The 56910-nt window shown below is 54.0% G+C and carries 54 protein-coding genes and 1 pseudogene (2 of these 55 cut by a window edge); 41 read left to right on the top strand and 14 right to left on the bottom strand.

The window, feature by feature from the left end:
• From RAC89_RS02075 to RAC89_RS02025, 11 genes and pseudogenes are all read left to right on the top strand, one after another.
• Window positions 1-1244, top strand: the 3' portion of a protein-coding gene (locus tag RAC89_RS02075) for a S41 family peptidase (protein ID WP_306611453.1). Its footprint begins 208 nt before the window's first position; 1244 of the gene's 1452 nt are visible here — the last part of the coding sequence; the start codon falls outside the window, past its left edge; the stop codon is at window positions 1242-1244.
• Between the two features lie 5 nt (window positions 1245-1249).
• Window positions 1250-3210: pseudogene (gene mutL / locus RAC89_RS02070) on the top strand (DNA mismatch repair endonuclease MutL).
• Complete coding sequence (locus RAC89_RS02065) at window positions 3210-3983, top strand: class I SAM-dependent methyltransferase (RefSeq protein WP_306611451.1); 774 nt, start codon at window positions 3210-3212, stop codon at window positions 3981-3983. The pseudogene mutL and the gene RAC89_RS02065 overlap by 1 nt, the downstream one beginning before the upstream one ends.
• Window positions 3977-4960 carry a tRNA (adenosine(37)-N6)-dimethylallyltransferase MiaA gene (gene miaA / locus RAC89_RS02060; RefSeq protein ID WP_306611450.1) on the top strand — a complete coding sequence of 328 codons (984 nt, stop codon included), beginning with the start codon at window positions 3977-3979 and terminating at the stop codon, window positions 4958-4960. Before RAC89_RS02065 ends, miaA begins: the two co-directional genes overlap by 7 nt.
• A 21-nt stretch (window positions 4961-4981) precedes the next feature.
• A complete protein-coding gene (hfq, locus tag RAC89_RS02055) occupies window positions 4982-5218 on the top strand; it encodes an RNA chaperone Hfq (RefSeq protein ID WP_306611449.1) in 237 nt (78 codons plus the stop codon).
• Between the two features lie 187 nt (window positions 5219-5405).
• On the top strand, window positions 5406-8090 hold the full coding sequence (locus tag RAC89_RS02050; RefSeq protein WP_306611447.1) for a transglycosylase domain-containing protein: 2685 nt from the start codon (window positions 5406-5408) through the stop codon (window positions 8088-8090).
• Between the two features lie 116 nt (window positions 8091-8206).
• On the top strand, window positions 8207-8941 hold the full coding sequence (locus RAC89_RS02045) for a peptidylprolyl isomerase (RefSeq protein ID WP_306616020.1): 735 nt from the start codon (window positions 8207-8209) through the stop codon (window positions 8939-8941).
• Window positions 8942-9046: 105 nt separating this feature from the next.
• Window positions 9047-10000 carry an ADP-ribosylglycohydrolase family protein gene (locus RAC89_RS02040; protein WP_306611446.1) on the top strand — a complete coding sequence of 318 codons (954 nt, stop codon included), beginning with the start codon at window positions 9047-9049 and terminating at the stop codon, window positions 9998-10000.
• Window positions 9993-10673 carry an alpha/beta hydrolase gene (locus tag RAC89_RS02035; RefSeq protein ID WP_306611444.1) on the top strand — a complete coding sequence of 227 codons (681 nt, stop codon included), beginning with the start codon at window positions 9993-9995 and terminating at the stop codon, window positions 10671-10673. Before RAC89_RS02040 ends, RAC89_RS02035 begins: the two co-directional genes overlap by 8 nt.
• Window positions 10674-10679: 6 nt before the next feature.
• Window positions 10680-11069, top strand: coding sequence for a VOC family protein (locus RAC89_RS02030; protein WP_306611442.1), 390 nt, complete (start codon window positions 10680-10682; stop codon window positions 11067-11069).
• Window positions 11066-11755 carry a YdcF family protein gene (locus RAC89_RS02025; protein ID WP_306611440.1) on the top strand — a complete coding sequence of 230 codons (690 nt, stop codon included), beginning with the start codon at window positions 11066-11068 and terminating at the stop codon, window positions 11753-11755. Before RAC89_RS02030 ends, RAC89_RS02025 begins: the two co-directional genes overlap by 4 nt.
• Before the next feature lie 68 nt (window positions 11756-11823).
• On the opposite strand, the gene RAC89_RS02020 is transcribed toward RAC89_RS02025, so the two are convergent.
• Both RAC89_RS02020 and RAC89_RS02015 read right to left on the bottom strand, forming a co-directional pair.
• Window positions 11824-12693, bottom strand: coding sequence for an SDR family oxidoreductase (locus RAC89_RS02020; protein ID WP_284639990.1), 870 nt, complete (start codon window positions 12691-12693; stop codon window positions 11824-11826).
• A gap of 57 nt (window positions 12694-12750) precedes the next feature.
• Entirely contained in the window at window positions 12751-13644 is an 894-nt protein-coding gene (locus RAC89_RS02015) for a helix-turn-helix transcriptional regulator (protein WP_306611438.1), read from the bottom strand.
• Window positions 13645-13743: 99 nt separating this feature from the next.
• Between RAC89_RS02015 and RAC89_RS02010 the strand changes: the two genes are divergently transcribed.
• The 5 genes from RAC89_RS02010 (at window position 13744) to RAC89_RS01990 (ending at window position 20594) form a co-directional block, all read left to right on the top strand.
• Window positions 13744-16221, top strand: a complete 2478-nt coding sequence (locus RAC89_RS02010; RefSeq protein ID WP_306616019.1) for a beta-mannosidase — start codon at window positions 13744-13746, stop codon at window positions 16219-16221.
• Between the two features lie 196 nt (window positions 16222-16417).
• Window positions 16418-18091 carry a PhoX family protein gene (locus RAC89_RS02005; RefSeq protein ID WP_306611436.1) on the top strand — a complete coding sequence of 558 codons (1674 nt, stop codon included), beginning with the start codon at window positions 16418-16420 and terminating at the stop codon, window positions 18089-18091.
• A gap of 103 nt (window positions 18092-18194) precedes the next feature.
• Window positions 18195-18425, top strand: coding sequence for a twin-arginine translocase TatA/TatE family subunit (gene tatA, locus RAC89_RS02000; RefSeq protein ID WP_284639981.1), 231 nt, complete (start codon window positions 18195-18197; stop codon window positions 18423-18425).
• A gap of 24 nt (window positions 18426-18449) precedes the next feature.
• On the top strand, window positions 18450-19166 hold the full coding sequence (gene tatC / locus RAC89_RS01995) for a twin-arginine translocase subunit TatC (protein ID WP_373429889.1): 717 nt from the start codon (window positions 18450-18452) through the stop codon (window positions 19164-19166).
• Window positions 19167-19298: 132 nt separating this feature from the next.
• Window positions 19299-20594 (top strand): arsenic transporter, encoded by a 1296-nt coding sequence (locus RAC89_RS01990; protein WP_306611431.1) that lies wholly within the window; start codon window positions 19299-19301, stop codon window positions 20592-20594.
• 25 nt (window positions 20595-20619) lie between these two features.
• Here RAC89_RS01990 and RAC89_RS01985 read toward each other — a convergent pair whose 3' ends face one another.
• Window positions 20620-21045, bottom strand: a complete 426-nt coding sequence (locus tag RAC89_RS01985; RefSeq protein ID WP_284639976.1) for an EamA family transporter — start codon at window positions 21043-21045, stop codon at window positions 20620-20622.
• 159 nt (window positions 21046-21204) lie between these two features.
• On the opposite strand from RAC89_RS01985, the gene RAC89_RS01980 reads away from it, so the two are divergent.
• Genes RAC89_RS01980 through RAC89_RS01965 form a run of 4 tightly spaced genes read left to right on the top strand, consistent with a single transcriptional unit; the run spans window position 21205 to window position 24275 of the window.
• On the top strand, window positions 21205-22566 hold the full coding sequence (locus RAC89_RS01980) for a TrkH family potassium uptake protein (protein WP_306611429.1): 1362 nt from the start codon (window positions 21205-21207) through the stop codon (window positions 22564-22566).
• Between the two features lie 23 nt (window positions 22567-22589).
• A complete protein-coding gene (locus tag RAC89_RS01975; protein ID WP_284639972.1) occupies window positions 22590-22871 on the top strand; it encodes a DUF1294 domain-containing protein in 282 nt (93 codons plus the stop codon).
• A gap of 54 nt (window positions 22872-22925) precedes the next feature.
• Window positions 22926-23540 (top strand): PH domain-containing protein, encoded by a 615-nt coding sequence (locus tag RAC89_RS01970; RefSeq protein ID WP_306611427.1) that lies wholly within the window; start codon window positions 22926-22928, stop codon window positions 23538-23540.
• Window positions 23541-23594: 54 nt separating this feature from the next.
• A complete protein-coding gene (locus RAC89_RS01965; protein ID WP_306611425.1) occupies window positions 23595-24275 on the top strand; it encodes an HAD family hydrolase in 681 nt (226 codons plus the stop codon).
• 68 nt (window positions 24276-24343) lie between these two features.
• Here the strand turns inward: RAC89_RS01965 and RAC89_RS01960 are convergent, their stop codons facing one another.
• Window positions 24344-25312 (bottom strand): AAA family ATPase, encoded by a 969-nt coding sequence (locus RAC89_RS01960; RefSeq protein WP_306611423.1) that lies wholly within the window; start codon window positions 25310-25312, stop codon window positions 24344-24346.
• Between the two features lie 292 nt (window positions 25313-25604).
• Between RAC89_RS01960 and hflX the strand changes: the two genes are divergently transcribed.
• From hflX to glnA, 4 genes are all read left to right on the top strand, one after another.
• A complete protein-coding gene (gene hflX / locus RAC89_RS01955) occupies window positions 25605-26939 on the top strand; it encodes a GTPase HflX (protein ID WP_284639965.1) in 1335 nt (444 codons plus the stop codon).
• Window positions 26932-28185, top strand: coding sequence for a methionine gamma-lyase family protein (locus RAC89_RS01950; protein ID WP_306611421.1), 1254 nt, complete (start codon window positions 26932-26934; stop codon window positions 28183-28185). The genes hflX and RAC89_RS01950 overlap by 8 nt, the downstream gene beginning before the upstream one ends.
• Window positions 28186-28310: 125 nt before the next feature.
• Complete coding sequence (locus RAC89_RS01945) at window positions 28311-28721, top strand: MerR family transcriptional regulator (RefSeq protein ID WP_284639961.1); 411 nt, start codon at window positions 28311-28313, stop codon at window positions 28719-28721.
• A gap of 90 nt (window positions 28722-28811) precedes the next feature.
• Window positions 28812-30149, top strand: coding sequence for a type I glutamate--ammonia ligase (gene glnA / locus RAC89_RS01940; RefSeq protein WP_284639959.1), 1338 nt, complete (start codon window positions 28812-28814; stop codon window positions 30147-30149).
• Between the two features lie 316 nt (window positions 30150-30465).
• Here the strand turns inward: glnA and lexA are convergent, their stop codons facing one another.
• Window positions 30466-31086 (bottom strand): transcriptional repressor LexA, encoded by a 621-nt coding sequence (lexA, locus tag RAC89_RS01935; RefSeq protein ID WP_284639957.1) that lies wholly within the window; start codon window positions 31084-31086, stop codon window positions 30466-30468.
• Window positions 31087-31233: 147 nt separating this feature from the next.
• Between lexA and RAC89_RS01930 the strand changes: the two genes are divergently transcribed.
• The 4 genes from RAC89_RS01930 (at window position 31234) to RAC89_RS01915 (ending at window position 33415) form a co-directional block, all read left to right on the top strand.
• On the top strand, window positions 31234-31599 hold the full coding sequence (locus tag RAC89_RS01930; protein ID WP_306611418.1) for a LysM peptidoglycan-binding domain-containing protein: 366 nt from the start codon (window positions 31234-31236) through the stop codon (window positions 31597-31599).
• Window positions 31600-31834: 235 nt separating this feature from the next.
• Entirely contained in the window at window positions 31835-32038 is a 204-nt protein-coding gene (locus RAC89_RS01925; protein ID WP_284639954.1) for a DUF896 domain-containing protein, read from the top strand.
• Window positions 32039-32066: 28 nt separating this feature from the next.
• Window positions 32067-32582 carry a hypothetical protein gene (locus RAC89_RS01920; protein ID WP_306611415.1) on the top strand — a complete coding sequence of 172 codons (516 nt, stop codon included), beginning with the start codon at window positions 32067-32069 and terminating at the stop codon, window positions 32580-32582.
• 41 nt (window positions 32583-32623) lie between these two features.
• Window positions 32624-33415, top strand: coding sequence for an HAD family hydrolase (locus tag RAC89_RS01915; protein WP_306611413.1), 792 nt, complete (start codon window positions 32624-32626; stop codon window positions 33413-33415).
• Window positions 33416-33489: 74 nt separating this feature from the next.
• Here the strand turns inward: RAC89_RS01915 and RAC89_RS01910 are convergent, their stop codons facing one another.
• On the bottom strand, window positions 33490-34032 hold the full coding sequence (locus RAC89_RS01910) for a 1,2-dihydroxy-3-keto-5-methylthiopentene dioxygenase (protein ID WP_306611411.1): 543 nt from the start codon (window positions 34030-34032) through the stop codon (window positions 33490-33492).
• Window positions 34033-34259: 227 nt separating this feature from the next.
• Here RAC89_RS01910 and metH point away from each other — a divergent pair, with 227 nt between their 5' ends.
• Both metH and rnz read left to right on the top strand, forming a co-directional pair.
• On the top strand, window positions 34260-37703 hold the full coding sequence (gene metH, locus RAC89_RS01905) for a methionine synthase (protein WP_306611409.1): 3444 nt from the start codon (window positions 34260-34262) through the stop codon (window positions 37701-37703).
• An 83-nt stretch (window positions 37704-37786) separates the two neighbouring features.
• Entirely contained in the window at window positions 37787-38737 is a 951-nt protein-coding gene (gene rnz / locus RAC89_RS01900) for a ribonuclease Z (RefSeq protein ID WP_306611407.1), read from the top strand.
• Between the two features lie 56 nt (window positions 38738-38793).
• Here rnz and tlp read toward each other — a convergent pair whose 3' ends face one another.
• Entirely contained in the window at window positions 38794-39021 is a 228-nt protein-coding gene (gene tlp / locus RAC89_RS01895; RefSeq protein ID WP_284639942.1) for a small acid-soluble spore protein Tlp, read from the bottom strand.
• A gap of 79 nt (window positions 39022-39100) precedes the next feature.
• Between tlp and RAC89_RS01890 the strand changes: the two genes are divergently transcribed.
• Window positions 39101-39352 (top strand): CidA/LrgA family protein, encoded by a 252-nt coding sequence (locus RAC89_RS01890; RefSeq protein WP_306611405.1) that lies wholly within the window; start codon window positions 39101-39103, stop codon window positions 39350-39352.
• A 29-nt stretch (window positions 39353-39381) separates the two neighbouring features.
• Here RAC89_RS01890 and RAC89_RS01885 read toward each other — a convergent pair whose 3' ends face one another.
• Together RAC89_RS01885 and RAC89_RS01880 are read right to left on the bottom strand one after the other, a co-directional pair.
• Complete coding sequence (locus tag RAC89_RS01885) at window positions 39382-40260, bottom strand: IS3 family transposase (protein WP_306611403.1); 879 nt, start codon at window positions 40258-40260, stop codon at window positions 39382-39384.
• Window positions 40209-40553 carry a helix-turn-helix domain-containing protein gene (locus RAC89_RS01880; protein WP_306611401.1) on the bottom strand — a complete coding sequence of 115 codons (345 nt, stop codon included), beginning with the start codon at window positions 40551-40553 and terminating at the stop codon, window positions 40209-40211. The genes RAC89_RS01885 and RAC89_RS01880 overlap by 52 nt, the downstream gene beginning before the upstream one ends.
• Window positions 40554-40627: 74 nt before the next feature.
• On the opposite strand from RAC89_RS01880, the gene RAC89_RS01875 reads away from it, so the two are divergent.
• The 6 genes from RAC89_RS01875 to RAC89_RS01850 all read left to right on the top strand — a co-directional run bounded on the left by RAC89_RS01875 (window position 40628) and on the right by RAC89_RS01850 (window position 44735).
• The gene (locus RAC89_RS01875; protein WP_306611400.1) at window positions 40628-40783 is read left to right on the top strand and encodes a CidA/LrgA family protein; all 156 of its coding nucleotides are present in this window, start codon (window positions 40628-40630) and stop codon (window positions 40781-40783) included.
• The gene (locus tag RAC89_RS01870; RefSeq protein ID WP_306611398.1) at window positions 40770-41462 is read left to right on the top strand and encodes an LrgB family protein; all 693 of its coding nucleotides are present in this window, start codon (window positions 40770-40772) and stop codon (window positions 41460-41462) included. Before RAC89_RS01875 ends, RAC89_RS01870 begins: the two co-directional genes overlap by 14 nt.
• Window positions 41463-41626: 164 nt before the next feature.
• Window positions 41627-42397: a GNAT family N-acetyltransferase gene (locus RAC89_RS01865; RefSeq protein WP_306611396.1), complete on the top strand. Its 771-nt coding sequence runs from the start codon at window positions 41627-41629 to the stop codon at window positions 42395-42397.
• An 11-nt stretch (window positions 42398-42408) separates the two neighbouring features.
• Entirely contained in the window at window positions 42409-43356 is a 948-nt protein-coding gene (locus RAC89_RS01860; RefSeq protein ID WP_306611394.1) for a lysophospholipid acyltransferase family protein, read from the top strand.
• A 14-nt stretch (window positions 43357-43370) separates the two neighbouring features.
• Window positions 43371-44333 carry a metal-dependent hydrolase gene (locus tag RAC89_RS01855; RefSeq protein ID WP_306611393.1) on the top strand — a complete coding sequence of 321 codons (963 nt, stop codon included), beginning with the start codon at window positions 43371-43373 and terminating at the stop codon, window positions 44331-44333.
• Window positions 44334-44516: 183 nt separating this feature from the next.
• Window positions 44517-44735: a hypothetical protein gene (locus tag RAC89_RS01850; protein WP_284639934.1), complete on the top strand. Its 219-nt coding sequence runs from the start codon at window positions 44517-44519 to the stop codon at window positions 44733-44735.
• Between the two features lie 109 nt (window positions 44736-44844).
• On the opposite strand, the gene RAC89_RS01845 is transcribed toward RAC89_RS01850, so the two are convergent.
• From RAC89_RS01845 to RAC89_RS01825, 5 genes are read right to left on the bottom strand one after another with little or no spacing between them, the layout of a single operon-like run.
• The gene (locus RAC89_RS01845; RefSeq protein ID WP_306611391.1) at window positions 44845-46356 is read right to left on the bottom strand and encodes a phytoene desaturase family protein; all 1512 of its coding nucleotides are present in this window, start codon (window positions 46354-46356) and stop codon (window positions 44845-44847) included.
• A complete protein-coding gene (locus RAC89_RS01840) occupies window positions 46353-47483 on the bottom strand; it encodes a glycosyltransferase family 2 protein (RefSeq protein ID WP_306611390.1) in 1131 nt (376 codons plus the stop codon). The genes RAC89_RS01845 and RAC89_RS01840 overlap by 4 nt, the downstream gene beginning before the upstream one ends.
• Before the next feature lie 16 nt (window positions 47484-47499).
• Complete coding sequence (locus tag RAC89_RS01835) at window positions 47500-48219, bottom strand: lysophospholipid acyltransferase family protein (protein WP_306611388.1); 720 nt, start codon at window positions 48217-48219, stop codon at window positions 47500-47502.
• Entirely contained in the window at window positions 48216-49088 is an 873-nt protein-coding gene (locus RAC89_RS01830; protein WP_306611386.1) for a carotenoid biosynthesis protein, read from the bottom strand. Before RAC89_RS01830 ends, RAC89_RS01835 begins: the two co-directional genes overlap by 4 nt.
• Window positions 49082-49984, bottom strand: a complete 903-nt coding sequence (locus RAC89_RS01825) for a phytoene/squalene synthase family protein (protein ID WP_306611384.1) — start codon at window positions 49982-49984, stop codon at window positions 49082-49084. The genes RAC89_RS01830 and RAC89_RS01825 overlap by 7 nt, the downstream gene beginning before the upstream one ends.
• A gap of 178 nt (window positions 49985-50162) precedes the next feature.
• Here RAC89_RS01825 and RAC89_RS01820 point away from each other — a divergent pair, with 178 nt between their 5' ends.
• The 4 genes in view from RAC89_RS01820 to RAC89_RS01805 are tightly spaced (at most 59 nt apart) and all read left to right on the top strand, a layout consistent with a single transcriptional unit that may run on beyond the window.
• On the top strand, window positions 50163-51686 hold the full coding sequence (locus tag RAC89_RS01820; RefSeq protein WP_306611382.1) for a phytoene desaturase family protein: 1524 nt from the start codon (window positions 50163-50165) through the stop codon (window positions 51684-51686).
• Window positions 51683-53170: a phytoene desaturase family protein gene (locus RAC89_RS01815; RefSeq protein ID WP_306611381.1), complete on the top strand. Its 1488-nt coding sequence runs from the start codon at window positions 51683-51685 to the stop codon at window positions 53168-53170. The genes RAC89_RS01820 and RAC89_RS01815 overlap by 4 nt, the downstream gene beginning before the upstream one ends.
• Window positions 53171-53229: 59 nt before the next feature.
• Window positions 53230-55515 carry a DEAD/DEAH box helicase gene (locus tag RAC89_RS01810; protein WP_306611380.1) on the top strand — a complete coding sequence of 762 codons (2286 nt, stop codon included), beginning with the start codon at window positions 53230-53232 and terminating at the stop codon, window positions 55513-55515.
• A protein-coding gene (locus RAC89_RS01805) for a ribonuclease H-like domain-containing protein (RefSeq protein ID WP_306611378.1) crosses the window boundary here: on the top strand, window positions 55512-56910 show its 5' portion. Its footprint extends 98 nt past the window's final position; only the first 1399 of its 1497 coding nucleotides appear in the window; it begins with the start codon at window positions 55512-55514; its stop codon lies beyond the right edge, outside the window. Before RAC89_RS01810 ends, RAC89_RS01805 begins: the two co-directional genes overlap by 4 nt.

Below are 56910 nucleotides of genomic sequence, written 5' to 3'. Positions count from 1 at the left end.
AAGCTTTGGATGACCCCTACACGCAATATTTTACTCCGGAAGAGCTGAAGGGCTTTGAAAACTCGGTGGAGAACAACTATGTCGGCATCGGGGTTAGGATTAGTGAAGACCCTGCGGGTATTTATATAGAGGACTTGTTTGAGGACTCTCCGGCCCTTAAGGCAGGGATGAAATCCGGGGATATCATTGTTCGCGTAGAGGACCAGTCTCTTGTGGGTAAAACGACGGAGGAAGCGATGAGGCTGATTCTCGGACCGGAGAATACGAAGGTGAACGTAACCGTTCTAAGGAACGGCCAGGAGCTGAAGCTGCAGCTGACGAGAAAGCAGATCCATATTCCTCCGGTTTCAAGCGGCTGGTTCGCTCCTGGTGTAGGTTACTTGAGCGTTTCTACGTTTTCCAGCGACGCGGATGAGCTGATGGAGAAGCATCTTAAGGAGCTGAAAAGCAAGGGCAGCGGGCTGACCGGTTTAATCGTCGATCTTCGCAATAACGGCGGCGGGCTGCTGGATACCGCTGTTCAAATGGCCAAGCTGTTCGTGGAGAAGGGGGTACTGATCCATACCCGCGACCGGGACAATATCGACGAAAAGGTTGAATTCAGCAATGGACAGAAGCAGCCGTTTCCGGTGTTTTTCCTGGTGAATGAGTATAGTGCGAGCGCTTCGGAGGTGCTGACCGGCGCTCTGCAGGATTATCACGCCGCTACCGTTATCGGCAAGAAGACCTATGGAAAAGGCAGCGTGCAGACGGTATTTGATTTGCAATCCGGCGGTGCCCTGAAGGTAACGGTGGAGGAATATTTAACGCCGAACCTGCGAAAGGTGAACAAGGTCGGTCTCCAGCCGGATCAAGAGGTAGAGGGCAGTGTTCCGCAAATGATCACGGCACTGCGGATGGCGGGCGTTCCTCGTTTGGAAGTGTCGAAAACCCGTGAGAATGTATACATGAACGGTGTGAAGGTGAATGACTGGTTCCCAGTGCTGCGTGAGCAGGGAGGCATCTATGTACCGTCGCGCGTATTGGCTGCCGTTCTGGGCGGCAAAGTATCCTGGGATCAAGAGCGCAGTGCTGTGGAGATTACTACGGCGGACGGCTCTCTCCGCTACTCTCCGTCCGGGGAGGATTGGATTTTGCGGGAGGGTACGAGCTTCATCGACGTCCGCCGCTTTGCGGAGGCATTTCCTTCGTTTCAATGGAGCGAAGAAGGCTCTACGGTGAAATTCAGCACGTCTAAGGAGTAAGCGTTATGGGTAAAATTAACATTTTGGATGAGCATATTGCCAACCAGATTGCCGCGGGAGAGGTTGTCGAACGGCCCTCCTCCGTTGTCAAGGAGCTGGTCGAGAATGCGGTGGACGCAGGCGGTACCCGGATCGATGTGACGATCGAGGAAGGCGGCCTCCAGCTGATCCGCGTAGCGGACAACGGCTCGGGGATGGACAGCGTGGATTGCGAGACGGCTTTTTTCCGTCATGCGACAAGCAAAATCATCAGCGCGCAGGATCTGTTCGCTATCCGCACGCTCGGCTTTCGCGGGGAGGCTCTGCCCAGTATCGCCGCGGTAGCGAAGGTAGAGTGCGTAACCAGTCCGGATACGACTGGACTCGGGACGCGTTTTGTGATCGAAGGCGGCAGCGTAAAGGTCAAGGAAGAAACGGCTGCGCCGCGCGGAACGGATATTGCGGTACGGGAGCTGTTTTATAACACGCCGGCAAGGTTAAAGTATATGAAGACCATCCAGACGGAGCTCGGTCATGTCACCGATTACATCTACCGTCTGGCGTTGGCTCATCCGGGGATCGCCTTCACGCTGAAGCACAACGGGCATACGCTGATCCAGACGCTGGGTAATGGAGACTTGCTGCAGGTAATTGCAGCGGTGTACGGCACGGCTGTGGCCAAAATGATGCTTCCGATCCGCGGGGAATCTTTGGATTATAAGATCGACGGCTATATTGCGAAGCCGGAGATGACGCGTGCCAATCGTAACGGACTGAGCACAGTCGTCAACGGACGCTACATCCGCAACTTCCTGCTCATTCAAGCGATGCTGCAGGGCTATCACACGCTGCTGCCGATCAATCGCTTCCCGCTGGGCGCGGTGCATATCCAGATGGACCCCACGCTGGTCGATGTCAATGTGCATCCGGCGAAGCTGGAGGTTCGCTTCGGCAAGGAAGCCGAGCTGATGCACTTCCTCGAGCAGCAGGTGCGAGAGGTGCTGGGGCGGCAGCGGCTGATCCCGGCGGGGGCGAAGCCGGTGCGCGAGGCGGTCGTGCAGGGGCAGCTCGAGCTGAGCCGGCCGGCGGCCGAGCCGGTGAGCGGCACTGGCGCCGGTGCGGGCACGAACGCAGGCACAGGCGCAGGCGCAGGCATGGGCGGCTACACGGCGCGCGAGACAGCGGCGAGCTATGCGGCCGCACCGCTGCCGGAGCCGCCATCGGCGGAGCGCGGCGCGTGGAGCGACGCCCGCGGCGCGGCGAGCCTGTGCAGGCCGCCCGCCGCGAGGCGGCGCGCGACGCGCTGGCCCGCGCCTGGCGCCCGCGAGAGCGCGGCCGCGCCTGAGGCGTCGCGCGCTCGCTGACGCCGCCTCCCGCTGCGCAGGAGCCGCCTGCGCTGCCGGCGTTCCCGAAGCTGTATCCGATCGGACAGATGCACGGCACGTATATCGTCGCCCAGAACGAAGAGGGATTGTTCCTGGTTGACCAGCACGCCGCGCATGAACGGATCAACTACGAGCATTATTACGAGCTGTTCGGGAAGCCCGTAGAGGCAAGCCAGGAGCTGCTCGTTCCGATTACATTGGAGTTCACCTCTATCGAAGCCGCCCGGCTGACGGACAAGCTGCCTCAGCTTGAGCAGGCGGGGCTGTATTTAGAGCCCTTCGGCGGCAGCTCGTTCCTGGTGCGGGCTTACCCGCATTGGTTCCCGCAAGGGGAGGAGCAGGCCATCGTGGAGGAGATGATCGAGTGGCTGCTCCAAGAGAAGAAGCAGGTCGATGTGGGCAAGCTACGCGAGAAAGCGGCGATCATGTGCTCCTGCAAGGCGTCAATTAAGGCCAATCAAAATTTGAGTCATCTTGAAATAGAAGCGCTGCTTGATCGTCTTGCAGGCTGCCGTAATCCTTATACGTGTCCGCACGGCAGACCGATCGTTGTCAGCTTTTCTACCTACGAGCTGGAGAAAATGTTCAAAAGGGTGATGTAATGTTAGTAACGACCTCCTATGATCCGAACCCGGAGCAGCTCGCGGAGGCACAGCGTCTGGCCCGGGAGTTGGGCGGTCGGGCGGTGGCGAGGCGTCAGATGACGTTCGCCATGCTGCGTCACCGGTTCGGTGACGAGGACATCCTCCTTGTGTCCAAGGAACGAATCGAGTATCATCATGAACAGCGGCAGCCGCTGTTCTTTCATCCCAGCACGGCAGCGGTGCGCATTAAGCGTCTGAACAACGGCGAGAGCGATCCGCTTTTGGAGCTTGCCGGCATACGGCCGGGGGACCGCGTGATCGACTGCACGGCAGGGCTTGGCTCCGATGCGATCGTTTTCTCTTTCGCGGCGGGCAGCGACGGCAAGGTAACCGCGCTGGAGAGCGCCCGTATGCCCGGTTTTCTGCTGAAGCAGGGGCTGCAGACGTACGATTCCGATGTGCCCGGACTGAATGAGGCGATGCGCCGCATTCAAGTGCTGTATGAGGATCATTTGTCGTTCCTGCTGCGTCAGCCGGATCAATCCGCAGAGATCGTCTACTTCGATCCGATGTTCCGGAAGCCGATCACGGAATCGGCCTCGATCCGTGCGATCCGGGGCATTGCCGATGAGCGGGCGCTATCCGCCGAAGCCATCCGGCAAGCCGTTCGCGTGTCGACAAAGGCCGTTGTGCTAAAGGAGCACCGCGACAGTGAGGAATTCGGGCGGCTTGGGTTCACGGAGGTGCAGCGCTCCGGCTCGAAACTAGCTTATGGAGTGATCAGATGTTAACGGAAGCAGCCTATGCCGGCCCGCAGGGGCAGAACAAGCCGCGCTTGCTCGTTCTGGTAGGTCCGACGGCGGTCGGCAAGACGAAGCTCAGTCTCGCCTTGGCCAAGGATCTACAAGCCGAGATTATCTCGGGGGATTCCATGCAGGTATATCGCGGCATGGACATTGGGACAGCCAAGGCCAGCCCGGAGGAGCTGGCGACGGTGCCGCATCATCTCATTGATATTCACGATCCGGATCATCCTTTCTCGGTCGCGGAGTTTCAAGAGAGGGCCCGTGCGCTTATCGAAGAGATCCATCACCGCGGCCGCTTGCCCTTTATCGTGGGCGGAACAGGCCTCTACGTGGAATCGGTCTGCTACAACTTTCAGTTCAGCGAGGCAGGCTCCGATGAAGCTTATCGCGCGGCGCAAGAAGCGTACGCGACGGAGCATGGGGATGAAGCGCTTCATGAGCGACTTCAGGAGGTCGACCCGGAAACAGCCTCCCGGCTGCATCCGAACGACAGGCGGAGAATCATTCGTGCGCTGGAAATTTTCCACCTGACCGGGGAACGGTTGTCCGATCGGCTGAGGGTACAGAAAAAGGAATCGCCTTACGAATTGTGTATCGTCGGGTTGACAATGGATAGAGCTTTACTATATAAACGTATTGAAGAACGCATCGATCTGATGCTGGAGCAAGGGCTGGTCGATGAGGTTCGCCGGCTCCTGGAGCAGGGGTACGGTAAGGAGCTGATCTCTATGCAGGGACTCGGCTACAAGGAAATCATTACATACCTCGAAGGACGCTGTACATTGGAGGAAGCGGTCGAGCTGCTGAAGCGGGATACGAGAAGGTTCGCCAAGCGGCAGCTGTCTTGGTTCCGCCACATGAAGGATATCTACTGGGTAGATGTGAGCGATTTGGCAAATTTTTCTGCCCATTTGCAGCAGATCCATGCTATAATAGCTGGAAAGCTGACCTATGACCGTTAACTATTTGGAGGGGGCCCATTCATGAACAAGTCGATTAATATTCAGGACACTTTTTTGAACCAGCTTCGCAAGGATAATATTCCCGTAACCGTTTATTTGACCAATGGGTTTCAAATCCGCGGTGTTATCCGGGCATTCGATAACTTCACGATCATCATCGACAGCGAAGGCCGTCAGCAGATGGTGTACAAGCACGCGATTTCCACCTTTACGCCGCAGCGTGCCGTTTCCTTAATGCCTCAGGAAAGCGCGGAGTAATGCAGCTCGTCCGTTAACGGCAGATCGATTGGGCTCAGGCCGCAAGCAACTTTTTGTTCTGTCCTATCGTCTAATTCAATACAATCCCTAAAGAGCAACCTTAGCCATCTAGGGTTGTTCTTTGTTTAACCCACAGAAATCAGGGGTAAGCACCCTGTAGAAGACAGATGTAAGGAGAGGGAGCTCCATGACGGAACAACCGGGGAAAAAACCGCCGGCCAAGAAACCGGCACAACCGAAAAAAAAGAAGAAAAAAGGGTTTAGCGCAGCCAAGCTGTTCGGCTGGACGTTCGTCGCTGCCGTGATGGCTGCCGTATGCGCGATGGGTGTGTATATTTTTGTCATCATCAACGGTCATAAAATTCTTAAGGAAAACATCGATAAGCTGGATATGGATGAAGCCTCTCATGTATACGACGTGAACAACAATGAGGTTGCCGTGCTTTACCGTGAGAACCGGGAGGTCGTCACGAGCGCGGAAATTCCAGAACGGATGAAGCAGGCGTTCATTGCCACGGAGGATAAGCGCTTCGGGGAGCATGCCGGCGTCGACTTTTTCGGGATCGGACGTGCGCTCGTTAAGGACGTCGTAGCCCGAAGCATGGTGGAGGGGGGAAGCACGATCACCCAGCAGCTGGCGAAAAACGTCTTCCTGAATGCGGACAAAACCTTCTTCCGCAAAGCAACGGAGATGTCGATTGCAGTAGCGCTGGAGCAGGAGTTCTCGAAGGACGAAATTTTGGAAAAATATTTAAACCGGATTTTCTTCGGTCAAAAGGCGTACGGTGTCAAAGCGGCGTCAAAAAAATACTTCGGCGTGTCCGATCTGAAGAAGCTGGAGCTGTGGCAGATCGCTACGCTGGCGGCGATGCCGAAGGCGCCGAGCACTTACAATCCGATTGCCAATCCGGAGAAATCGAAGGAGCGGCGGGCCGTCGTCCTGAAGCTAATGTATGACCAGGGATATATTACGGAAGCGGAGAAAAACGAGGCGGCTGCCGTAGACTATACGCCCCTTCCAAGCACAGATAAGAAGGACTATCAGGCCTTTCTCGATTATGTGGTAGATGAAGCACAAGAACGTTATGGCATCGAAGAGGATGCTCTGCTTCGAAGCGGCTATAAGATTTACACGACCATGGATGCCAATGCTCAGAAGATTATGGAGCAAACGTTCGCGCAAGATAAGTTTTTCCAGAAGCCGGGTCCCGAGCAGAAGATGCAGGGCTCTATGGTGATCGTCAACAATAAGGACGGCGGGATTGTCGCGATGGTCGGCGGCCGGGACTATGTCCCAAGAGGCTTGAACCGGGCGGCCGATCCGAGAGCTGCGCGTCAGCCGGGCTCCTCCTTCAAGCCGTTGGTCGTCTTTGCGCCGGCGCTGGAGTCGGGGAAATTCACTCCTTATTCCAGATTGAAGGACGAAGAGATGTCCTACGGCAATTATTCGCCGCGTAACTACGACGGCGTATATAAGGGCGAAGTCGATATGTTCGACGCGATCAAGCGCTCGGTGAACTCGGCCGCGGTATGGACCCTGAACGAGTTAGGACCAATGAAGGGTGTGGAGTTCGTTAAGAAAATGGGCATCGAGTTGGATCCGCAAAAGGACCGGAATCTCGCCATCGCCCTCGGCGGCTTGACCAGAGGGGTTACCCCGCTGCAGATGGCGCAGGCGTACAGCGCGTTCCCGAATAACGGCTTTATGAATACGGCCTTCTCCATCCTTAAGATTGAAGACGATCAAGGCTCTGTGGTTGCTTCCGCCAAGCCGGAGCGCAAGTCGGTGATGAGCAGCAAGACAGCCTGGTACATGACCCAAATGTTGGAGGGCGTTGTGAATGGCGGTACGGGCTCCGCAGCGAAGTTTGAGCGTCCGGTAGCCGGCAAGACGGGTACGACGCAGCTGGATCTGAAGGGTCTTGAGAAGTTCAACCGCGACCTTTGGTTTGCCGGTTATACTCCGGAGTGGACCGCCGCCGTATGGCTCGGCTTCGACAAAACGGATACGAAGCATTACGTATCCATGTCCAGTGCCGGTCCTGCCGTTATCTTCAAGGAAGTGATGCAGAAGGCGCTGGCCAAGCGGCCTGCGACCAAGTTTACGAAGCCGGACGGTGTGGAGGAGCTCGGGGCGCCTCCGAAGACCATCGGGGATCTCAAGGCGGAGTACAATCAGGAGAAGAAAACGATGGTGCTCAGCTGGTCTTCTGTCGGCGACAAGGTCGTCTACCAGCTGTTCCGCAAGGAGGCACAGGAGAAGGAATTCCCTGCTGAGCCGTTCATGACCTCCGCATCGACAACGATCAATGATATGACACCGACAAAGCCTGGGGCTACGTATCACTTCGTCGTAGTTCCGCTGAATCAGGAAAGCAATGTCGCAGGAGCCAAATCGAATATCGCTGAGGTTCAAATTCCTGCGGATGCGGGAGCAACTCCTCAGGTGCCGGGTCAGCCGGGTCAGCCGGGTCAGCCGGGGCAGGGGAACCCTAACGGGGGTACCCAGCCGGGTGGAGCTAACGGGGGAACCGGTACGGGAGCCGGAGGTACGGGACCGGGCGGAAATACGACTCGTCCGGGCACGGAGCCTGGAACCGGAACAGGCGCCGGAACCGGAACCGGAACAGGCACTGCACCGGGGACTGGTACGACACCAGCCCCGGGCACCGGTACAGGCGGCACGGGTGGCACAGGCGGTACGCAGCCGCCAGCAACGACGCAGCCGTCTACAGGCACCGGCATGACAGCTCCGACCACAGGAACGGCTCCGAATACCGGAGCACCGAAGCCGACGCCGACGACCCAGCCGGGCGGTACGACGACGACGCAGAAGGAGCCGGTCACGTTACCGGCAGCCGGCACGCGTTAAGCCGGGAAAGTTTGTGGCGATTTTCATTTTTTCGGATATTCGTAGTATAATAAGGGGTAGCTGGAAAGGTTATCCCTTCCCTTAGATGACGACATGATGGAGATGAATTCGGAGTGATGAACGCTGTTATGATTCGTAAGACGACCAACATTCTAGCAATTGCTGCATTGTTCGCTGCACTGATGACCGGCTGCGGTACGAAGCCTGCACAGGATAGTGGGGCGGCCGCGGGCCAGCAGGGGAATACTTCGTCCGGCGGACAGACGAATGCGTCACAGCCGGCACAGCCGGCGCCGGCCAATCAGGAGTCGCAAACGGCGAAGCAGTGGGCGAAGGCGCCTGAAATGAAGATCGATCAGAACAAAAAATATACCGCCACGGTAACGACGAGCAAAGGCACGTTCACGATCGAGCTGTTCGCGAAGGAAGCGCCTAAGACGGTGAACAACTTCGTGTTCCTGTCGAAGGAAGGCTTCTATAATAACGTTACCTTCCACCGGATTATGAAGACGTTCATGGTGCAGACGGGCGACCCGACGGGCACAGGCGGTGGCGGTCCGGGCTACCGGTTCGAGGATGAGCTGAAGACGCCTTACAAATACGAGCCTGGCATTGTCGCAATGGCGAACGCCGGCCCGAATACGAATGGAAGCCAGTTCTTCATCTGTACGGGTGAAGACAGCAAAAGCTTGAACAACAATCCCAACTACACGATTTTCGGGAAAATCACGGAAGGCATGGATGTAGTCAAAAAAATCGCCGAAACGCCAGTATCGAAAAACTCGCGAGGCGAAATGAGCACACCAACGGAAAAGGTGACCATCCAATCCGTACAAATCACAGAGAAGTAACCGACGAAGCAGCGTGGATTCCACGCTGTTTTTTTCTCAGCAGCTTTAAGCGGTACATAGGGAACAAAATCCTGCTCAATTTCGTCAAACAAAGGAGAGATGGACATGGATCTGCAAAGAAGGAATCGTTACCGGGGCTGCTTGCTCGGGTTAGCGGCAGGCGACGCTTTGGGCACAACGCTGGAATTCAAGTCTCCGGGCACCTTCGAGCCCCTTACGGATCTGATAGGCGGGGGACCCTTTGGTCTAGAGCCGGGCGAGTGGACCGATGATACCTCCATGGCGCTTTGTCTGGCGGAGAGCCTGCTCGAGTGCGGCATGTTTCATCCTCTCGATCAGATGCGCCGATATGTCCGGTGGTACCGCGAGGGATACCTGAGCAGCACCGGCATTTGCTTCGACATCGGCAATACGGTACGGCAAGCGTTGGAACGTTTCGAGCAGACGGGGATTCCCTTTAGCGGTTCGCTGCATCGCATGTCAGCCGGCAACGGCTCGTTGATGCGGCTCGCTCCGGTGCCGATGTATTATGCAGTTCAGCCGCAAGAAGCCATCGTCCGTTCTGGGGACAGCTCCTTGACTACGCACGGCTCGGTGCTGGCAGTGGATGGCTGCCGATATTTCGGCGGTCTTCTGGTCGGTGCGCTCGCAGGCGAGGACAAGGAGCAGCTGCTTTCAGCCAAGTTTTCTCCTGTGGAGGGGGGCTGGACGCAGCATCCTCTGGTGCCTGAGATCGAAGAGGTTGCGTTAGGCTCCTTCAAGAGAAAGCAGCCTCCCGAAATTCGCGGCACCGGCTATGTAGTGGAGTCGCTGGAGGCTGCCTTGTGGGCATTTTACCACAGCGCTACCTTCGAGGAGGGAGCCTTGCTCGCCGTTAATCTGGGAGATGATGCTGATACCACGGGAGCCATCTACGGACAGCTTGCCGGCGCGTATTATGGGTATGAGGCGATTCCCCAGACTTGGCGCGAGAAGCTGCATATGGGAGTACGCATGTTGGAGTTAGCCGATCAGCTGTACGAGACATCGTTAGAGAGGGGTTTCACCGAGAATGGCTGAGCGTCATTGTTTATTGCTTCACGGCTTTACGGGCGGGCCCTACGAGGTACTGCCGCTCGCCGAGCACTTGGAAGGGCTGGGATACGTCTGCCATGTCCCTACCTTGCCGGGGCATGGCGATGAATTCAGCGCCATCGGACAGATTCCGTTTCATCACTGGTTGGACAGTGCCGCCGAGCTGACAGAGCGATTGACGAGGGAGCATGGCGAAATCGATCTGGTCGGATTTTCCATGGGTGGCCTGCTCTCCATGTATCTCGCAAATCGTTATCCGGTTCGTCGCCTGGTGCTGCTGAGCGCCGCGGCGATTTATGTCAGTCCGGTACGACTGGCTCGGGATATGGCTTACCGGATCCGAATCAAGGATTGGGAGCAGCTCGGCAGAGTAAGGCGGACCCCCTTCAAGGCTGCGGTTCAGTTCATGAAGCTGGTCCGGCTCGTGAAGCAGCAGGAGCTTCGCAGGGTGACCGTTCCGACGCTGATCGTCCAAGGCAAGCAGGATCATATCGTTCATCCGCGAAGCGCACATTACATCTACCGGCGAATCCGGGGAGAGAGGGAGCTTTACCTTCTGGAGCAATCGAAGCATATGGTATGTACGGACCCGGAAGCACAGCAATTATTTCATAAAGTGGAGCAATTCCTCGTCCATGCACAGCAAGAAGGAAGGTGATATGCCATGAAGGTGACAGGGTTTAATCATGTGACGATACGCGTATCAAATCTGCAGCAGGCACTTCATTTTTATCAGGGTATTCTTGGTATGCGACCGGTTCATCTGGGCAGGACGGATGCTTATCTGGAGTGGGGGAACGCTTGGATCTGCTTGATCGAAAAGGTACATGGGAGCTCCGATCAGCAGAGGACGGGTGTCGACCATGTGGCCTTCCATATCGATGCGGCGGATTTCCCGGAGGCGGTCGCCAGGCTTAAGGCCAGCCAAGTAAGTATCGTCAGGGGGCCGCTGCATCGGGGCGGGGGAGACAGCGTCAATTTCCTCGATCCGGACGGCACGGAGCTGGAGCTGTTCACCGGCACGCTCGCGGACCGAATGAAGGTATGGGTATGAACACGATGATGAAGCGCCGAACGCCGCGGACCAAGCGGGGCACACGGATCGCGAGAAATAAAAGGTCTTCAGTCGGGTTTTTCAAACGGGTCTTCCAGGCAGCACTCCTGATAACCGCCGTATGCGTGGTGTGGGTCGGTTCGATATTTTGGCGCATGTGGGCGCTGCCTGAGGAGATGGCTTCGCCTAAGGAGGTTGGCATTGTCCTTGGGGCTGCGCTTTGGCAGGAGGTGCCGAGCCCGGCGCTCCGGGAACGGCTGGATCGGGCCGTAGAGCTGTATCAGACGAAGAAGATTCGACATATTATTGTCAGCGGCGGCTACGATCGCAGGGACTCCAAGCTTACGGAAGCGGAGGGGATGCGCAATTATTTGGTCAAGCAAGGGATTCCTGCCGCTGCGATTGTTTTGGAGAATAAAGCAACCAGCACTTATGAAAATTTAGTTTTTAGCCAGCAGCTAATGGAGGAAAAGGGCTGGACCAGCTCCGTGATCATTACGCACCGCTATCATGCCGTTCGGGCGCTGGATATCGCCAAATTCATCGGCATGCAGGAGCCGACAGCCTCGCCTATGGATTCGAAGGTGCTGATGATGGCCTGGCATAAGGGGAGGGAGACGCTGGCGCTCACGAAATGGCAGTGGGACAAGCTGCAGCTGAGCTTCGGCATCAGCCCTTCAAGCTAACTAGGCAAACAACAACACCCAAGCGACCCGGGAGATCCCGTGAAACTTGGGTGTTGTATTATATCCGTCTATCCGTTCACAATGACGCCGCCGTTGACATGAAGAATTTGCCCCGCCACGTAGGAGGAATCCTCGCTGGCGAGAAACACGTAGCTCGGCGCCAGCTCCTCCGGCTGGCCGGCCCGTTTCATCGGCACGTTCGCCCCAAACTTCGCGACCTGCTCCTTCGTAAAGGTCGACGGAATCAGAGGCGTCCAGATCGGTCCCGGTGCGACGCCGTTGACGCGGATGCCGCGGCCGATCAGCTGCTGGGAGAGCGACCTTGTGAAGGTGACGATGGCCCCCTTGGTGGCTGAGTAATCCAGCAGCTGTTCATTGCCCTCATATGCTGTGATGGAAGCTGTGTTGATGATCGTGCTGCCGGATTTCATATGCGGCAGGGCAGCCTTCACCAGGTAGAACATCGAGAAGATGTTCGTGCGGAAGGTTTTCTCCAGCTGCTCGGCCGTAATATCTTCAATGCTTTTCTGCGGATGCTGCTCGGCCGCATTGTTGATCAGGATGTCGATTTTGCCGAATTGCTTCATCACTTCATCGATAACCTGCTTGCAGTACGCCTCGGACCCGATGTCTCCGCCGAGCCGGATGCAGCGGCGGCCCTCCTCCTCAACTTGTCGCTTCGTCTCCTCGGCATCGCTATGCTCGTTCAAATACACAATCGCCACATCGGCGCCTTCCTTCGCATAAGTGACGGCGATGGCACGCCCAATCCCGCTGTCTCCTCCGGTGATAATCGCCACCTTGTCCTTGAGCTTACCGGCTGCTTTATAAGTGCCGCTTTCGAATACGGGCCGCGGATTCATCTCGGTTTCAATCCCCGGCTGATGATTCTGGTGCTGCGGGGGGAAGGTTTGCTTGGTTTCTGTTGTGGTAGCCATTTGTGCTGCCTCCTTCATTTTCCACTTCCCCTTTAGGATGCTACTTCAGGACGGAAATCATCCGGGCTGCCCCGCTCCGCCATGCCGAAAGGTTTCGCGGTAAGCCTTCGGCGTCATGCCCTTGTATTGCTTGAACACCCGGTGGAACGTTTTGACGGATTGAAAGCCGGCTTCCATCGTCACATCGGCAATGGCGAGGTCGGACGAGAGCAAGAGAGAGCTGGCATGCCGCAGCCGGATCTCGTGAAGCAGCTCGACGAAGGTTTTCCCTGTCGTTTGCCGAAGGATCGTGCTGAGGTAGGTCCGGCTCACATGAAATTGCTCCGCCAGCCGTTCCAGACTCAGCTCCTCCCGGAAGCTTTGGTGAAGATACACCAGGAGCCGCTGGGCGAGAGAATCATGAGCGGAGGATGTCCCCTTTTGTCCAAGTGCCGTTCTTGATCTGAACCGTTCCAGGTGGATGACAATCTCCGTCAGCTTCAGCTTCAGCATGGATTGCCGATATTTGCTCGTCCCTCTGAACTCCCGAAGCAGCTCGGTAAAAAGCGTCTCCACCGTCTGCGATTCTGTCTTCGACAAGCTGAGGACATAGGGCTCGGCGGAATCCGTTGACATGAGGTCGCTTACGAGCTGCCGCTGCTCGGAGGAGGGGGAAGACAACAGCAGCTCCAGTCCGAACATACAATTCAGCAGGGTAAGCGGTTCGGATCCGGTGCTTGAAATTTCGTGGAATTGATAAGGCATAATGAACGTTGCCGTACCGGGCAACATCCGGTGGGGAATCCCGTTGATCCACTCGGTTCCTTCTCCGCCGACCACTAAAGAAAACTCCATCACATCATGCCGATGCGATGGAAAATGATGATGAATGACATTACGAGTTACCACGAGCGGTGTTGAGGAGCCCAGCACGGGATAAATGGAGGCGTCAAACGTCTGCGGATACGTCATGAGACAACTTCCTTTACAAAATGAGATATATTGTGTACGAAATGAGATCAATGGTGCGCGCTCTTATTTTAGCATAGGAGGAAAGGGAGCGTGAATGAAATGAGGCAAACAATCGATCTTAACGGAGCATGGAATATGCGTCCGGTGGGCGAAGAGGAATGGATTCCCGCCAAAGTCCCGGGCTCGGTGGCGTCCGACTTGTTAAGGGCCGGAAGGATAGAGGATCCGTATTACCGCGACAGGCAGTATGAGGTGTTCGACATCTTCCTTAAGGATTATGAGTACGAGAGAGAGTTTGAGCTGGATGCCGCGCAGCTTGAGGCGGCACGGTTGGAGCTCGTCTGCGAAGGCTTGGATACGATTGCAGAGCTTTGTCTGAACGGGAGGAAGCTTGCCCAAACGTGGAATATGCATAGAACGTACCGCTTGGATCTTAAGGGGAAGGCGGTCGCCGGCCGTAACAAGCTGCAGGTAACGTTCCGCTCACCGGTCCATTATGTGGTCAATAAGCAAAAGGAGAGATACCTCTGGGCGGCCAATGACGACTATGTGGTTCAGGGCTACCCGCATCTGCGGAAGGCGCATCATATGTTCGGCTGGGACTGGGGTCCGAAGGTGCCGGACAGCGGCATTTGGCGAAACATTTACATAGAAGCACACCAGGTCGGTCGCATAGAGGATGTGTATGTCGTTCAAAAGCATGCGGAAGACGGCACCGTAACACTCGATGTGCAGGTGCGGACAGAATCCTTCACGAGCACCGAGCTGCAGCTGAATGCCGTTCTTCTGGCACCTGACGGCACCGTGGCCGCCGCCGCCGGGATCAGCGTATTGGAGACATCGGAGAGGATCCCGCTGAGTGTGAGCGAGCCGGAGCTCTGGTGGCCTAACGGGCTCGGAAAGCAGCCCTTGTATGAGCTGAAGCTTCAGCTGATTAGCGAAGGAGCTGCCGTTCACGAGCATTCGTATAAGCTAGGCCTGCGCACGCTTACGGTGAGGCAGGAGCCCGACGCCTGGGGGGAATCCTTCGAATTCGAAGTCAACGGCATCTCAATCTTCACTATGGGAGCGAACTATATCCCGGAGGATAATATTCACGAACGACTGAGCCGTAAGCGTACGGAGCAGCTGATCCGCGATTGCGTGAAGGCGAATTTCAACTGTATTCGCGTCTGGGGCGGAGGTTTTTATCCGGATGATGATTTCTTCGAGCTGTGCGATCAATACGGATTGATTGTGTGGCAGGATCATTTGTTCGCCTGTGCCGAGTACGAAATGACTGAAGCCTTCACGGCCGAAATCAAGGCCGAGGTCGCCGATAATGTAAGGCGGATTCGTCATCATGCTTGCCTTGGTCTGTGGTGCGGAAATAACGAGATGGAGTGGGCCTGGATGTCATGGGGGTTCCCGAAACGGGAGAAGCTGAGGACCGACTATATCAAGCAGTTTGAAATTTTGATTCCCGAGGTGACCAAGGCACACGACCCCGAAACGTTCTACTGGAAGGCCTCTCCTTCCTCCGGCGGCGGGTTCGATGATCCGAACGCACCGGACCGGGGGGATGTCCATTACTGGGAAGTATGGCACGGGGGCAAGCCGTTCACGGAGTATCGGAAGCATTACTTCCGCTTCTGCTCGGAATTCGGCTTTCAATCGTTCCCTTCGCAGAAGACCGTAGCTGCCTTTACGGAGCCGGGCGACCGCAACATCTTCACTCCGGTGATGGAAAGCCATCAGAAGAACGCCGGCGGCAACGGAAAAATATTGTTCGGGATCAGCGAAAACTTCCTGTACCCGAAGGACTTTTCATCGCTGCTCTATGTATCCCAGCTGCTGCAGGCGGAGGCGATGCGCTACGGAGTTGAGCACTGGCGCAGGAACAGGGGTCGCTGCATGGGCTCCGTGTATTGGCAGTTGAACGACTGCTGGCCGGTAGCCTCCTGGTCAAGCGTCGATTACTACGGGCGCTGGAAGGCGCTGCATTATGCCGCCAAGCGGTTCTATGCGCCGCTTCTCCTATCCGCGGAGGAGACGGGGGCTCAGGTGAAGCTGGTCGTGACGAACGATACGTTAAACGGGGAAGCCGGTACGGTCGTATGGAAACTGAGAGAAGCCGGAGGCCGCATCGTTGAGGAAGGCAGTTTGAATGTATTGTCTGGAGCAATGTCGGCACAGCTGGTCGCAGATCTGGATTTCTCCGAAAGCGTGCAAGGCCGGGAAGATGAGCTGTATTTGGAATACGCCCTTCGCCAAGGGGGGCAAGAAGTGAGCGAAGGCTGGGTGCTCTTTGTTCGACCGAAGCATTTCCGGCTGTCGCCGGAGCCAAAGCTAGTCTGCGACATCGAAGAAGCGGAGGACCGGTTCATCCTTACGCTTCATGCCGAGTCACTTGCTCTGTTCGTGGAGCTGGATTTTACTCAGCTGGACGCCCGCTTAAGCGATAATTTTTTCCATGTGTCCGCCGGCAGACCGAAGCGGATCGAGCTGATGAAGTCCGATCTTTCTTCGCCGGCCTCGGCCGATCAGCTGCGTAAGGAGCTCCTGCTTCGCAGTCTCGCCGATTCCTATGTTTGTTAGTCATGCTCAAGGCTCCTCTGCTCAGAGGGGCCTTTTCTTTAGGCTTTACCCGCCTCAAGTCAGCACCAGAGGTTAGCAGGATTGTACAATCTTTACAAATACTTCATATGCAATTAACACTTGCTTGATACTCACCCCGTATGCTTGTCTATAGCAACATCACACCAAACAAATGTATGGGGAGTTGTACGAATTCATGGACAAACAGATCGATCGCCGCACGTTTTTATCTTATCTCGGTACCGGCGCTGCAGCGCTTGCCGCAGCTTCTGCAGGACTTGGCGTGTTGGATGGGAAAGCTTCGGCTGCATCCGCCACGGCAGACCACTTGTTTGGCTTTAAAACAAATAAGGTGAGCGGTTATTTTGAACCTATCGCAGCGTCCAAGGAGGACCACCTGATCCTTCCGAACGGATATTCCTATGACGTGGTAGCGGCTTTCGATGACATTATTAACGAAGCGGGCGAACGATTCGGCACCGGCTCCGATTACAATGCCTTCTTCCCGATCGATGGGTCGAACTCCCATGGATTGCTGGTGAACAACCATGAATATACGAACCTGTTCTCCGTAGGTCCTGTTAAGGACGGGAAAATGACCAAGGAGCAGGTCGAAAAGGATTTGTATTACCAAGGCATGTCCGTTATCGAAGTAGCCCAGGACGAGAAGGGCACTTGGAGAATGGACACGAAGTCGAAGCATGCCCGCCGCATTAACGGCTTCTCCAAATTCGAATTGACAGGTCCTGCTGCGGGAACGTCGGCGCTGAACAACGCGACCACGGCACAAGGCACCTTCGCCAACTGCTCCGGCGGTATCACCCTGTGGAACACCGTCCTCTCCTGCGAGGAAAACTTCAGCGAGACGGCAACGGCTGCCGGCTTGCCGCTGACTCACTACGGATGGGTTGTCGAGATTGACCCGTTCGACGGAAGCTACCTGAAGAAGCATACGGCCCTGGGGCGCTTCAACCATGAGAATACGTGCATGGGTCTTACGAAGGATAACCGCGTTGTGGTGTACATGGGCGATGACAAGAAGGATGCCTGCGTATACAAGTTCGTGTCCAAGAACAAGTATGTAGCGGAATTCGGCCGTAAAAATGCAGATCTGCTGACAGAAGGGACGCTCTACGTTGCGAACCTGAAGTCCGGTAAATGGGTTGCCTTGACTTATGAAGCCGTCAGCAAAGCGCTCGCCAACGAAAGCTTCAAAGCACCGACCGGCGTCAAGGGCACTCGCGAAGAGCTGCTCAAGAAGTTCCAAAACCAAGGCGATGTCGTCACCAACTGCCATGAGGCGGCTTTAATTCTTGGAGGAACGCCTACGGACCGTCCGGAGGATATCGAAATTTCACCGTTTGACAACACGGTATTCATTTGCCATACGAATAACGATAATCATGGCAATATTCACGGACACATTACACGCATTTTTGAAAAGGACAACGACTTGGGCGCAACGGAATTCGATTTCGAAATTTTCGCTGCGGGCGGCCGTCAATCCGGCTTCAGCTCCCCGGACAATCTTGCCTTCGATTCCAACGGCAACCTATGGGTCGTAACGGATATTTCGACCAGCAGCATGCATAAGGGTGTGCACACTCCCTTCAAAAACAACGGTTTGTTCGTCATTCCTACTCACGGGCCGAGCAAAGGCATCGCTTTGCAGTTCGCTTCGGCTCCTATCGATTCCGAGCTGACGGGGCCGTTCTTTACACCGAATGAGCAAACGCTGTTCCTTTCCGTTCAGCATCCTGGGGAGAACACCACGGAGGTCAGCAAGCCTACCAGCCTGTGGCCTCATCGTGACGGCGACAAAATTCCTCGCTGCGGTGTCGTAGCGATAAAGGGCTTTAAGCTCGGCTAAACCTTCTACAACGAATATAGGCAAACCAAGAGCGGGGGCTGGTTCTGTAGCAATTCTATAGAGCCGGCTCCGTCATATCTGACGATAAAAGGGGAAAACCATCATGCCATTCGGTAATATCGGAGTCGGCGGACTCATTCTGATCCTGATCATCGCACTGATTATTTTCGGACCCTCGAAGCTGCCGGAGCTGGGTCGTGCCTTCGGCCGCACCTTAAGTGAATTCAAAAACGGTACCCGTGAGCTGCTGAACGGCGATAAAGAAGAGAAGGGCGAAGAGAAGAAGGGCGAGGAGCTCAAGCCTACCGTTGCAGCGGCAGCTGACAAAAATTAAGGTAAAGGCTGTGACGGTCCCGTTATGATGCCAATTCAACAAGAAGTGTCCTTCGTAGCCCACCTGACGGAGCTGCGCAAGCGGATCATCATTACGCTCACCGCTTTTCTGAGCTCGTTCTGTCTCGGCTTCGTCTTTGTGAAGGAGCTGTATACCTGGCTCGTCCGCGATGTACAGGGCAAGCTTGCGATCCTGGCGCCTTCCGATGTGATCTGGGTATACTTCATGCTTTCCGGCGTATTCGCCGTTGCGGTGACGATGCCTGTGCTGGCCTGGCAGGCGTGGCTCTTCGTGAAGCCTGCGCTTCGTCCGTCGGAGTACAAGGCGACCATGTCGTTTATCCCGGCGCTTGCGGTCTTGTTTCTTGCAGGCATATGCTTCGGGTACTTTGTTATTTATCCGATGGTTTACACCTTTTTGGAGACGCTGGCGGTGGACTTCGAGACGATGTACACTGCGGAAAAATATTTTTCGTTCATGATCAATATGACGGTGCCCTTCGGCCTGCTTTTCGAGATGCCGGTGATCGTTATGTTCCTGACCCAAATCGGAGTTCTAACTCCAGCCAGGCTGGCGAAAGCCCGAAAGCTATCCTACTTCGGTTTAGCCGTTACGGCGATAACAATCACTCCGCCGGATCCGATGTCCGACATTCTCGTTATTATACCGCTGTTCTTGTTATACGAAATTAGCGTGTCGATCTCCAAAATGGTGTACCGTAAAAAGCTTGCTTCCTCCTAACCAAGAGCCGACGTTCTGCGACGTTGGCTCTTTTTCTGCGCTTTACATCAAAATAGGATTCTATTATGATAATCCATGGTCGAAACGACTTAACAATAAGGAATGATGATAGAGAAGAGGCTGGGAGAAAGCATGACATATGTAGCCATTATTATTTTTGTTCTTACATTGGTGCTCGTCATTTGGCAGCCTAAAGGGCTCGGCATAGGATGGTCCGCATCCGGGGGAGCCGTTCTGGCGTTATTGTTTGGTGTAGTCACCTTGTCCGATGTTGCTGCCGTTACGGGAATCGTGTGGAACGCCACCCTGGCGTTTGTCGGAATTATTTTTATTTCCTTGGTGCTCGATGAAATAGGATTTTTTGAATGGTCGGCCTTGCATATGGCCCGGCTGGCGCGCGGCAACGGAACCCGGATGTTCGTCTACATCATCCTGCTGGGGGCGGCGGTTTCCGGCTTATTCGCCAACGACGGCGCTGCGCTTATTATGACCCCGATCGTTCTGGCTATGGTTCGAGCCTTAAGCTTTCAGGAGAAGATGATCCTGCCATTTGTTATGGCCAGCGGTTTTATTGCGGACACGGCTTCCGTGCCGCTTGTCATCAGCAATTTGGTCAACATTGTATCTGCGGATTATTTCGGGGTCGGTTTCGCGGAATATGCGAGCCGCATGGTAGTGCCGAACTTCTTTTCTATCGGCGCCAGTTTGCTAGTTTTGTATCTATATTTCCGTAAAAGCATTCCACAAGGCTACGATGTCTCCACCTTAAAAAAGCCAAGCGAGGCTATCAAGGACATGAGATTGTTTCAGCTCTCCTGGGTCATTCTCATCGTGCTGCTGGCGGCCTATTTCCTAAGCGAGTGGATGGGGATTCCCGTGTCGATTATCGCAGGCGTGGCGGCACTTTGCTTTCTTTTAGCCGCACGGAAAAGTCCCGCAATTCAAACGACCCGGCTGATCAAGGAAGCGCCATGGGCTATCGTCTTCTTTTCCATCGGAATGTACGTTGTGGTTTACGGTCTCCGGAATGCCGGCTTAACGGACATGCTCGGCTCCGTCATCCAGTATGTTGCGGATCATGGACTGCTGGCGGCCTCCGTTGGAATGGGGTTTCTTGCCGCCATCTTGTCCTCCGTTATGAACAACCTGCCTACGGTGATGATCGATGCGCTTGCCATCCAGGGTACTCAGACGGAAGGGGCTATACGTGAAGCATTAATTTATGCCAATGTTATCGGATCGGATCTCGGTCCGAAGATCACGCCGATCGGGTCGCTCGCCACCTTGCTCTGGCTTCATGTGCTTTCCCGAAAGGATGTAAAGATCGGCTGGGGCTATTATTTCAAAATCGGTGTAATCCTCACAGTTCCTACGCTGCTGATCACTTTAATCGGATTGTATGTATGGCTCACGGTCATTCATTTCTAAACGTTCATGGGCTAACGAAAGCTCGTTAGCTCAAAGCGACGATCACTACACCCACCGCAATCATAAAAACCCCGATTCCGTTCATCAGACTGATCTTCTCCCCGAGAAAAAGAATCGCCGCAATGGTAGTCAGCACTACGCTGAGCTTGTCTACGGGAGCGACCTGGGATACTTTGCCGTATTTGATCGCAAGGAAATAAAATATCCACGAGGTTGCTCCGGCGATGCCGCTTAAAGTCACGTAAAACAGTGCCTTTCTATCGCCGATCAGCTCCGGTATTTTCCCGAGGTTCCCTTGAAGAGCAACGACCCCGAGGATAAATAAACACATAATTGCGGCACGTACCGCCGTTGCCGTGTTGGAGTCGACGGATTCCAGCCCGATTTTACCGAAAATACTGACCATCGCTGCCGTAACGGCAGATAATATCGCATAAGTTAGCCAAAGCATAAGCAGCCTCCCGGATTCAACTGTGCAAACCGTAGTTTGACCGAATTCACAGCATTTCACTCCAAAATTTGTGTGTGAGAATCGGCTGTCCTTGATTTGCCTAGACTCGGCGGATAGTTTTCCCTATAATAATTGGATAAACAACCGGAGGTTAAGCCATTGCGTCGTCCTTTCTTTCAGAAGTTCAAACAAATTACACCCGCACAATTCATTGTTCTTTCGTATTTAGTTACTATTGTCGTTTCTACAGGACTCCTCCTGCTGCCCATCAGCCAGCAGCCGGGTGTACGGCTGCATCCGTTCGATGCGCTTTTTACCGCGACAAGCGCCGTCAGTGTTACCGGTCTTACGACCGTCAGCGTACCGCAAACCTTCAGCACCTTCGGGATCGTCATGATCATGGGTATGATCCATTTCGGCGGGATCGGCATTATGGCGTTAGGCACGTTTATTTGGATCCTGCTCGGGCAAAATATTTCGCTTTCCTACCGCAGGCTCATCATGTTGGACCAAAATCGCACACAGCTTTCCGGACTGGTCCATCTAATGCGGTCCATTCTTGTGCTCGCCTTGATCTTTGAGCTCGTCGGCGCTCTTGTGTTCGGAACCTATTTCATGGCGGCGGGCTATTACGACGATTGGGTAAAGGCGTTTTACCACGGGCTGTTCCATTCCATATCGGCCTATACGAATGCGGGTCTTGACTTGTTCGGCAACTCGATGTATTCCTTTTCCGGCGACTACTTCGTTCAGTTCGTTACGATGGTGCTGCTGGTACTGGGAGCGATCGGATTCCCCGTGTTGATTGAGGTGAGGGAGAAGCTGTTCGGACGAGACAAGCAGTTCAAGTTTTCCTTATTTACGAAGCTGACCGTAACGACCTTCGTCTTGCTGATGATCCTCGGCACAACCGGGATTTGGATCGTGGAGAGCAGTGTGTATTTCCAAAATATGTCGTGGCATGAGAAATTTTTCTATTCCCTGTTCAATTCCATATCAACGCGAAGCGGTGGATTGGCCACGATGGATGTGGCTGATTTTACGACACCGACCCAGTTCCTGCTGTCGATCCTGATGTTCATCGGTGCCAGCCCGTCCAGTGTGGGAGGCGGCATCCGGACAACCACGCTTGCGGTCATCATGCTCACTTTGGCGACCTACGCGGTTGGGAGAACGGATGTTCGAGTGTTCCGACGGACGATAAGGCAGGAGGACATTACGAAAAGCTTTGTCGTATTCTCGACAGCGGTCATGATCGTGATCGGAGCTACAATGTTCCTCGATGCCGTGGAAAGACAGCACTTCGCACTGAACAAAATCATCTTTGAAGTATGTTCCGCCTTCGGTACCTCCGGCCTTTCCACAGGAATTACAGGCAGCTTGACAGGTACGGGCAAAATGATCCTTATCTTGCTGATGTTTATCGGCCGTATCGGCATCTTGTGCCTGTTGTTCTTTTTCCGTACGAAGGTGTCGAAGGATCGTTATCATTATCCGAAGGAAGAGCTGATCATCGGGTAAAGGAAGGAGGGGGACACCATCCAATGAAAGTCATAGCTTTATATTTGCTGTTGATCAATCTCTTCGGACTTCTTATCATGGGAGCGGATAAGCGCAAGGCGAAGCGCAAAAATCGCCGAGTCCCCGAAAAAAGGCTGTTTTTCATTGCCCTTGCGGGAGGGGCTGCCGGGGTATGGATCGGCATGCAGCTGTGGCGGCACAAGACGAAGCACGAATCGTTTACGGTCGGCGTTCCGTTTCTTTTTATTCTCAATGTGCTGTGCGTGTACTTATTGCTCAAGTGGCTCTATTTTCCAGAAATCTGAAATGCAGTATACTATTGCTGTACGTCCATTTAAGCTGGAGAGGGGAATGATGGTATGTTCGGTAAAGTCGCGGCGGATTTGCTCGGCCTCAGTGATGTGGGGGCGGTCATTAAGCCGGAAAATTACGACAAGGTGGACTCGGACGATTACGTCCTGCATGAGGATCAGGAGAAAATTTATTTCTTGATCAAATCGAAGACGGATGAATATTGCTTTACGAATCTGGCCTTGATCCATCTCGACGGAACCAGCGCGGTCAGCAAGAAGCGCACGCTGCAGCGTTATCCTTACAGCACGCATCGGATTTCGAATGTATCGCTGGAGACGGCCGGTACGGTCGATCTGGATGTGGAGATTAAATTCACCATGGGCTCGATTCCTTACTCGATCGACGTACATAAGAAGCATATCGAGGAGCTTAAGGATCTGTATAAAGCATTGGTGAAAATTTCCGAGATGACTCACGATAACGACACGATGCTGCAATATGCGCGGGAAAGCGTGAACTTGGCGTCTACCGTTATGAGCCGGGTTTCGAACGAGCAGGCGAACCTGGTGGAGCAGTTCAAGGGCTTGAACGAAGCCGCCTTCACATGGCTGACCGAGACCCGAAAGCAGTATCACGTGAAGGATTTCGGCTCTGTCTTCGAACGGTATTTGAACTTATAACGTACATCCGGACCGTGTCTATTAAGGACATGGTCTTTTTCTGGGGAGGCAGCCATGATTCAAGCGATCGTCTTTGATTTTGACGGACTGGTGCTCGATACGGAGACGCCGGAATTTCATTCGTTTCAAGAGCTGTTTACGGAGCATGGAACGGAATTGACTCTGGAGGTATGGGGCGCGTGCATCGGCACGCAAGGAGGGTTCGACCCTTATGGGCATCTGGAGACCTGCTTGGGGCGGCCGGTTGACAAAGATCAGCTGCGGCTGCTTCGCAAGGCCAAATATGATGCGAAAATGCAAGCTGCCGACGTCAGGCCGGGAGTAAGGTCGTATCTGCAGCGGGCGAAGGAGCTCGGACTTCGGATCGGATTGGCTTCCAGCTCCAAGCGGGCTTGGGTGACGGGGTATTTGGAGCAGTACGGACTGCTGTCGTATTTCGACGTGATCCGCACCTCGGAGGACGTGGAGCGGGTGAAGCCGGACCCCGCTTTGTATGTGAAAGCACTGGAGAGCCTGGGGGTACCGCCGGAAGCAGCCGTTGCCTTCGAGGATTCGCCCAACGGGTCGCTCGCGGCCAAAAGGGCAGGGATGTATTGCGTGATTGTGCCGAATGAAGTCACCTCGCAATTGCCATTCGGGGTTCATGATCTGAGGATGGGCTCCATGGCCGACCAGAGCTTGGATGACGTTCTCGGATCGCTGGAGGATCGGCCGAAGGCGTTGAACGCCGTTTAATCGGACAATGAAAGAAGACAGGGGCAGGTATTGTTACCCAGCACCCCTGTCTTTTTTGCTGTGAGCAGTCAGTAAATGACATTCGGCTTCGCCTGTTGAGGCTCCTCGTGAATGACGAAATCATCCGCGATCAAATTAATCAAGTCTTGCTTCGTGGGCTTGAGGGACCGCTTTCTGAGCAACCTCACGGCCTGGAAGCGAATGGCCTTCTCAATCAGATTGCGGACGTATCTTGCATTGCTGAAATTGAGGTCGCCATACTTGACGACGGCCAAATGCTCGGTGATCTTTTTAATCGATTCGGGGAGTATGGTGTACTCGCGCTCAGCCGCCATTTTCTCCGCGATCTTGATTAGCTGGCTCACGGTGTAGTCGGGGAAATCCACTTGAATCGGAAAGCGGGAAGGCAAGCCGGGATTGGTGAGCAGGAAATTGTCTATCTCATCGGGATAGCCGGCCAGGATGAGGATGAAGTCGTTCTTGTGATCCTCCATCGCCTTGACCAGGCAGTCGATGCATTCCTTGCCGAAATCCTTCTCCCCGCCGCGTGCCAGACTGTAGGCTTCATCGATAAATAAAATGCCGCCCAAAGCTTTCTTCACCATCTCGCGGGTTTTCAGAGCCGTATGGCCGATATATTCGCCGACCAGATCCGCACGCTCCACCTCAATCAGGTGTCCCTTGGAAAGCACTCCCATTGCCTTAAAAAGCTTTGCAATAATTCTTGCGACGGTGGTTTTGCCGGTTCCCGGATTGCCTTTAAAAATCATATGGTATACATGGGAGCCCGCCTGCAGGCCGGCTTCCACCCGGAATTGCTTTATTTGAAGCATTGCGTATATCTGGAAAACCAGCTCCTTGACTTCCTCCAGTCCGATCATCTCGTCAAGCTCCTTGAAGATGTCTGAGAAGGCCTCGAAATGCTGCTTCAATTCCACCGGGTTCTCTTTCGATTTGGGCTTCGGATCCGTGGCTGTCTTAAAGGTAACATTGATTTGTCTGTCCCGGGTTACTATTTGACGCGTATCTTCATCCATCTCCACTCCACCCCCGATATGTATATTTTTATGCCTCACCTCTCAAGAAACATGACTTGAATTGCGTAACCTTCGCAAGTAATTCGGATTCGGGCGCCAGGAAAGAATGGATCCTACATGAACTGTGCATTGTAATTAAGAGAGGGGACGTTTACAATGAACGTGAACGTTCCTACTTGTCGTTTCCTGAATCAGGAAGTCGGCAGTAGCTATGCGTGATGAGAACTCATGCGGTGCGGCTGCGGAAGAAACGCATGCCCGCACGAAGGCAGAAGGAGACGATAAGTTATCCATGAGATCCAATACACATGATGTAACGACGCTGATAAAGCCGCGGGCTATTCTCGTCAGTCTGGTTACCCAAGAGCTGAAGCGTCAGGATGAGTATGATCCGGAATACTCGCTGCAGGAGCTGATCGCCTTGTCGGAAACGGCAGGCGTTGAGGTGCTGGAGACGATGACCCAGAATAAGGAAAAAGAAGATTTCCGCTGGCTGATCGGCAAGGGGAAGGTGCAGGAGCTGAAGCAGCGGATCGATGAGCAGGGGGCCAATACGGCCATCTTCGATCAGGAGCTGTCCGGAGCTCAAGTGCGCAACCTGGAGGAAGCGCTGGATGTCAAAATTATTGACCGCACGCAGCTGATCCTCGACATTTTCGCACAGCGGGCGAAAACCCGAGAAGGGATCATTCAGGTGGAGCTGGCACAGCTCAGCTATTTGCTGCCGCGGCTGTCCGGTCAAGGCAGCAACTTGTCGCGGCTCGGGGGCGGCATCGGGACGCGGGGACCGGGGGAATCCAAGCTGGAGACCGACCGCCGGCATATCCGCGACCGGATCAGCGAGCTGAAGCGCCAGCTGTCGGAGGTGGTGCGCCACCGCAATTTACATAGAGAGCGGCGCAAGAAAACGGGCGTATTTCAAATCGCCCTGGTCGGCTATACGAACGCGGGAAAATCCACCATGCTCCGTCAGATGACCAACGCGGATGTCTATGTAGAGAACCAGCTGTTCGCCACGCTGGATCCGACCTCCCGCGCCTTGAAGCTGCCAAGCGGTAAAGAGGTCGTGCTGACGGATACGGTCGGCTTTATCCAGAACCTGCCGCATGATCTGGTTGCCGCCTTCCGCGCCACGCTGGAGGAGGCGAATGAGGCGGACTTGATCCTTCATGTCGTGGACAGCTCCTCTCCTATGATGGCGATCCAAATGCAAGTAGTGGATCAAGTTTTGGAGGAGCTTGGCGCACATGGGAAGGAACGGATTACGATTTTTAACAAGCTGGATTTGTGCACACAGGCTCAACGGGAGCTGCTGACCACAGAAGGCGAGTTTTTGCGTATATCCGCATATCAAGAGGACGATCTTGCGCGGGTGATGGAGGCGATCGAAGCCAAGCTTACCGGCGGGGATATAACATACCGCATCCCGGCGGACAAAGGCGATGTGATCTCCCTTGTGTACCGGGTGGGCGAGGTGCTGGAGAACGACGTGGACGGCGACGATATGCTGTTCAAGGTAAGGGTAAACAACAAGGAATTCGATAAGATCGGCTATATGCTGGCGGCTTACGATATGGCGCAGCGGCTTCAGGGAGAAAGCGGAGGAGAGACAACGGACCATGTTTAACGAACGGGTGCTCAGCCTGATGGAGCAGGCTGAGCGGAAGGCTATGGGGAAGCTTCAGGAAATCGACCGGGTTGTTGACCATAACAGCTGGAAGGTCATCAAGGCCTTCCAGAAGCATAAGGTAAGCGATTATCATTTTGCCGGATCGACCGGATACGGATATAACGATCGCGGGCGAGAGGTGCTCGATCTCGTGTATGCGGATGTGTTTGGAGCTGAGGCCGCCCTAGTGCGGCCGCATTTTGTGTCGGGCACGCATACGATCGGCACGGCGCTGTTCGGTGTGCTGCGGCCGGGTGACGAGCTGCTGATGATGACCGGGCGTCCGTACGACACGCTTCATAAGGTGATCGGCGAGCCCGGAGACGGGAAAGGCTCCCTTCAGGACTGGGGGATCGGCTACGGGGAAGTGGAGCTGCTGGAAGACGGCTCCGTCAATTTCGAGGAGGTGTCCCGGCGAATCGGCCCCAACACGAAAGTGGTCGGGATTCAGCGATCCCGCGGCTATTCGTGGAGGCCGTCCTTCACCGTAGAGCAGATCGGTGACATGGTGCGGTTCGTCAAGGAAATCAAGCCGGATATCATCGTCTTCCTGGATAACTGCTACGGTGAGTTCACGGAGCGGATGGAACCGACCGAGGTTGGCGTCGATCTGATGGCCGGCTCCTTGATCAAGAATCCCGGCGGAGGCTTGGCACCTACCGGCGGTTATGTTGCGGGAAAAGGCAAATACGTTGAATTGGCTTCCTACCGGCTTACGGCTCCCGGCATTGGCGGGGAGGTCGGGGCTATGCTCGGCACGACGCGGGCCATTTACCAAGGCCTGTTCTTGGCCCCTCACCTTGTCGGACAAGCAGTGAAGGGCTCGGTCTTCGCCGCTTCGCTCTTCGAGGAAATCGGCTTTGTAACGCACCCGCGCTGGGACGATCCGAGGACGGATCTGATCCAGGCCATCCGGTTTACCGGCGCCGAGCATCTGATTGCATTCGTCCAAGGGATTCAGCAGGCCGCTGCGGTAGATTCGCATGTCGTTCCCGAGCCGTGGGATATGCCGGGCTACGAGCATCCGGTGATCATGGCCGCCGGCACATTCATACAGGGAGGAAGCCTGGAGCTGTCTGCGGATGCGCCGATACGTGAGCCGTATATCGCCTACATGCAAGGTGGGCTCACGTTCTCCCACTGTAAGCTCGGAGTGCTTACAGCTATCCAGAACATGGTGGATCGGGGATTGCTGAATTTGTAGTCTTTGTATTCTGAGATGAAAACCTATATGTGCAAACATCTCGCACAAACCTGACATGACTTGACATGTTTTTCCTGTAAGGTTACAATAAGGGTAAGGTTCAGACTGCACAGGAGTGATAAGTCATGAGTGATGAGATACGCCGTAATATGGCGCTTTTTCCGATAGGCATCGTCATGAAGCTGACGGATTTGACCGCCAGACAAATACGTTACTACGAGCAGCATGAGTTAGTGATCCCGGCGCGTACGGGAGGCAACCAGCGCTTATATTCCTTTAACGATGTGGAACGCTTGCTGGAGATTAAGGATCTGATTGAGAAGGGCGTCAATATTGCCGGGATCAAGCAGGTGCTTCTGCCGGTGAACAAGGATTCCGAGGAAGCTACGGTTTTGACGGAGCAATCGGAGTCGAAGCGTCGTGAATTAAGCGATACGCAGCTGCGTAGAATGCTGAAGCAAGAGCTGCTCGGGGCCAGACGCCCGGGTCAGGTGTCCTTGATTGAGGGACAAATGTCACGCTTTTACAAGAAGTAGGTTTTACCGGAGTACAGAGGGCGGCAGGCACAGGCAGGCTCCTGAAGTGCTCCGTTACCTTTGTACATAGTCTAAGGAGGAGAGATTCCAGTGCCAGACAAGAAGTATACGAAAGAAGATATTCTGCGTATTGCCAAGGAAGAGAATGTAAGATTTATTCGCTTGCAGTTTACCGACCTGCTGGGCACCATCAAGAACGTGGAAATCCCGTTAAGTCAGCTGGAGAAGGCTCTCGACAACAAAATGATGTTCGACGGCTCCTCGATCGAAGGCTACGTTCGTATTGAAGAATCCGACATGTACTTATACCCTGATTTAAATACTTGGGTTGTGTTCCCTTGGGTTACGGAAGATCGCGTTGCCCGTTTGATTTGTGACGTTTATTTGCCGGACGGCCGTCCGTTCCCGGGAGACCCTCGCGGCATTCTGAAGGCGGCGCTGAAGGAAGCCGAAGAGATGGGCTATACAGCGATGAACGTAGGTCCGGAGCCGGAATTTTTCCTGTTCAAGACCGATGAGAAGGGCAACCCGACCATGGAGCTGAACGATCAAGGCGGTTATTTTGACCTTGCTCCTACAGACCTTGGCGAAAATTGCCGCCGCGAGATCGTTCTCACGCTGGAGGAAATGGGCTTCGAAATCGAAGCTTCTCACCATGAGGTTGCTCCGGGTCAGCACGAAATCGATTTCAAATATGCGGATGCCTTGAAGGCCGCTGACCAGATTCAAACGTTCAAGCTTGTAGTGAAAACCGTAGCCCGTCAGCATGGGCTGCATGCCACTTTCATGCCAAAGCCATTGTTCGGTGTGAACGGCTCCGGCATGCACTGTCACCAGTCTTTGTTCCGCGGCAGCGAGAACGCGTTCTATGACGAGAGCGACAAGCTGGGTCTGAGCGCTACGGCCAGACAATATATGGCAGGTATCTTGAAGCACGCGCGCGCGTTCGCTGCGATCACGAACCCTACCGTTAACTCGTATAAGCGTTTGGTACCAGGCTATGAGGCACCTTGCTACGTAGCTTGGTCGGCGAGCAACCGCAGCCCGATGATCCGGATTCCGGCATCCCGCGGCGTGAGTACACGCGTAGAAGTGCGTAACCCGGATCCGGCAGCGAATCCTTACTTGGCGCTGGCGGTTATGCTGAAGGCCGGCCTGGACGGTATCAAGAACAAGACCCAGCTGCCGCCTCCAACCGACCGTAACATCTACGTGATGACGGAAGAGGAGCGCGAAGAGCAGGGGATTCCGAGCTTGCCGGTGAATCTGAAGCAAGCGATCGACGAGCTGCTGCGCGATGACGTCATCTGCGATGCATTGGGCGATCATGCACTGGCTCATTTCGTTGAGCTGAAGGAAATCGAGTGGGATATCTACCGCACGCAGGTTCACGCATGGGAACGCGAGCAGTATTTGACCTTATATTAAGCTAGTGAGACCCGAATGAGATCCTTTTGTGATCTCATCCGGGTCTTTTTCTTTTTTGCCCGATTTCTGCAAATGCACAACAAATGGATTGCGAAAGGGGGGCATTGGTGCATTTGTGCGATTATACAAAAATGTATGGGGAAAGAGGCTGCTGATAGCAATTCACCCCGTATATTGGTGCTTATTCGCAGAAATACGTCTTAAGTGACGATTTTGAAGGCTTCAAAGTTGTACTATTGCAGATTTCGGGAGAGTCTTTCAGTTGCCAATAAAAAACGCTCCTTCTACCGTGAAGTAGATTGGAGCGTTTGTGAGTTTAATGAATATCTCTAAAGAGGCCGATGACTTTGCCGAGAATGGTCACGTGCTTCAAGCGGATCGGCTCCAGTGCGGGATTCTCCGGCTGAAGACGAATGTGATCCTTTTCCTTATAGAAGGTTTTTACAGTCGCCTCGTCTTCCTCTGTCATAGCCACCACGATCTCTCCGTTATTCGCGGTCTGCTGCTGGCGGACGATGACATAGTCCCCGTTGTGAATGCCGGCTTCAATCATGCTATCCCCGATGACGCTCAGCATAAAAACCTTATTGTCGCCAACGAAGTGGCTTGGCAGAGGGAAGTAATCCTCAATGTTCTCCGTAGCGGTGATCGGGACGCCTGCCGTAACTCGTCCGATTAATGGCACGCGGGCAACGGACACCGAATAAGCGCCGTCATTCTCCGTACCGTCCAAAATCTCGATGGCCCGCGGCTTGGTAGGGTCGCGGCGAATTAACCCCTTCTTCTCCAAACGCTCCAGATGTCCGTGTACCGTGGAGCTGGAAGCGAGTCCGACCGCTTCGCCGATCTCTCTAACCGAAGGGGGATACCCCTTGTCCCGAACTTCATTCTTAATGAAATCCAAAATCGCCTGTTGGCGGTTGGAAATCTTGCTCATTCGTATCAACTCCAATTTTGGTAATCATTACTTGGAGTATAACACAGAACCGGAGTTCGTACAAACATGAGTTCGAAAAATCGTTGACACAAACATTTGTTCGTGTTATATTATGAACAGAACAAATGTTTGGGGGGGCGATTACTAATGATTCAAAATCCTACACTTATTCATAGATACAATTCTGCTGACGAGTCCAAGCAGCTACATAGCAAGAAGAAGAACAACGGCTTAAACGCTCGTGTGATCTTTACCGTGACGGCCTTATTGCTTTTCTTATCTTTCGGAGCCTTCGGTGCTTCGCTGTTCGGCGACCAGGACGCTTATGCTGCGACTGAAAGTGAGCCCGAGCAGGCAGTGGTTATCGTGGACCAGGGGGAGACGCTATGGTCGATCGCTACTGAACACGCAACGAAGGGAACGGATGTTCGTGATTATGTGCATGAGCTGAGGAAGATGAACGGGCTGAAGAACAGCAATGTTAAAGTAGGGCAGAAGCTGTTGCTTCCGTGAGTGGGTTTAGCTATGACCATTACAATTTTTAGTTGTGATAATACGCGGGTCTTACTATAAGATGAAGGTGCTGTCGAATCCGAAGCAGCGCCTTTTTTCTATGCTTGGTATTCTCGATCATTCCCCTCTCGTCACTTGACAATCCTACCCCTTAGTGTCAAAGTATTAAGGGACGATGAGGTAAATGCAGGTTTCCTTCATCACCATTGGACAAGTCATAACTTGGAGGGTAGTCATGAGCGAACACGAAAGCGAACACGATGCGAACGTCAAGCGGATTAATGAGCTGGCCCGCAAAGCGAAGGCGGACGGACTCACCGATGAGGAAGTGGTAGAGCGTAACGAGCTAAGAAGGAAATATATCGACGCGTTCAAATCTTCGTTACGATCCCAGCTGGATAACATTAAGTTTGTCGACGATGAGGAAGAGAAAAAATAGGGTAAACGGACAATAAGGGGTATTGGAAATGGCGCGTAACTGGGAACGCATGGTCCGACGCAATCGTAAGATGGCGAACAAGCATCGGCAGAAGTACGGGAAACAACAAATAACCGCTGCGACAACAACGGAGGAGTCTACGGTTTATCGGGGAAGAAGCTGGTTTTTGCCAATCCTGCTCGTGCTGACAGGGATTTTTTGCTTCATTATTTTCCGTGAAACCAGGCAGGACGATAACCTGTACTGGATCACCGGGGGCAGCTACATTTTCCTCGGCTTGTTTATTTTCTGGCTGCGTCGTCCTTATTTGAAGGTAGGGAAGGATTCGATTACTTCCCGCCGGTTTGGCGGAGATCGTACCTTCAAGCATGATGACATTAGCGAGTTTGTGTTTCATAAGGATAGTGTTACTATCGGCTTCAAGGGCAAAAACACCCGTTGGGTGTTCACCCGAATGTTTCACCGCTTCTCCATCGCTTCCATGCAGGAAGGCTTGAAGGAGTTTGCCGGCCGTCATTCGATTCCGGTTAAGAATGAGGCCTAGACAAGTAAACATATTTATGGGTTTTGGGGGAGACAAGGAAAATGGCTATTAAAGCGGTTTTGTTTGATCTGGATGACACGCTGCTGTGGGATGAGCGCAGCGTGAAGGAAGCGTTCGCAGCAACGTGCGAGGAGGCGGCCAAGCATTATGCCATTGAGCCTGCTCATCTTGAGGAAGCGGTTAGAAGTGAAGCCAGGGCATTGTATGAGTCCTACGAAACGTTTCCGTTCACCAAGATGATCGGGATCAATCCGTTCGAAGGATTGTGGGCACGGTTCAGTCAGGGCGAGCAGGAAGAGTTCCGCAAGCTGGAGGCGCTGGCCCCGGAATACCGCAAGCAGTCCTGGACAAGAGGACTGAAGGCGTTAGGGATAGAAGATGCGGAGCTGGGTGCCCGATTAGCGGAGCTGTTCCCGGCTGAGAGACGCAGCCGTCCGATCGTTTATGAGGAAACCTTCGAGGTGCTGGATCAATTAAAATCCAAATACCAGCTGCTGCTCCTAACGAACGGCTCTCCCGATCTGCAGAAGGAGAAGCTGGCCGGCGTACCCGAGCTGGCTCCTTACTTCGACCATATCGTGATCTCCGGTGAATTTGGGGAAGGCAAGCCGGCTGAAGGCATTTTTCATCATGCGATGAAGCTGCTGAACATCTCCGCAGAGGAAGGCGTTATGATCGGAGATAAGCTGACTACGGATATTTTGGGCTCGAACAAGGTCGGTATGCGCAACATGTGGATCAACCGTCACGGTCTGACCCGCGGGGACGAGATCGCTCCGGCTTTCGAAATTACCAGCTTGCGTGACATTCAAGGTGTTATTGATTCGCTATAATTCATTTATTCAATAAACAAAGCCCGTCGGCCGAATGAATCGGTGACGGGCTTTCATTATGGTCATGAAGAGGCTTATGCCTGTTGGAAAGCAGGATCTTCAAACGGATGAGCGATCCAGCCTTCTGTCTCAATGAAGAGTCGAACGGCTACAATCTGGCGATTTTCCATAAGAGTGAAGAAATGAGGCTTATGCTCCGGAACGGAAATCACGTCTCCTGCCGTCAGCTCAACATCGAAGTAGCCGACATCATCGGTGCCTTTAATAATAAAGATGCCTTTGCCGGCAGTAATAGCACGAACTTCATCCTCCGTATGCGTATGAACCTGCTCGAATTTCTTCAGCAGCTCATCCAGATTCGGAGTCGCGTCCGACAATGCCACGATATCCCAGGTGCGGTAGCCGCGGCGGCTGGCCAGGTCGCGAATTTCTTCGTCGAAGGTAGACAGGATTTGTGCCTTCTCCTCATCGGACAAAACAAACTTCTCTTGCAGCTCGGCCGGCAGCTTCTTCTCATTCCAGTGCTCGTAAAGTACTTCTTGTTTATTCAAAAAGGCCTTCACCTGCTCTTCGCCGGTGATGCGTTCATTGGTGCTGCGGATACGAATTTCTGCCATACGGATCCCTCTTTCCCCTTGGTATTCAATTCCTACTAAACAGTATTATAGTGGAAGGAGGGGCATCTGTCGATAGTGTTAATACGACCAAACCGATCGGATATATAAAGAATCAAGACCATCACATGATTTGTCGCTTTTCATCATGTCACATTTCTGTTACACTATGGGTTAAATTAGAAGTCACTTTTTGTTGATTGAGGGCGGCATTTGAAAGGGGTTTGGCAATGACTAAGGTTAGTTTGCAAGATCAGCTTAAGAAGAAGATTCTCATTCTTGACGGTGCGATGGGAACCATGATCCAACAGGAAAACCTGACCGCAGAAGATTTTGGCGGAGAGGACCTGGAAGGCTGTAACGAATACTTATGTATTACTCGCCCGGATGTCATCTCGAAAATTCATGAGGCGTATTTTGCGGCGGGCGCTGATATTATAGAGACGAATACGTTCGGCTCCACTAGTGTGGTCTTGGCTGAATATGATCTGCAGGACCGTGCCAGAGAGCTGAACCTGATCGCAGCGAAACTGGCGGTGGAAGCGGCCAAGAAATATAGCACACCGGAGTGGCCTCGTTATGTCGCGGGCGCCATGGGGCCTACGACAAAGACGTTATCCGTTACCGGCGGCGTGACGTTCGAAGAACTGGTGGACAGCTATTATGAGCAGGCTTTAGCCTTGATCGAATCGGACGTGGATGCGCTGCTGCTTGAGACCTCCCAAGACACGCTGAACGTAAAGGCAGGCAGCATCGGGATTCGCAAGGCGTTCGAAACGCTCGGCCGTACGCTGCCGATTATGATCTCCGGTACTATTGAGCCGATGGGAACCACGCTGGCGGGCCAGAACATTGAATCCTTTTACATTTCTCTGGAACACCTGAACCCGATCTCCATCGGCTTGAACTGTGCAACAGGCCCGGAATTCATGCGCGATCATATCCGTACGTTATCCGACATTGCAGGAACGGCTGTGAGCTGTTACCCGAACGCGGGGCTGCCGGATGAGAACGGACAATATCACGAGTCCCCCGATTCGCTTGCGAAGAAGCTGGCTGGCTTTGCGGAGCAGGGCTGGATCAACATTGCCGGGGGCTGCTGCGGAACGACGCCTGCTCATATTCAGGCTATGGCAGAGACATTGAAGAACTACAAGCCTAGAGAGCAGAAGGGTACGCACCCTCCGGCGGTTTCCGGGATTGAGACCATTTACATCGAGGATGCCAACCGTCCCGTTATGGTCGGTGAACGTACGAACGTTTCCGGCTCCCGGAAGTTCAAGCGTCTGATCAAGGAAGGCAAATTCGAGGAAGGCTCCGAAATCGCCCGTGCTCAGGTAAAGAACGGCGCTCAGGTCGTTGACATCAACCTCCAGGATACGGATATCGATGAAGCCTATGCGATGGAGCAATTCCTTTCGCAGGTCGTCAAGAAGGTAAAGGTCCCACTCATGATTGACTCCACTTACGACCATATCATCGAGCTGGGATTGAAATATTCGCAAGGGAAGGCCATCATTAACTCAATCAACCTTGAGGATGGCGAAACGAAATTCGAAAGCATCGTTCCGTTGATTCATAAATACGGCGCCGCTGTCGTCATGATCCTGATCGATGAGCGGGGGCAGGCCGTTTCCCGCCAGGCCAAGCTGGAGGTCGCAACGCGCGCCTACGACCTGCTGACAGGGAAGTATGGAATGAAGGCAGAGGACATTATTTTCGACCCGAACATGTTCCCGATCGGCTCGGGTGACCCGCAATATATCGGTTCCGCTGTGGAAACGATCGAGGGGATCCGGATGATCAAGGAAAAATATCCGGCATGTAAGACGATCCTCGGCTTAAGTAACATTTCCTTCGGTCTTCCGCCGGCCGGCCGCGAGGTGCTCAACGCCGTTTACTTGTACCACTGTACCAAGGCCGGATTGGACTATGCGATTGTGAACACGGAAGCGCTGGAGCGTTATGCTTCCATACCGGAAGAGGAAAGACAGCTGGCAGAGAACCTCATTTTCAACACTACGGATGAGACGCTTGCAGCCTTCGTCGCGCATTTCCGTGAGAAGAACGTAGAGAAGAAAGAGAAAATTTCGAACCTGTCTCTGGAGGAGCGACTCGGCTCCTATGTCATTGAAGGTACGAAGGAGGGTCTCATTCCGGATCTGGAGGAGGCGCTTAAGAAATATTCGCCGCTGGAAGTCATCAACGGTCCGCTCATGAGGGGAATGGAAGAGGTTGGCCGTTTGTTCAATAACAACGAGCTGATCGTTGCCGAGGTGCTCCAAAGCGCCGAGGTCATGAAAGCTTCCGTAGCGTTCCTTGAGCAGTTTATGGAGAAGAATGAGTCCGCCGTGAAAGGGAAAATCATTCTGGCAACGGTCAAGGGCGACGTGCACGACATCGGAAAAAATCTTGTTGAGATTATTTTGTCCAACAATGGCTATCACATTATAAATCTTGGCATCAAGGTGCCGCCGGAGCAGTTGATCGAAGCATACCGGAAGGAAAAGCCGGATGCGATCGGTTTATCAGGTCTTCTCGTGAAATCCGCGCAGCAAATGGTCGTAACGGCGCAAGACTTGAAGAATGCCGGCATCGATGTGCCGATTCTGGTCGGCGGCGCGGCCTTGACCAGAAAGTTTACGAAAACGCGGATCGCCCCTGAGTACGATGGAATCGTTGTATATGCTAAGGACGCAATGGACGGACTGGATATCGCCAACAAGCTGAGCGATCCGGAGCAGCGTAAAGTGCTGATTCAGCAGCTTCGGGAGAGCGTGGACTCGGATGTTAAGGAAGCCGGACGCAAGGAAGATCAGATGCCGGCGCTGACCAGGGTGAAGAGCTCCGACGTGGACCACACGGTACCGGTACAGGTGCCGCCGGACCTGAAGCGTCACGTGCTGCGTGATTATCCGATCAGCCATTTGATCCCATACATCAACATGCAGATGCTGCTGGGTCACCATTTGGGTCTGAAGGGCAAGGTAGAGAAGCTGCTGGAGGACAAGGATTCGAAGGCGGTGCAGCTGAAGGAAACGGTGGATCAAATTCTGGAGGAGGCGCAGCGCGAAGGCGTCATCAAAGCTCATGCCATGTACCGCTTCTTCCCTGCTCAGTCGAACGGCAACGAGGTGCTTGTCTATGATCCTCAGGATCATACGAAGGTGCTGCAGAAATTCACGTTCCCGCGGCAAGGAACAGAGCCGTTCCTCTGCTTGGCCGATTATCTGAAGTCTGTGGACAGCGGAGAAATGGACTATGTAGGCTTCCTGGTCGTGACGGCAGGTCATGGCGTTAGCGATCGTGCTACGATCATGAGAGATAAGGGAGATTATCTCCGCTCTCACGTGCTGCAGGCGACCGCCCTTGAAACCGCAGAAGCTTTCGCAGAGCGTGTTCACCAGATGATGCGCGACGTATGGGGCTTCCCGGATCCGGCCGATATGACAATGCAGGAGCGCTTCGGGGCGAAGTACCGCGGCCAGCGGTTCTCGTTCGGTTATCCGGCGTGTCCGGATCTGGACGATCAGAAGCAGCTGTTCGCTCTTCTGAATCCGGAGGATATTGGAGTGGAGCTGACCGAAGGCAGCATGATGGAGCCGGAAGCTTCCGTATCGGCCATCGTTTTTGCTCATCCGCAGGCAAGATATTTTAATGTGGAAAAAAGTTAGGCATACTATAAAGGGTGGGGCATGAGCTGCCTCACTCTTTCCTTTATCCATACGAAATTCATCATGAAACGGAGTCGGTCGGTTTGGAGCTTTATTTTCTCGGCACAGGGGCGGGAATGCCCTCTAAGGAACGCAACGTGACCTCGGTTATGTTGAATCTGCTGGCCGAGCGGAATTCTTACTGGATGTTTGACTGCGGGGAAGGCTCGCAGCATCAGATTTTGCGGTCTCCGGTCAAAATGAGCAAGCTGGAGAAGCTGTTCATCACGCATCTTCACGGAGATCATCTCTACGGATTACCGGGTCTTCTGTCGAGCCGTTCCTACCTTGGAGGAGAGCAGCCCTTCACTATTTATGGTCCTAAGGGGATTAAAGCCTTCATCGAGCTGGTACTGCAGATCAGTCAGTCGCACTTGATCTATGAGCTTAACATCATTGAACTGGAGAAGGACCGGCAGGGCTTGTTGTTCGAGGACGCAGGCTTCGAGGTACATATCGCCCCGCTTGTTCATCGGGTGGAGAGCTACGGTTATCGAATCGTCGAGAAGCCTCAAAAAGGCCAGCTGCAGGTACAAAAGCTGAAGGAGCTTGGCCTGGCATCAGGTCCCTTGTTCGGCAGGATCAAACGGGGAGAAGATGTGGCACTGGACGACGGAACGGTGCTGAAGGCAGCGGACTTCGTAGGTCCTTCAAGCGCCGGCCGGGTCGTGACGATTCTGGGCGATACACAGCCTTGTCCTGGCAGTCTAGAGCTGGCGAGAGGGGCGGATGTTTTGGTGCATGAGGCGACATTTGCGGAACATAAGAAGCAGCTGGCCATCGATTACGATCATTCCACTGCGATGGATGCGGCTAGAACGGCCCATGAGGCAGGCGCCAAGCACTTGATACTGACTCATATCAGTTCCAGATATCAAGGAGCGGAGGCGGAGCTGCTTGTGCAGGAGGCCAAAGAGATTCATGAGAGCACCTATTTGGCGCACGATCATTTTCGATTCGAGATTCCAGCTGTCAAGCGGGATGCATCCTTGTAATGGAGATGGAGCCCCCGTCCCTTGAAGGGAACGGAGGTCTCCGATAAAGCAAAAACTTATTGATTTCGTTGATTAAGCGCCTCATCCCTAATTTCGGAACGGAAAGAGCTTAAGCTCTCGCGGCGGCGGGCATTCTTCTCAAGGATTTGCTCCTTGTCTTGAGGCGTAATCTCGTCCGCATGCTCGGCAAGATACTCTTCCGCTTCCTCCAGGTTGGCGATGGTATGGTTAATATTGCTTTGCAGATGCTCTACATTGTCGGCACGGTTATCCGGCTTGGCCATGTTGCGATCAACTCCTTCGAAATGGTGGTTGCTCGGCGCATCGGCGCCACCATTACGATGCCACTTCGTTAGGGTCTATATGCACAGTAAGTTGCAGGAAGGGGACTTGTACAGCGTGCAAGGCTTTGCTATTTTACTTGGTTATTATTTGCTAGGAACTTGGCTTCAAGGGGCACTTCAGCTCCCGCTGCCGGCCAATGTGATCGGACTCCTGTTGTTTACCTTAAGTTTATTTGCAGGCATTGTGAAGCTCGAATGGGTGGAGCAATCGGCACAGTTTTTGATACAGCATATGCTTTTATTTTTTACCCCCTTCGTCGTGGTGGTCTAGCCCCAATTTTGTAGACATTAAAAAAAGCCCTAGGATGCAAGCTGGCGCCGGAACTCCAACGGTGTCAGCTTGTTTAGTTTTTTCTGTATTCTCTCATGATTATAAAAATGTATAAATTCCTCTATTCTCCGTTGTGCCTCGTCCAAAGAACGGATATCATAGGGATAGAGCGCTTCCGCTTTGAGATGCGAGAAGAAGCTCTCCATGGCGGCGTTGTCTAAACAATTGCCGCGTCGGGACATGCTGATTTGGGCGCCAACCGTAGGCAGCATGTCATGGTAAGCATGAGACGTGTACTGGAAGCCTTGGTCGCTGTGAACGATCAATCCGGCTATCTTATCAGTCACGTCTTTTTGCGTTTCGAACGCGGCTTTAAACGTTTCTAGGACCAATTCATTGTCGTTACGCTTGCTTATGTGATATGCAACGATATCGTTGCTGCACAAGTCCTTGATGGCCGACAAGTATAGCCTCTCATCCCCAACACGATACTGTGTCACATCCGTTACCCACTTCTGATTTGGCTTGTCTGCCTTAAAGTCACGCTGCAGCAAGTTCTCTGCAACCCGGCCGGCAGCTTCCGCCGCCTGGTATGTACTACGATAGTTGCGTCTTCTTCGGATGACTGCCTTTAATCCTAGCACTTGCATCAACCGAAGCACCCTCTTGTGGTTGGCCTTCTCATCAAATTGTCGTTCCAGCTCCATCACAATCCTCCGGTATCCATAGGTTCCATTTCGCTGCTCATAAATGGCCTTGATTCGTTCTTTCGTCTCTTGGTCTTTGTCCACACCTTGTTTGCTCAGAAAGCGATAATATCCACTTCTGGATACGCCCAATATGCTGCAGAGTTCCGTTATTGGATATTGCTCTGCGGCCGATTCAATGATGCGATACTTTCCTTGCACACCTCCTGCTTCCAGATTTTCAAACACTTTTTTAGGACTTCATTCTCCCGCTTAAGCTGCTTCATGTGACGATCCTGATCTATGTATTCCTCTCGCCGTCCTCGTTGATCCAACAGCCCAAACTCTCCAGCCTCTCTAAATTTACGCATCCACCTCTTGACTCTATCCTTGTCTTGGATTCCGAAGTGCTCGGTGATCTGCCGGTAGCTCCATTTCTCCTCAACGTGTAGGCGAACCGCCTCTTTTTTCATTTCATCTGAGTATGATTTGAACTTTTGTCCTTTAATCGCCATGAAAAAATGCACCCCCTATAATTCATCGGATTAACCAGGGGTTTTTCCAATGTCTATTATAGGGGGTGCACCTCATGGGGACGATGGTGTTTTTTCCTCTAATCGGCGAGCAGGCCGTGGTCATTCTAATCAGTTTGTTCGGTAGCACGATTGGCGTTCTGCTTATCACCGGGTGGACCGTTAAGCTGACTCGGCTTCGCGGGAAGGAGAAGCAGCATGATGCTGGCTGAGCTTTCAAATACACCGCTGTTCGGCGTCTCACTGACGGTCATCGTCTATGCTTTATCCCTATCGGTACATAACAAATACCGAAATCTGCATCCGCTGTTTCTTTGCTCAGCCGTAATCATCGTGGTATTACTTCTATCAAAAATACCGTATGAATCTTACCGCCGTGGCGGCGATTATATCACTTTTTTCCTGGGACCTGCGACCGTTGCCTTAGGTGTTCCACTTTATAAAAACGCTAGTAAAATCCGCAGCAGCTTCGCCTCCATCGTAACCGGTATTACGGTAGGCACGCTTAGCGCTTTGCTGCTTTCGGCCGGACTTGTGTGGAGCCTTGGCGGCTCGATGGAGCTTCTCATCACAATGATGCCGAAGTCGGTAACCTCTCCCATTGCACTGGAAATTTCACGACAAGCCGGAGGGATCCCGGAGTTGACGGCTGTTCTTACGGTGCTGACGGGTCTTATCGGCAGTATGTTCGGACCGGGTCTGTTGCGCGCGGCAGGCGTTCGGGACGATATTGCTCTCGGCACGGCTATCGGCACCTCGGCTCATGGCATCGGCACGGCCCGGGTCATCCGAGACTCCGAGCTGCAGGGAAGTGTCAGCGGCTTTGCCATGGGGGTAACGGCGATTTTGACCTCGTTCCTATTTATTCCTTTATATGCTTGGCTTCATTAAAATGTGGAAGGAGCTGCTCTGACGAGCAGCTTTTTTGCATTCTCCTATTTTTTCCATCCTTACAAAAGCTTAAAAATCCGAAAACGTTCGCTTAATATTCGTTTGCTACGCTTAGCTGGATAACATCTTCATCCATCCAAGCCTCAGAAAGAGGGTGCCTATTGATGATTGAATCCGCTGGCAGTCTTACCGCGCCGCTATCCTATCTTACCGTAGCCCTGGCGGCAAATGATCAGGAAGTGGAGCAGGCATTGCGGCTCCGGTATCAAGTGTTCGTGGAAGAAGAAAAAAACATGCTGATGCGCACGGAATCAGGACTAGAGCGGGATGAATACGACGTTTATTGCGATCATCTGATCGTTAAGGATGTGCAGACGGACACGGTCGTCGGGACTTACCGGCTGCTTCCCGGTGAACGGGCCATCCGGAATATCGGATTCTACTCGGAGACGGAATTTGACCTCAGCTCCTTCGGCGACTACAAACGCCATGCCTTGGAGCTGGGCCGAAGCTGCATCGATCCGGCTTATCGCGGCGGCCGGGCGATTCAGCTGCTGTGGGAAGGCATTGCCTCTTATATCACCGAGCATAACTATCAATATTTAATCGGCTGCGCCAGCGTACACCTGCATAAGCTGGAGGAGCTGAACCCCATCTATACGATGCTCAGGAAGAAGGGGGTCATCACGGACCGCTACGGTATCCGGCCGCTGGAGACTCACCGGATTCAAGGACTGGGCATGATGGAGACCGAACAATCGGAGAAGGAGATTTTCCGCCGGCTGCCGCCGCTGATGAAGGGCTACCAGTGGCTTGGCGCGGAGATCGGGGGAGATCCGGCTCACGACGCTATTTTTGATACGGTCGATTTTTTCATCATTCTAGAAAGGGATCGCGTGACAAGACGATATAAAAAGCACTTCCTGAACAGGTAAGGTGATGGTGTTTGTACGAATGGATCGGTAAGGTAACGGGGAATGAGCGGAAACGAAGGCAGCTGGCTGCTCTGAGCAGACGGCTTCCGAGCAGCTTCCTGCTGTTCCTGTGCAGGGCATCGGCCTTTATGCTGTATGGCTTAGCAGGCAAAAACATAAAGCGAACGGTTCTATCCAACATGTCCGATTTGCTTCCCGGACGGACACCACGCGAGCTGCAGCGATATCGATACCGGTACTTTGAAAATATCGTAATAACGCTTTACGAGCTGCTTATGGAATCATTTGGGTTGGAGGAGAGCGCCGCGCGGCGGTTTCAGGTAGAAGGGGAGGAGCATTTGTCGGAGGCATTGCGGCGTGGGCGGGGGGCTATTGTCTATACGCCGCATGTCGGCAACTTTTTCTATTACTACTGGTATTTGTGTCAGAACTATTCCTGTCTCACCGTCGTTACATCGGGAAGTCCTGAGCTGCGACCGTTGTATCTTACGTTTCAGGCCATGGGCTGTACCGGCTTAGATTATGATGAAACGCCTCCGCTGGAGCTGTTTCGCAAGCTGCGCAGGCATCTTCAGGCAGGAGGGGTCGTGTTTCTCCTCGGTGATTTCTGGAGACCGTCGTTTCCCCGGTCCCGCTTCTTCGGTCGGGTAACACGCACACCGGATGGGGCTGCAACGCTGTCGATCGATCAGCTGGCGCCGGTGATTCCCTTCTACGGCTGGCGGGAACAAGGCTTTACACACAGGCTGCGGTTCGAGCCTGCACTTCATCTCTATGCGTCCTACTCAAAAGCGACAAGGTCGGATGCGACGAAGGTTTTGAACCGCTTCATGGAGCGGGTGATTCGGGAACGCCCGGAGGAATGGTTTTACTGGTTTAATGCCCAGGAGCGCTGGGAGGAGGAACAGGAGCCGGAGATGGCCGATGCTGCTAAGGAGAGTTCGGCTCATACGGCGTAACGGAGGTGACTGGCATGGATACGGGGAGCCATTTGTTGTTCGGAGCTACACTAGCCGGTTTAGCGATGCTTCATCCGGTCGCAGCGGCAGAGCCCGAGGTCGCTCAAGCGATACTCGTTGCAGCATTAGCGGGGTCACATGCTCCTGATTTGGACACGATTGCGAGATGGAAGGGGTATGCTGCCTACATTCGAGTACACCGGGGGGTTACGCATTCCCTTCCCGCGCTGTTGGCGTGGCCCTTACTTTTATCCTTGCCGATTGCGTGGCTGTTCGGTGTCATGGAGCATTGGCTGCTGCTCTATGGATGGTGCTTCGCGGCCGTCGGGTTCCATGTTTTCCTGGACTGGTTTAATGCGTATGGCGTGCAGTGCTTTCGTCCGTTTTCCAAGCGGTGGCATCATTTGGATGTATTGGCTTTGTTCGAGCCCTTTTTGTTTGCGCTGCATGCGGCGGGCTTAGTGGCTTGGGTTGCGACGGACAGCAATCCCGGCGAGATGTTCCTGACGATCTATGCGATGACCTTCCTCTATATCGGGATTCGGACGCTTCAGCATAGTCAGCTCATAGGGCGCGTGAGACAGGAGCTGAGCCCGGACGGCGTTTGTCATGTGGTGCCCAGCATGCATTGGTTCCGATGGCAGTTTGTGCTTGAGACAAAGCACTGCTTTTATACGGGGATCATTCAAGGGCGAAGGATTGTCGTAATGGATGTATATCGTAAGGACGAGGACAACGCGATCGTCACGGCTACGCTTGGAACCGATGGGGTGAGGGCGTTTTTACATTTTGCCCAGCGTGTATATGTGAAGTGGACCGAGAAGCAGGATGGCTACATCGTGGAATGGAGAGACGTCCGCTTCTGGTATAATCACAAGCTTCCGTTCGGGGTTGATGTTCAGCTGGATCGTGATCTGAACGTGGTGCATCAGCGAGTTGGCTGGCGGAAAAAAGCTTGGGATCCGCCCTTTGTCTAGCTAAATACGAATGTGTATTTCAAGAAGCAGCTGCTCGTACCGGACATCGATTCCTTCGGGGAACGCATTTCGCTGTATAAATCGTCGAATATCTCGTAATTGCATGTATAACGGGTACGCAAACGGAGATAATAGATTGGGTGAAAAACCCATCACGATATCGAACCAGGGAGGTACTGCGTCATGGACTTTACGAGTCAGGATATCGCTGTGATTGAACAAGCTCTGCAATTGGCAATGAAGGTGCAGGGAAACGAGTCGAAGGCTCATCAATTTCGCGAGGTGCTCGCCAAACTGCAGGCGAATGCAACGAGCGCGCTCACTGCATCGGTTGGCCATGAAGACAGTGCAAGGGAAGACGGGTTTCGATACGATTACGATGATTCCTCCGACCTGCTGTAAACCGTGGGTACTTTCCCGGGAAAGCGCAGGATACGACAGTCTTCCGCCTATTCGGCGGCGAATGGTCGGCACTTCGACGTTATTTCTGTTAAAAAGACCCGATTCGGCGTTACAACGCCGTTCGGGTCTTCTTTCTATGTCGAGCGGAAATGAGCTCCGCCGCTTGGATGCCGCTAAGGGTCACCATAGGGGTGCCGCCGCCGGGATGCGTCGTGCCTCCAACATAATACAAGCCTTGCACCTTGCGGTCGGCAAGGGAAGGGCGGAAGAAGGTCGGCCCCCAGCCATGTGAAGCGTTACCGTATAACGCGCCGGCGAAGGCACCGGTCTGATCGGCAATGGACTGAGGCGTGTAAATTGCCTCTTCCTCAATAAGCGGCTCTATTGTGTCCAGCTTCAGGCGGTCGGCAAGCCGATTGAGGATGAACGCCCGGTAGGCGCGGATTTCCTGCACTGACAGCTGCCTGAGAGGTGTGGAAGGCGTCTTGGCCAGCGCCGGAACATTGATCAGCACATAGAGATTGCTTCCCGCTCCATTATGTCCCCCTCGTTCAGGCTCACTATAAGAAGAATTACACACATACAGCGCCGGGGAGGAGGGCCAGCAGCCAGCGTCGAACATGTCTGCAAATTCCGACCCGTAATCCTTCGGGAAAAATAAGTTATGGTGGTGAAGACCAGTCATCGGCTTCTTTAGGCCCAGCAGACAGAGGAATCCCGAGCTGGACAGCGAAGCGCGGCTTTGCTGCGGCTGATCGTATAGTAGCTTTTGCGTTGTGTGAACGTCAACATTGGAGACGACGAAATCCGCCTCGAGCCGCATCCCGGCTGCTTGAACCCCTAGTACAGCCCCACGCTTATGCTCTATTCGCTCTGTTACAGCTCCCTTGCGGATCGACACGCCTGCTTTGCGGGCCAGCCGCTCCAGCGCCTCAATGAGCTTGTAATTACCTCCCCTCAAATAATAGACCCCTCGGATCAGCTCGAGATAAGCAATCATAGAGAGGGTTGCGGGGGTTTGACCGGGTGAGGAGCCTACATATGTTGCGTAGCGGTTCATCATTGCAAGAAGACGCGGATCCTGAAAGAAGCGGCGGTGGAACGCATCCATCGCCGTAAAGGGATGTACGGATAGCAGGGACACTCCCAGCCTCGGGGAGACGTAATCCTGCCACCCTGCAAAGCTGCGGCTGAAAAACTGCTCCTCTGCGATCGTATAGATCCGTTTCACCTCTTGCAGATAACGTTGAAAGCCTTTCCGATCGTCCGCGGAGAAGGAGGAGAGCTGCTCCTGCATTCGGTCCGGATCGGTGGACAGATCGATGACGCTGCCATCCTCGAAGTGATTGCGGCTGTTCACGTCCAGCTTCAGGAAGTGCAGCTCCGGATCCAGAGGCTCGCCGGCCGCCTCGAACACCTTTTCGAATATCCAAGGCATCGTCAGCGTCGAGGGTCCGAAATCAAATGCATACGCTCCAAGCTTCACCTGCTGAAGCTTTCCTCCCAGCGTCTCGTTTTTTTCCAGCAGCGTAATGTCGAAGCCGCGGGAAGCGAGCAGGATGGAAGTAACCAGACCGCCGATGCCGCCTCCGATAATGATGCCTTTCCCAGTAGCACTCATGAGGAATATCTTCTCCCTTTCCAATGATAACCAAGCTTTCGAACGGACAAATACCAGGAACGAAGCGCAAGCGCAATGATTGAAATAAAGCTTACGGGGAGCAGCAGGCACCAGCCCATGGGTACCCCGAAGCGCCGGTCGACGATGAGCTTTTGCAGTACTCCCGCGGTTAGCGCGACTGCACTCAATGCCGCAAGCATGATGTGTCCCTTGTACAGCGCTCCAGGCAAAAGAAGCAGAGGTGATACATAGATCAGCAGATAAAATAACAGCAGGGCGAACAACAGTACGGAGGAGCGTCCCAGCCCGGTAAACATGTTTTTGGCAAAGCCCTGCCATACCCCAGAGGGCGTATCATACATCTCGCAGCCGACCAGACCGGTTACATCGATAAGGCTAACCTTGCTTCCGGCTGCCTTCACCGTTCTGGCCATGTCCATGTCCTCGATGAGCGAGCTGCGGTGTGCGGCATGCCCTCCGATCAGCTCGTAGGCCTTACGGCGATACAGCATATATGCCCCATGAGCGGCAACGAAGCGGGGGTCTGAGGAGCGCTCCACGAGGCGCAGCGGCAAATGCAATGCGATTACGAAATGCAGCATCGGCAGTACCAGCCACCCGAACGCATGGCTTGAGATGATTCGAGGAAAGCCTGTGACAAGCCCGGCCTTTCGCACCATGCCTGTCCGAACCAACGAGGAGAGCATCAACGGAGAGTGAACGGTATCGGCATCCGTGAACAGCAGCCATTCTCCTTGCGCCGCCTCCGCCAGTTGGTGGCAAGCATAACATTTACCAACCCAGCCTTCGGGAAGAGGGCTTCCGTGCAGGATCCGCAGCTTGGGAAACCGCAAGGTTAGCTCCTGGAGTATTGTGGGAGTGGCGTCCTCCGATTGATCATCGAGACAGATGACCTCATAGGAAGGGTACTCCTGCCGAAGCAGGCTTTCCAAGCAGCGCGTGATATTGGCCTGTTCGTTACGTGCCGGAACGAGAACCGAGACATGGGGAAGCGGCTCGCCGGTCCCTTGTACTGCAGGACGCGGCCAACCGCGCAGATTCCAGGCAACCCACAGTGTAAGCAGGATAGAGACCCCGGCAAGAATAGCAGCCAGTACGATGATCATTGTGTAAACTCCTTTGTTAGGCTCTGCGGAAAAAGCGGACAAATCGCTCCGAGGTAGAAGCGCGGCCCGTCAGCAAGGAGGTGTATCCTGCAGCCTCGCCCTGAATGACACCCGACCGCAGCTCATTCAGCTGCCTGGTGAGATTCTCCTCGATAAACGCTAGCTTATCTGCGCGACTGAGCTTGTTGCTGATCCAATTCGGCAGGGGATCCCCCAGACAAACAAAGGCTTCCGGCCTCTGGTCCTCCAGGAAGCTGTAATAGAGCGAAACAGACACGGTCTGTACCTCAGGCAACCGATCAAGCAGGAATCCGATGCCGGGGCGGCAATCGAGCGGCCGGATGTCCTGATGCCGAATTTTCCCTTGCGGGAACAGCCAAAGCGAGGTTCTCGGACGGGAGAGCAGTCTGACGCTGAGCTCCAATGCTTGTCTTGTTTCACGTAACGAATCCGGATGAATTGAGAAGGCGCCCAGCCGGCGAAAAAAGCGGAATCGGCGTAAGCCCTCTTCACTCATCATGACGTGAGCGTCCTGAAGCAGCAAGCCTCGATTCACTTGGAAAGCAAGCAAGCCGTCCCACCAGCTGCAGTGGTTAGCAACATACACGGTAGGACGGAGCGGATCAATGGCCAAGCTGCTCCGGACATGGATTTTGTGAAAGAAGCGCCGAAGCAGCCTGCGGTTGTAAAGCTCGAATAAGGCTTCGAAGCGGGCATTCTTGGCAGGTGTGATCATGCGGCCTCCTCCTTGCGCTTCCAAAGAAACAGAATCGACAGGAGAGCGACATTCGCACCGGCTGCCCACCACAAGCCCGAACGAAGGGCCAGTGTCAGGAAGAGCGACTCCAAAGTCAACAGCAGCAGCCACGGGATAAAAGGGCCATAGGTTGAGGAGCGCCCGGCTTCCCGGTCAAAATATTCATCATGCAAATAATTAACGATATTAATAATGAGTAGAGCTGTAACTAACCAGCAGACAAAGTTGCTTAAGGGCACCGAGTAAAAATCCGGCAGTGTGGGAGTGCCGTGGTCGGGAGCCGCCCAGCTCCAGTACCTTTTCTGACTTGCCACCGGGTCCAGCAGGAGATCCATGGAGGTCACCATGATGGCAGCCCAAACGGCCGGAAGCCAGAAGTGGCGGCGCCGTGCCCGTCTGCGGCTGCGGAGCAAGCTTTCTTTCTCCGGGGACAATGCCTGCTGGACCGTAAGTCCCTTCCACAGCTTGCGGCCTGCCTTTACCGGAGCAAATGCCTTGGCGATGACAAGAAGCATGATCCATGCGAACGGGATCGCCAGCGGCACGCCGAATACCAGCGGAGCAAAGGAGGGGCCGTAGCTGTAGGAGCCGAACCAGCGTCCCGTATGGACGCCGATCCATTCGGCCGTATAGGATATACTGGCACAAACAACGATGAGAATCAGCGCCTGCCGGACCCCGTACCTGCCAATATACCAAGTACCGGCAGTAACGCCTCCCAGAATCAAATAAAAGCTGTTGGCCCACTCCAGCCAAGCAGGCAGCAGGTCCCCGGCAACGAGGATGTATCCGCAAAGAAACCACAGCACATAAAGGACCGTGATACCGTTCGACCAGGACCTCAGCATGTAAATCGCCCTTGCGTCTCCAGTTCAATGCTCGATTTGCTCCATGTACTGCGTTTGGCCAATAAAGAAATCATCAGGGTCACCTTCTTCATGTTGGATACTCGGACACGGGAGGAGAAGACGTCGCCATGACGCAAGCGGCTCTCGACCAGAATCTGACGGTAGATCAAGGCAGCGGAGGCCAGAGCCAGTCGGCTGTCCCGCGGGTAGTGAAGCTGTGCCGATATGCCTTCGCTATAACACTCCTCGGCCCATTCGGCCAAATGACGGAACAGCGGCGCCCAGCCCCGGGCACTGCTTCCGGCGGCGATATCCTGCTCGCTGTAACCATACCGGCTCATGACATCCTCAGGCAAGTAAACCCGGCCGCGCTCGTAATCTTCCGCCACATCACGAAGAATATTCGTAATTTGCATGGCGACGCCGAGCTTGACAGCCTTGCGCTTCATGTCATCGGAATGTACGGGTGAGAGCACCGGCAGCAGCATCAGCCCTACCGTCCCGGCTACCAGATAGCAGTAATGCTCCAGCTCCGCCTGAGTCTGATAACGAAATTTCTTAAGGTCCAGGCGCTGGCCGAGGACCATATCCCAGAAGGGGGCGGCATCCATCGGATACCGGTCGAACACATCCCGTAAAGCCAGCCAATGCGGGTGCGGATCGGGTCTGCCTGACAGCATGCGGTCAAAGGATATTTCAAATTCATTCAACAAAGGGACAGCCTGCACAGGCTGCTCGTCGACGATATTGTCCACGGTACGGCAAAACGCATAAATCGCCCATACCGCATTGCGCTTATCCACGGGAAGCACGGAGAATGCCCGGTAAAAGCTGGAGGAATGCTTCTTCACAACCTCCTCGCAGACTGCGTAAGCATCCGTTAACGTACTTTTCATGACCATCACCTCGTGATAGATTCCGGCAGTGCCGGTATGGAGTCATTTAATATTATACAAACTTTGTACACAGGAAAGGAATACTTCCCAAATAACGTGTATAACGTTATACTAACATTATACAATTAAGTTTGACAAAGTCCATACAAAATAAATGACTATCCGGGAGATGGCGAACATGAACAAGCGCAAGGTCATTATCGTCGGTGCGGGACCTGGCGGGCTTTCGGCGGCCATGCTGCTGGCCTCGAAAGGCTACGAGGTCGATGTGTTCGAGAAAATGCACTACTTGGGCGGAAGAACCTCCGGCCTGCAGCTGGGCGAATATCGTTTCGACCGTGGTCCGACCTTTTTAAATATGCCCCATATTCTGGAGGAGCTCTTTCGGGAGTCGGGACGCTCCGTTCACGATTACGTCAAGCTGGTGCCGATTGAACCCTTCTATCGGCTTGTATTTGAAGGGGCTCCCTTCTATGTATATAAGGAACCTGTACAAATGATACGGGAAATTACAAGGATGTTTCCAGGGAATGAGGAGGGCTATGAACGCTTCCTGCAGCAAGAGTCCCGTAAGCTGGAAGCGCTTCTTCCGATTTTGCAAAATAAGCATGATTCCCTGATCGATTATTTGCATCCGAGGTTTCTGAAGGCACTTCCTAAGCTGACCTTGACCCAAAGCCTGTATAAGTGTCTCTCGGATTATTTTGACGACGAGCGGCTGCGGCTAGCGTTTACCTTTCAGGCCAAATATTTGGGGATGTCACCTTGGGAATGTCCGGGAGCGTTCTCCATTCTTTCTTATATCGAGCATGCTTATGGGATTTATCATCCGATCGGCGGCTTGCATCGAATCACGGAGGCCATGGGAAATGTCGTTCGCGAATATGGGGGAAGCATTCATCTTGGTACGGGAGTGAAGCGGTTGATTACGGCTGGAGGCGGTGTGATAGGAATTGAAACGGAGGAAGGGGAGAATCGGTACGCCAATGAAGTCATAGTTAATGCGGATTTTGCGAACGCCATGTCCACGCTGGTGGATCCGGCCGCCGCGGGCAAGTACACGGAAGCGAGGCTGAGAAAGAAGAATTACTCCTGCTCTACCTTCATGCTGTACCTTGGCGTGAAGCGGACCTACGATTTGCCGCATCATACCATTCTGTTTGCCAAGGATTATAAGCAAAATGTCGAAGAGATCGCCAAAACCAAGGTCCTCTCCGCCGATCCGTCGGTTTATGTGCAGAACGGCTCCGTCACAGACCCGACACTGGCTCCGGAAGGGAAGTCTGCGATCTACGTGCTCGCCCCAGTCCCTAACAATCAAAGCGGGATTCCTTGGGAACTGGTAAAGGAGGGCTTTCGCAAACGCGTGCTGGAGAAGGTCATGACGGAGGGCGGATTTGCCGATTTGGAGGAGCACATTGAAGTAGAACATATGATTACTCCTTTTGACTGGGAGGAAAAGCATCATGTGTTTGAAGGGGCGACCTTTAATCTCGCACACCATTTGACGCAAATGATGTACTTACGTCCCCATAACCGGTTCGAGGAGCTGGACAACTGCTGGCTTGTCGGCGGTGGAACGCATCCCGGCAGCGGCCTGCCCACCATTATGGAATCGGCACGCATTACGGTTCGGGGCCTTCTTAAGAAGCATGGCGTATCGCAAGAAGAACTGCAATCGGTCGGAGGTGGCGGTCTATGATGGTGAAGCGGGAATCTCGTAAAATTGCCATCGTCGGCGGCGGGATCGGGGGTTTGACCGCGGCTTTGCTGCTCTCGTACCGGGGCCATAAGGTGACCGTGTTGGAAAAGGGCTCACGACTTGGAGGACGGATGGCCTATGAGTCGGAGAAAGGTTTTAAGATCGATCAGGGACCGACCATTGTGCTACTGCCCGGGATGATCCGCGGAGCTTTGCAAGCCGCAGGCGTAGACCCGAACCTTTTCGAGTTTCAGCAGGTAGACCCGCTCTACCGCATTCAATTCGAGGACGGACGGACGCTCACAAAGTGGACAGACAAACGCCGGATGGCGGATGAAATCGAACGAATGTTTCCAGGGGAAGGCGGTTCCTTCCTGAACTACATGGAAGTGATGCAGGAGCGTTTCAATATGGGATATAAGCAGTTCTTGAGCAAGGATTTCGTAAAGAAGCGCGATTTCTGGACTCCCGGCAACGTAAGGTCGCTGGTGAAGCTGAAGGCTTATTCCTCGGTACGGCAGGATGTCGCGCGATTTTTCCACGCATCCCGGCTGCGGGAGGCTTACTCGTTCCAAACGTTATACATCGGAGGAAATCCGGAAGCTACTCCCGCGTTATATTCCTTGATTCCCTTTTCCGAGCATGCGCACGGGATATGGTATGTGAAGGGCGGCTATGCGGGTATGATCGGGAAGCTGGCGCAGCTGCTGGAGGAACGGGGTGTGGAGGTGAGGCTCAATACCGCTGTGGAGCAGGTGCTCGTCAGGGACGGCGAGTGTTACGGAATTCGCACTAAGGGCGTGTCGTGGGCATTTGATCAGGTGGTGCTGAACGGTGATTTTCCCATGACCCGTGCATTGCTTGGCGAGCAGAGAGGGAGAGGTTGGGGGAAGGCCAAAGCGTATGAGCCGTCCTCCGGGTGCTTTCTGATGTATTTAGGTCTGAACCGTGTCTACGAGCAGGCTTCCGTACACCAATTTTTCTTTAAGGACCGGTTTGCCGAGATGCTGAAGGATGTGTTTGTATCGAAAATCGTTCCAGAGGATCCGTGCCTTTACACCTTTCATCCTTCGCTGATCGACAGCTCCCTGGCTCCACCGGGCAAAGGGGTCCTGTATGTACTTGTCCCTGTGCCGTCTGGCGACGGGGGGGCTTGGGAGACAATGCGGGAGGCATTTGCCGACAAGATACTGGAGGAGCTTGAACGGCGCGGTTTTCCCGGCTTGCGGGAGGCTGTAGAGTGGCGCAAGGTAAGAACTCCGCACGAGGCGAAGCAGGAGGGCTTATATCAAGGCGGAAGCTTCGGCTTGGCGCCTACGCTGCGGCAATCCGGAGTGTTCCGGCCCCAGTTGCAGCCTTATGGAATTAAACGACTGTTCGCGGTAGGTGCATCGATCCATCCGGGCGGAGGCGTGCCGATTGTCATGCAGGGCGCACGCCTGCTGGCAGAATTTATGGAAAGGCAAAGGGAAAATATGCATTGAACCGCGAACATGCATTCGATATAATGAGGGTATCGTGATTCCGAGAGGTGTATGATACCATGAACCGTTTAACGGGTAAGGTTTCTTCTATAGATGAAATGATCGAACTGATCCGCAACACCCCCGAGCTGATGGAGCAGGTGACCCACTGGCATACGATTCCTCCGCGGGAGGGACAGTATGACGACTTTCCCGAAGGGCTGCACCCGCTGCTTCGGGAGGGGCTGGCGTCCAAGGGCATCCATCGCTTATACACGCATCAGGCCGCGTCGTTCCGCGAAGTGGCGGCCGACAGGCACGTCGTAACCGTAACGCCGACCGCCTCCGGCAAGACGCTGTGCTACAACCTGCCGGTGCTGCAGGGCATATTGAACAACGAGAGCGCGCGGGCGCTCTATTTGTTTCCTACGAAGGCGCTGGCGCAGGATCAGGTGGCGGAGCTTCACGAAATCGTGAACAAGATGGAAGTCGATATCAAGACGCATACCTATGACGGCGATACCCCGCCGACGGTTCGGCAGGCCATCCGCAACGCCGGCCATATCGTTGTAACGAACCCCGACATGCTGCATTCCGCTATTCTTCCCCATCACACGAAATGGGTCAAGCTGTTTGAAAATATTAAGTTCATCGTCATCGACGAAGTGCATTCGTACCGCGGCGTGTTCGGCAGCCATGTAGCGAACGTCATTCGGCGGCTGAAGCGGATTTGCCGGTTTTACGGCTCCAATCCGCAGTTTATTTGCGCTTCCGCCACGATCGACAATCCGAAGGAGCACGCGGAGCGGCTTATCGGAGAGCCGGTGGCGCTTGTCGACCGCAACGGCGCTCCAGCGGGGGAGAAGCACTTTGTGTTCTATAATCCGCCTGTGGTGAATAAGCAGCTGGGCATTCGCAAGAGCAGCGTGCTCGAAACCCGGCGCATCGCCGGGATGCTGCTGAAGCAGGGAGTGCAGACGATCGTCTTTGCACGCAGCCGGGTGCGCGTGGAGATCCTGCTGACCTACCTGCAGGAGCTGATTGCACACGAGCTGGGCACCAAGTCCATCCGCGGCTATCGAGGAGGCTATTTGCCGAAGCTGCGGAGGGAGATCGAGAAGGGACTGCGCAGCGGCGAGATTCGCGGCGTCGTCAGCACGAATGCGCTGGAGCTCGGCATCGATATCGGTCAGCTGCAGGCTTGCGTGCTGAACGGGTATCCGGGAACGATCGCAAGCACGTGGCAGCAGTCGGGCCGCGCGGGGCGGCGCCAAGAGAGCTCCATCACCTTCATGGTGGCGAGCAGCAACCCGCTGGACCAGCATATCATCCAGAACCCTCGCTTTTTCTTCGAGCGGCCGCCGGAGCAGGCTTTAATTCATCCGGATAACCTGATCATCCTGGTTGACCATGTGAAATGCGCTGCCTACGAGCTGCCCTTTGAGGAAGGGGAGAAGTTCGGAGACGAAGCGCTCAAGGATATTCTGGAGTTTCTGACGGAGGAGCATATTCTGCACCGCGTGAAGAACCGCTGGTATTGGATGGAGCAATCGTTCCCTGCGCATGACATTTCTCTTCGTTCGGCTGCCCAGGAAAATATCATCATCATTGATATGACGAACGGAGCCCGCGTAATCGGCGAAGTGGACCGCTTCAGCGCCTTGACGATGGTGCACGAGGAAGCGATCTACATCCATGAAGGGGTCCAGTTCCAGGTGGAGAAGCTCGACTATGAGGAGAAGAAGGCCTACATCCGTGAGGTGAGCGTCGATTATTTCACGGATGCGAATTTGGCGGTGCAGCTGAAGGTGCTGCATGTGCACCGGGAATCGATGGATTTCGGGCTGCAGCGGCAATTCGGCGAAGTGACGGTCAATGCGAAGGCGACGATTTTTAAGAAAATCAAGTTGAGAACGCATGAAAACATAGGTTCCGGCCCGATCCATTTGCCGGAGGAGGAGCTGCATACGAGCTCCTATTGGTTCACATTCTCGGACGAAGCGGCGGAGGGCATGACGAACAACGACATGCAATTCGGCTTGCTGGGCTTGTCGAACGTGCTGGTACATATTGCCCCGATTTATTTGATGTGCGATCCGCACGATATTCGCGTGGTGCCTCAGGTCAAGGCGGTTCATAACAAAAAACCGACGATCTTCTTTTATGACCGCTACCCGGGCGGCGTCGGCTTAAGCGAGCGGCTTTACGAGGTGCATGGGGAGTTGCTGAAAGAAGCGAAGCGTTTGATTTCCTCCTGCGGCTGTTTGAGCGGGTGTCCGGCGTGTGTCGGTCCGATCGAAGAGGTCGGGCTGACCGGAAAGCAGCTGGCCCTTGCGCTGCTGCAGAAGGCGGAGGGAGCGCGATGAGCTCGCTTCGGGAACGGCTGCTGCGGCATAAGAAGCCGGAGGCTGCAGGCGCTTCGGGTGCTCCCTCGGGAAAGGAGTCGCCTCAAGCTGATGAGCGGGTAACGGCGTCGGAGTGGGATGTCATCCAAGGGGAGCTGTACGAGTCCGAGTGGGGCTCCTTCGTGCTTCGCCGTGTAGTCTATGAAGCGGGTAAGCGGCACGGCCGATACGAAATTGACGATCTCCGCGGACAAGCCGGCCTTTTAAAGCTGCTGATGTCCGATAGTGAGGTTAGGCAAGCTGTGGAGACGAACGGAATCAGGCACGATCAGCTGCTGTTTTTGGACACGGAAACGACAGGCTTAGGCTTGGGTGCAGGGAATGTGCCTTTCATGATCGGGATCGGATATTACACTGACATCGGCTTTCAGGTAGAACAGATGCTGATCCGCCATCCGGGTGAAGAGCATGCCATGCTTTGCTATTTGCAGCAGAAGCTGGCCAAGCATCCGTATCTCGTTTCCTACAACGGGAAGACGTTCGACTGGCCGATTATTAAGAATCGTTATGTAATGAACCGGCTGAAGGCGGAGCATGAGCCGCTGGAGCATTTGGACTTTCTCTATCCGTCACGCAGCTTGTGGAGGAATACGCTGCCCTCCTGCCGGCTCGGGAAGGTAGAGGAAGCGAGGCTTCAGGTATTTCGAGAGGACGATGTGCCGGGTTCGCTGGCGCCGGAGCTGTATTTTCGTTATTTGGCGGAGCGAGATCCTGCCGTGCTGCAAGGGGTGTTCGTGCACAATGAGCTGGATTTGCTGTCGCTGGCGGGCTTGGCCATTCACTTTGTCAACCTGCTGCAGGGGCGTGTCCCTCTGCACGAGCTTCGTTCCTATGGGTTCGAGGAGGTTTACCGCTTCGGGCTCTGGCTGGACAAGAACGGTTTGTCCGAGCGTGCGGAGCAGGTGCTTGACCTGATGGCCTATGAGCTGCTTGAGACGGAAGCAGGAGACGGCGAGGAGGATGAACTCGTAGCGGAGGATACAGGGTGCCTGCTGCCACTCGCCCAGTATTACAAGGGGCGGGAACGGTACGCGCTGGCCTGCCGCTTGTGGAAGCGGTACATTGCGCTCAAGGGAGAGAAGCCGACCTGTTCCTTGGAGCCGTATGTCGAGCTTGCGATGTATTACGAGCATAAGGAAAAATGTTATGAAAGTGCAATTGACTACGCCGAGCAGGCTTTGAATAAGGTATGGCAGCGGAGCACCTTGAAGCGCTCGACACGGGGCAAAGGTCCGTCGGCGGGGCGCCGGGCCTCGCAGGAAACCAAGGATGAATCGGCAGACCTGGAGAAGCGTCTTGAGCGATTGAAGCGAAAGCAGCTTGCCGGCTTGGGCCGGAATGGCCCCAGGAAGAACC

This window comes from Paenibacillus sp. GD4 (genome assembly GCF_030846225.1).
Classification (GTDB): domain Bacteria; phylum Bacillota; class Bacilli; order Paenibacillales; family NBRC-103111; genus Paenibacillus_G; species Paenibacillus_G silviterrae.
Note: the sequence above shows the minus strand (reverse complement) of the source record. Positions and strands in the feature narration are given on the sequence as shown.

What these genes read in the sequence shown, in the direction of transcription:
- RAC89_RS02065 (WP_306611451.1), top strand. Translation starts at nt 3,210, where the DNA reads ATGTTAGTAACGACCTCCTATGATCCGAACCCGGAGCAGCTCGCGGAG.
- miaA (WP_306611450.1), top strand. Translation starts at nt 3,977, where the DNA reads ATGTTAACGGAAGCAGCCTATGCCGGCCCGCAGGGGCAGAACAAGCCG.
- hfq (WP_306611449.1), top strand. Translation starts at nt 4,982, where the DNA reads ATGAACAAGTCGATTAATATTCAGGACACTTTTTTGAACCAGCTTCGC.
- RAC89_RS02050 (WP_306611447.1), top strand. Translation starts at nt 5,406, where the DNA reads ATGACGGAACAACCGGGGAAAAAACCGCCGGCCAAGAAACCGGCACAA.
- RAC89_RS02045 (WP_306616020.1), top strand. Translation starts at nt 8,207, where the DNA reads ATGAACGCTGTTATGATTCGTAAGACGACCAACATTCTAGCAATTGCT.
- RAC89_RS02040 (WP_306611446.1), top strand. Translation starts at nt 9,047, where the DNA reads ATGGATCTGCAAAGAAGGAATCGTTACCGGGGCTGCTTGCTCGGGTTA.
- RAC89_RS02035 (WP_306611444.1), top strand. Translation starts at nt 9,993, where the DNA reads ATGGCTGAGCGTCATTGTTTATTGCTTCACGGCTTTACGGGCGGGCCC.
- RAC89_RS02030 (WP_306611442.1), top strand. Translation starts at nt 10,680, where the DNA reads ATGAAGGTGACAGGGTTTAATCATGTGACGATACGCGTATCAAATCTG.
- RAC89_RS02025 (WP_306611440.1), top strand. Translation starts at nt 11,066, where the DNA reads ATGAACACGATGATGAAGCGCCGAACGCCGCGGACCAAGCGGGGCACA.
- RAC89_RS02020 (WP_284639990.1), bottom strand. Translation starts at nt 12,693, where the DNA reads ATGGCTACCACAACAGAAACCAAGCAAACCTTCCCCCCGCAGCACCAG.
- RAC89_RS02015 (WP_306611438.1), bottom strand. Translation starts at nt 13,644, where the DNA reads ATGACGTATCCGCAGACGTTTGACGCCTCCATTTATCCCGTGCTGGGC.
- RAC89_RS02010 (WP_306616019.1), top strand. Translation starts at nt 13,744, where the DNA reads ATGAGGCAAACAATCGATCTTAACGGAGCATGGAATATGCGTCCGGTG.
- RAC89_RS02005 (WP_306611436.1), top strand. Translation starts at nt 16,418, where the DNA reads ATGGACAAACAGATCGATCGCCGCACGTTTTTATCTTATCTCGGTACC.
- tatA (WP_284639981.1), top strand. Translation starts at nt 18,195, where the DNA reads ATGCCATTCGGTAATATCGGAGTCGGCGGACTCATTCTGATCCTGATC.
- tatC (WP_373429889.1), top strand. Translation starts at nt 18,450, where the DNA reads ATGATGCCAATTCAACAAGAAGTGTCCTTCGTAGCCCACCTGACGGAG.
- RAC89_RS01990 (WP_306611431.1), top strand. Translation starts at nt 19,299, where the DNA reads ATGACATATGTAGCCATTATTATTTTTGTTCTTACATTGGTGCTCGTC.
- RAC89_RS01985 (WP_284639976.1), bottom strand. Translation starts at nt 21,045, where the DNA reads ATGCTTTGGCTAACTTATGCGATATTATCTGCCGTTACGGCAGCGATG.
- RAC89_RS01975 (WP_284639972.1), top strand. Translation starts at nt 22,590, where the DNA reads ATGAAAGTCATAGCTTTATATTTGCTGTTGATCAATCTCTTCGGACTT.
- RAC89_RS01970 (WP_306611427.1), top strand. Translation starts at nt 22,926, where the DNA reads ATGTTCGGTAAAGTCGCGGCGGATTTGCTCGGCCTCAGTGATGTGGGG.
- RAC89_RS01965 (WP_306611425.1), top strand. Translation starts at nt 23,595, where the DNA reads ATGATTCAAGCGATCGTCTTTGATTTTGACGGACTGGTGCTCGATACG.
- RAC89_RS01960 (WP_306611423.1), bottom strand. Translation starts at nt 25,312, where the DNA reads ATGGATGAAGATACGCGTCAAATAGTAACCCGGGACAGACAAATCAAT.
- hflX (WP_284639965.1), top strand. Translation starts at nt 25,605, where the DNA reads ATGAGATCCAATACACATGATGTAACGACGCTGATAAAGCCGCGGGCT.
- RAC89_RS01950 (WP_306611421.1), top strand. Translation starts at nt 26,932, where the DNA reads ATGTTTAACGAACGGGTGCTCAGCCTGATGGAGCAGGCTGAGCGGAAG.
- RAC89_RS01945 (WP_284639961.1), top strand. Translation starts at nt 28,311, where the DNA reads ATGAGTGATGAGATACGCCGTAATATGGCGCTTTTTCCGATAGGCATC.
- lexA (WP_284639957.1), bottom strand. Translation starts at nt 31,086, where the DNA reads ATGAGCAAGATTTCCAACCGCCAACAGGCGATTTTGGATTTCATTAAG.
- RAC89_RS01930 (WP_306611418.1), top strand. Translation starts at nt 31,234, where the DNA reads ATGATTCAAAATCCTACACTTATTCATAGATACAATTCTGCTGACGAG.
- RAC89_RS01925 (WP_284639954.1), top strand. Translation starts at nt 31,835, where the DNA reads ATGAGCGAACACGAAAGCGAACACGATGCGAACGTCAAGCGGATTAAT.
- RAC89_RS01920 (WP_306611415.1), top strand. Translation starts at nt 32,067, where the DNA reads ATGGCGCGTAACTGGGAACGCATGGTCCGACGCAATCGTAAGATGGCG.
- RAC89_RS01915 (WP_306611413.1), top strand. Translation starts at nt 32,624, where the DNA reads ATGGCTATTAAAGCGGTTTTGTTTGATCTGGATGACACGCTGCTGTGG.
- RAC89_RS01910 (WP_306611411.1), bottom strand. Translation starts at nt 34,032, where the DNA reads ATGGCAGAAATTCGTATCCGCAGCACCAATGAACGCATCACCGGCGAA.
- metH (WP_306611409.1), top strand. Translation starts at nt 34,260, where the DNA reads ATGACTAAGGTTAGTTTGCAAGATCAGCTTAAGAAGAAGATTCTCATT.
- tlp (WP_284639942.1), bottom strand. Translation starts at nt 39,021, where the DNA reads ATGGCCAAGCCGGATAACCGTGCCGACAATGTAGAGCATCTGCAAAGC.
- RAC89_RS01890 (WP_306611405.1), top strand. Translation starts at nt 39,101, where the DNA reads ATGCACAGTAAGTTGCAGGAAGGGGACTTGTACAGCGTGCAAGGCTTT.
- RAC89_RS01880 (WP_306611401.1), bottom strand. Translation starts at nt 40,553, where the DNA reads ATGGCGATTAAAGGACAAAAGTTCAAATCATACTCAGATGAAATGAAA.
- RAC89_RS01875 (WP_306611400.1), top strand. Translation starts at nt 40,628, where the DNA reads ATGGGGACGATGGTGTTTTTTCCTCTAATCGGCGAGCAGGCCGTGGTC.
- RAC89_RS01870 (WP_306611398.1), top strand. Translation starts at nt 40,770, where the DNA reads ATGATGCTGGCTGAGCTTTCAAATACACCGCTGTTCGGCGTCTCACTG.
- RAC89_RS01865 (WP_306611396.1), top strand. Translation starts at nt 41,627, where the DNA reads ATGATTGAATCCGCTGGCAGTCTTACCGCGCCGCTATCCTATCTTACC.
- RAC89_RS01855 (WP_306611393.1), top strand. Translation starts at nt 43,371, where the DNA reads ATGGATACGGGGAGCCATTTGTTGTTCGGAGCTACACTAGCCGGTTTA.
- RAC89_RS01850 (WP_284639934.1), top strand. Translation starts at nt 44,517, where the DNA reads ATGGACTTTACGAGTCAGGATATCGCTGTGATTGAACAAGCTCTGCAA.
- RAC89_RS01845 (WP_306611391.1), bottom strand. Translation starts at nt 46,356, where the DNA reads ATGAGTGCTACTGGGAAAGGCATCATTATCGGAGGCGGCATCGGCGGT.
- RAC89_RS01840 (WP_306611390.1), bottom strand. Translation starts at nt 47,483, where the DNA reads ATGATCATCGTACTGGCTGCTATTCTTGCCGGGGTCTCTATCCTGCTT.
- RAC89_RS01835 (WP_306611388.1), bottom strand. Translation starts at nt 48,219, where the DNA reads ATGATCACACCTGCCAAGAATGCCCGCTTCGAAGCCTTATTCGAGCTT.
- RAC89_RS01830 (WP_306611386.1), bottom strand. Translation starts at nt 49,088, where the DNA reads ATGCTGAGGTCCTGGTCGAACGGTATCACGGTCCTTTATGTGCTGTGG.
- RAC89_RS01825 (WP_306611384.1), bottom strand. Translation starts at nt 49,984, where the DNA reads ATGAAAAGTACGTTAACGGATGCTTACGCAGTCTGCGAGGAGGTTGTG.
- RAC89_RS01820 (WP_306611382.1), top strand. Translation starts at nt 50,163, where the DNA reads ATGAACAAGCGCAAGGTCATTATCGTCGGTGCGGGACCTGGCGGGCTT.
- RAC89_RS01815 (WP_306611381.1), top strand. Translation starts at nt 51,683, where the DNA reads ATGATGGTGAAGCGGGAATCTCGTAAAATTGCCATCGTCGGCGGCGGG.
- RAC89_RS01810 (WP_306611380.1), top strand. Translation starts at nt 53,230, where the DNA reads ATGAACCGTTTAACGGGTAAGGTTTCTTCTATAGATGAAATGATCGAA.